Source organism: Pseudomonas sp. P7758 (assembly GCF_013386485.1).
In the GTDB taxonomy this organism is placed as follows: domain Bacteria; phylum Pseudomonadota; class Gammaproteobacteria; order Pseudomonadales; family Pseudomonadaceae; genus Aquipseudomonas.
Genome location: NZ_JACARS010000012.1, coordinates 1 through 52,317, shown reverse-complemented (window position 1 = coordinate 52,317; position 52,317 = coordinate 1). Strand labels below are relative to the sequence as shown.

The window sequence follows — 52,317 nt, the reverse complement described above, 5'->3', positions numbered from 1 at the left end:
TACCCAAATAACGGATATACCCCCCAAAAAAGCTACCCCCCACAATTCCCACCAATCACCTCCCCCGCAAACGCCTTACGCACAAACGGCGTCGAGTCCACGAGCGAACCATTGACCGTAGCGGAGTGATCCAGCTCAGGATAAAAATGCCATTCAATCCGGTCCCCGACCTTGCACGCATCCCTGACCAGCGCCTTTTGCCCAGGCACAAACACATCCTGATCCCGCCCCCCCGTACCGACAAAAACCGGAATATCCGTCTTCAACGTCGGATACGCCGACTCACGATAAACCTTGTCGAGCGCCTCTTTCGGCGACCGCTTGAAACTGTCATTGAAGCTGAGCCCATCAGCCATCACCCGCTGCTCAATGGCATGCAAACAATCCCGCCGGCTGCTCTCAAACGCAGGCACTGCACGCTCGCTCAAGTAATCCGCAGCCACAAACCCAGGATCAAACAACGTGACAGTACTCAGCCGCAGCAAGTTATAGGCAAAGGTCGGCACCACCGAACTGCGGGCCTTTTCCAACTCGGCACCGTCTCCCGTTTTATGGGCAGCCGCGTAAGGCGTACCGGTCGCCACCACCCCCACGATATCCAACTCGGGCGCATAGTCTTTCGCATAGACCGCCGTGGCAAACGCAGCACGGCCACCCTGTGACTGCCCGAACACCACCACACGTTTGGAGAGTTCGAAACCACCCGCCCCTACCGCGCGAATGCTGTCGAGCACCCCATAGGCCAGCGGGCTGGTCAAACCATACGGATGCAGGCCAGGCGTCCCAAGCCCCTGGTAATCGGTAGCGACAATCGCGTAGCCCTGAGCCAGCCAATAATTGAGATAGCGCGTATCCCGCGGGCTGCGACCGGCGAACGACGGCGCGCAGATATCGGCACTCCCCACCGTGCCGTGGGCCCACGCCATCAGCGGCCAGCCACCCGGCGGCGGTGTGCCCTTGGGCAGGAACAGCGCACCGGAAACGACAATCCGTTTATGGGTATCGATACCGTCGGTGGACGTGTACAGGATGCGAATATTCTGCCCCGCCTCGGCCAGGCTTTGCTGATCGGTCAACGGTTCGCTGCGCAGCATCCGCCCGGGTGACGCGGGCACCTTGTCCGCCCAGGTATAGAACGCGGGAACACCACCATCACCGACGGGTGTTTGCGCAGCGCTCACACCACTGTATCCCGCCAGCAACACCGCCAGCGCAAGCGATAACCGACGCGACATCACCAGCCCTCTTTCAACATCCGCAATTCAAGGTACTGCAACAACATGATGGTCTTGCCGTCGACGATCTCGGCACTGTCCACCATGGCCAGGGCCTCCTCGAATCCCAACTCCAGCACTTCGATATCCTCACCTTCATCCTCCAGCCCGCCGCCATCACTGACTCGGTCGCCAGGCTGATATTCGCCGATGAAAAAGTGAATGCGCTCGGTCACCGAGCCCGGGCTCATGAAGGCCGAATAGATCTTTTCTACATGGCCCACACGGTAGCCCGTCTCTTCTTCCGCCTCCAGGCGAATGCGTTCCTCGGGGCTGGCGTTGTCCAGCAGGCCGGCGGCAGACTCGATCAGGTAACCGTGGTAGCCGTTAACGTAGGTAGGCATGCGGAACTGGCGAATCAGCAACACCGTGCGCCGCTCGCGGTTGTACAGCAGGATCGTCGCGCCATTGCCCCGGTCATAGATCTCGCGGGTCTGGGACTGCCAACTGCCGTCGCGGCGGCGCAGGTCAAAGGTGTACTTTTTCAGCACATACCAATTATCCGAGAGCAGTTCTTCGGCGTGGATGCGGACGGGACTGTTTTCCATGGCAGGACCTTTTTGTCTTGTGTTATTCAGCATGTCGTGCAAAATCGTGCACAGTCAAGAAAAAACGTGCAGGAAGCTTCCGATGCTGACCCAACAACGTAAACAACACCTGCTGGATACGCTGCACCGCGACGGCCGGCTGATTGCCAAGGAGTTGAGCCAGGCACTGGAGGTTTCCGAGGACACTATTCGGCGTGACCTGCGGGAAATGGCCAAGGAAGGTTTGCTGCTGCGGGTGCACGGCGGCGCCTTGCCGGCATCCCCCGCGATGGCTGATTTTTCGGTTCGGGAACACTTGGTACCCGAGGAAAAAATCGCCATTGGCCGGACGGCTGCGCAACTTGTGCAGCCCGGCCAGGTGGTGTTTATCGATGGCGGTACCACGTGCCTGCAACTGGCCCATCACTTGCCGGCGGACCTGAATGCCACCGTGGTCACCCACAGCCCGTCGATTGCCATGGCCCTGGTGGATCATCCGCAGATTGAAGTGATCATGCTCGGCGGGCGGCTGTTTCGCCACTCACTGGTGGGGGTGGGGGCGGCCACGCTGGAGGCCATCGGCCGGGTCAATGCCGACCTGTATTTCATGGGGGTGTGCAGCGTGCACCCGAATGCCGGCCTGTCTACCGGCGATTATGAAGAGGCAGTGGTCAAGCGCGCGTTGTGTCACGCGGCCGCAGAAACCATCGTGCTGGCCACCTCGGAAAAGCTCAACACCGCGTCGCCCTACCAGGTGGTGGAGCTGGCGCACGTCAGCGCGATCGTCGCATTGGCCAGTACGCCGCGTGCCCTGCTGCAACCCTATGAAGCTCAGGGCCTGACGCTTTACCTGGCGTGACCGTCAACAGTCCTTGATGGCTTGCCATGACGCGGCGACATGCGCAGCGTCCGAGGCGTTGACCCGCGCCAGGTCAACCGGATACTCGACCCCCGGATTTTCAGCGAACCGCGTGGCGGTGAACTGACCGTTGCTGGCACGCAGGATATAGCCGCTGTCCTGGCACGCTGCCGAAGCCAGGAAGATCACCCCAGGCGTGACCCATTCCGGCTTGAGGTTGTGCGGCTCGCCGGTCACGCCCCACATGCGGGTCTTGGCCACGGGTGAGATGGCATTGACCAGGATCCCGGCCTCCGCCCCTTCCCCGCTCAAGGCATTCATGATCCCCAGTTGCGCCATCTTCCCCGCGCTGTAGGCCGCCAGGCCCGGCTGGACGTAGCGCGTGTACATCGCACGGTCGGAGGTGGTCAGCACAATGCGGGGTGCGGCAGATCGCGTGAGGTGCTGCCACGCGTGTTTGCACAGCCAGATCGGTGCATAGACATTGACGCCCATGGCCCGCCGGATGAAAGCCTCGTCGGCGGCCTCGATGGGCTGATAGCCGACCCAGCCAGCATTGTGGATCAGGATATCGAGCTGCCCGAAATGCGTGATGGCGCACTCGATCAGCGCTCGACACCCCGCTTCGCCGGACAGGTCACCCGCGTGGCCAACCACCCGCAGGCCTTCACCCTGCAGCGCCAGCGCGGCCGCCTGTACCACCTGGGGATCAGCCCCATCGCCGAGGGTGTCGGCACCGACATCACTGATTACCACCTGCGCGCCGAGTCGCGCCAACTCGCGCGCATAGCTGAACCCCAAGCCACGGGCGGCACCGGTCACGATTGCGGTTTTACCTGTAAAGTCCATCGTCGCGTTCTCCTGATAGGCACTCCACCCTAACAACCCGTGGCCGTCCTGTTTAATACTGAAAAACAGCGATATTGATACCTGCGCCGTATCAAGCCCCACACCGCCATCTACCTGAAGGAACAGCCCAGATGATCGAAACCCGCCTGTTGCGCCAGTTCGTTGCCGTTGCCGAAGCGCTGCACTTTCACCAGGCCGCGGAGCGCCTGCATATGGCGCAGCCAGCGTTGAGCCAGGCGATCAATCGCCTGGAGGCAAAGTTGGGGTTTGCCCTGCTGCAGCGTGACCGTCGTGGCGTGAAGCTGCTGCCAGCCGGGGCGGCGTTTCTTCAGACGGCCTACACCGTCCTCGGGCAATTGCAGCAAGGCATTGAGCAAGCCCGGCAGGTGTCCCAGGGAACCGCCGGCACGCTCACCATCACCTCGGTGTCGATCACCGGCTATCCGTGGTTGCTGGATACCCTCAGGCAGTTTCGCCTGGCGTTCCCCAGGGTTCAGTTGGTGATCAAGGAAATGCCCTCTGCCAACCAGGCCAAGGCCTTGTTGAGTGGTGATACCGATATCGCTTTTTTGCGCTACCTGCCAGGCCAGGCAGATAACATCGAATCCCGGCTGCTGCTGGATGAACCGATCCTGCTGGCGCTGCCCGCAGACCATCCGAATGCGGATGACGTCGCTATCGAGCTGAAGGACTTTGCCGGCGCCGATTTTGTGTTCACGCCCCAGGCATTGGGCAGTGGCTATCACCACCAGTTGATCGCTTTATGCGAGGCCGCGGGCTTCTCTCCAAGGGTGGTCCAGGAAGCCGATCAATTACCCACCCTGATTGGCCTGGTGGCGTGCGGGTTTGGTGTGGCGCTGGTGCCGCAGTCCATTGCCCGTTCGATGCCCCGTGACAAGGTGGCGTTTGTGCCCCTCACCGCCGCGTCCTCCAGCATCGGGCTCTACCTCAACTGGAACACCAGCCATTCTTCCCCCTTGGCCGGTCACTTCTTTTCTGTGCTGGATGAGGCGATGTAATACTTTGCAAGCAATGTCCGGTGACGACCGTCTGAATATTTCCTGCGCGGCCAGGGCATCTGTTAAAACCCGTGCTTCGCCTGTGTCCTGGAACCTTCATGTCTTCACGTTTTCTGTCCCGTCTCGGCCTGCGCTGGTTTCCCCTGCTGTGCATGGCCGCCCTGATCATCGGCCTGCCCGTGGGTTGCGCCGTGCTGCAACACAAGGAACGCGAGTTGCTGTTTCGCGTGGAGCCAGGCACTGCCAGCTGGTACAGCGGGTTGCCGCGTGATGTGCAGGAATTCGACCTGAAACCCGCGAGTTTCAAGGCAGGGCAGAATATTCATGGCTGGTGGTGGCCAGCGGCACAGAAGGACGCGCCGGCAATTCTCTACCTGCACGGCGTGCGCTGGAACCTCACTGGCCAACTGTTTCGCATCGAACAGCTGCGGGCCCTGGGCTTTTCCGTACTGGCCATCGACTACCGCGGCTTCGGCCAGAGTCGAGGCGACCTGCCGTCGGAAACCAGCGTGTACGAAGACGCGCGCATTGCCTGGGAACGCTTCCAGGTGCTGCAACCCGATCCTGCCAAGCGCCTCATCTACGGGCACTCCCTGGGTGGCGCGGTGGCCATCGACCTCGCGGTGGAACTGGGCAAGCAGGCAGCGAACAATCAGGTGCCGCCGCCAGTGCGCGGACTGGTCATCGAGTCCACCTTTACCTCCCTGGCAGATGTGGCCACGGCAGTAGCCAATACGTCATTGCCGGTGCGCTGGCTGCTGTCGCAGAAGTTCGATTCCATTGACAAGATCGCTGATATCCACATGCCGCTGCTGGTGGTTCACGGGCTCGCCGATGCCTTCGTGCCACCGCGCTTCAGCCAGCAACTGTTTGACGCCGCCCAACAGCCGAAACACCTGTTGCTGGTACCCGGTGCCACTCATAACGACAGCATGCGACTGGCCGGCAGCAGTTATCGCCAGGCGTTGGACAGCCTGATGCAATCGAAGCGCGCCACTCAGGTTGCCGGGCCCTCCACCGGGCGCCCAAACGACTCGTAAATCTGCATTTCGGCACCGGTTTCGCCGGTGCCTGTCAAGGCGCAAAGCCTGCCCATACTGGCCATAAACAGTGACTGATCAAATATTAACCGCAGGTTAAATCGCCATACCCGCCGGGCTCAAGCGAAGTTATCCACAGAGATACCCACGGTTTTCGTGGACAACTCTTTTTACTTTTTTACGATTATTTTGCTCGGTAATGCCCTGCTGGAAAGCTTGGCGGCAGCAAAATCTCCTGCATCACTTCGCGAATCGAAACATGGGGTTCGGTACCGGACCGGGTGTGGTTTTTCCATGGTGCTCAGCTCACTCGGCAGGGCATCACCGACACCCCAACCCATTGCGTTTGCGCCTAATGCTGATTAATCTCGCATAAACACGCATCAACGAGCAAAAACATGCATAACACCCATGCTGCCATCGACCTGCCCTCCCTGCGCAAACAGAAAATCCTGTTGCTGCTGGAGCGCGACGGTAAAGTCACTGCCTCGGAGTTGGTGGAGCATTTCGCCGTTTCCCAGGACACCATTCGCCGCGACCTTGGCGAACTGGCCTCCGCCGGTCTGCTGCAACGCGTGCATGGAGGTGCGCTGCCACGGCCCAAGGACACCGGCAAGGATTTCTTCACCCGGTTTGGCGAAACCACCGCGACCAAACGCCACCTGGCGCAACTCGCCGCCGATCGCGTGGAGGACGGCCAGATCGTGCTGTTCGACTCCGGTACCACCACCCTGCAAATCGCCCAGTCACTACCGCATTCCATCAAGCTGACCGCCGTCACGCACTCACCGATGATTGCGATCGCGTTGTCCGAACATCCCAATGTGACGGTGATCCTTGCCGGTGGCCAACTCAACCCGGTGACCATGGCCGCCAGCGGGCATGAAGCATTGCGGCTGATCCAGGGCATCAAGGCCGACCTGCTGTTCACGGGTGTGTGCGCACTGCATCCACAGGTCGGTATCAGCTCGTTGCACTTCGAGGAAGTGGCGGTGAAACAGGCTATGCTCGACAGCGCCTCCCACGTGGTGGCCGTCACCCTGGCCGATAAGCTGGGCGCCGTGGAGCCATTTGTGGTGGCACCGTGCAGCCGCATTCATACCCTGATTACCGAGTGGCACGTGCCTCCGGGCAGCGTCGAGGCTTATGAATGCCTGGGGCTGGAGGTGATGCAAGTGGATGCCTGAGGGGCGAGCATCGCTTGGAGGGCAAGCGCATCGACCAGCGCATGACCGCTGGCCGTATTATCGAAAATACACCAGGTCGGAATGCCCTCCTCCAGGGAGGCTCTCAATACCTCGGCCAGCGCGCACAAACGCTCGGTTTCGTAAGCGCTGTGATAGATACGCGGCGAACCATGCAGGCGCCAATAACGCACGCCTTGCCAGCCTTTCGGTGCATCCCCATCAGCGATCACCGGCGGGTCGGCGGCGACCCGTCCTATCTGGTAATCCTGCAAAAGCCCGCCGGCCTGCGCCCAACTGGCGTGTCGCGGCTCCAGCACCACAGGCCCAGGGAAGCGTTGACGCAAGGCTGTGAAAAAGCCGCCGGCAATGATCGGGTCGTAGCTTAAAGAAGGCGGCAATTGCACCAGCAGGCAGCCCAGGCGGTCGCCCAATTGCAGGCACTGTGCAAGGAACTCATCCAATGCCGTATCGCAGTCACGCAGACGTAATTCATGGGTGATGTACCGTGGTAGCTTGACCGAAAAACCAAAGCCCGACGGCACTGACTGCGCCCATCGTTCGTAGGTCTGCGGGCGATGGGGGCGGTAGAAGGAACTGTTGATTTCAACCGCATTCAAGCACGCGGCATAACGTTGCAGATGAGTGCCCTGCCGGGGAAATCTTGGCCATTGCTCACGAGGCAGGCTCCAACCGGCACAACCGAGAAAAATCGGCATCAGAACAACACCGACGCCGCATCCCTCATGAAAATCTCCACCGTCTTCGGCCCGACGCCCTCGAACGCATTCAAGCGTTTTTCAAACTCCCCACGGTCGGCACTGGCATCGTGGATATGGCTGATCCTGCCCGCGTACTCCGCATTCAACTTGCTGCTGAGGTCGAGCAGGCGTTGCGCGGTGCTTTCGTCGTAACGCACGTAATGCGCCTCACCGAGCATGGCCACCAGTTCGCGAGAGGTGCAGTGTTGCAGTTTGCGCGGAGTGTCCCGGCCATGCTTCACCACAATCACCTGATAGGCCTGCGCCGCGATCTGCGCCTGAATGCGCTTGCCCATCAGGAAGCTGGCGACAAACCACTTGAACAGTGCGTTGTCATCACCGGGCTTGAGCTCAATACCCAGTTCCCCGGCGCTGATGGATCGACCCATGACTGCCTCCGTTCTTCACTGACCCAGCTTGCGCTCGGCCTTCGCGGCTTGCTCGTTGATCTGCTCGGTTTGCCGTTGTGTGTCCTTGATGGACGTCGGCGTGATCACCTTATCAACGGTTTCAGTCTTGGGGTTTGGGCGCTGCAAGGAACTGTCCTTCTCGTCAAGCTGGCGACCTTTCTGCGCCTGTTCGGAGCTGATTGCATTGGGGGTTTTGTCAGTGGTTTTTTCAGTGCCCATGGTGATTCTCCTGCTGTTAAAAGATCAGGCTCCAGCGCGGAGCCGTTATGCAGCAGAGCCCATGATTTTTTGATAGTTCAAGGAAATTGCGTGGGCTGCGGCCCGGAGAAATAAGCGCAAATTAATTTAAACCTTTTGCTCAGGCACCCGCTCAACAGTCAGGTAACGGCATCGCGCCACTCTTCAGGAGAAGCATCATGAAGCACTTGCTGATGAAACAAATGGGACTGACCTTCGCGCTGGCCGCGGGCTCGATGGGTGTGGCCATGGCCGCCACTTCCAATGACTTCGTTGACGCCGCAGCCCAGGGCGGCATCACCGAAGTAGAAGCCGGCAAACTGGCGCTGGAAAAGAGCGGTGCCGCTGATATCAAGGCATTTGCCCAGCACATGATCACCGACCACACCAAGGCCAACCAGGAGCTGACGGCCCTGGCGACGAAGCTCGACATCAAGGTGCCCGACGATGCCAGCCTCACCGACAAGGCCAAGAAAATGATCCTGGAAATCCGTGAAGAGTCCTTTGACAAGGCTTACGCCGACAACCAGGTAAAGGCCCACGAAGACACCGTGGCCCTGTTCAAAAAAGAAGCCGCCTCCTCGGATAACGCCGAACTGAAGGCTTTTGCCGAGAAGACCCTGCCGACTCTCGAAACCCATCTGAAGATGGCCAAGGAGTTGCAGTCCCAGCACGCCAATTAATCATTGACCCACTCAGGAGACACTCGACCATGAGTTCGCAACTGCACGGCAAGAAGATTCTGATCATCACCTCCAACACCGGTATCGAGCGCGACGAGTTGCTCAAGCCGCTGGAAGCCCTGCGTGGTTTCGGCGCCACGGTGACCCACGGTTCCAGCAAAGGTGGCAGCACCCAGACCTTTCTCAAGGACACCGAGAAAGACAGGACGGTAGAGTCCGACGCCAAGCTCTCGGACCTGCACGGCAGTGACTTCGATGCACTGGTCATCCCCGGGGGCACCGTCAATGCCGACACCTTGCGGCAGGACGCCGATGCACTGCGGCTGATCAACGACTTCGTCAAGGCCGGGAAAACCGTAGCCGCCATCTGCCATGGCCCTTGGGCCCTGATTGATGCCGGCGTGATCGGCGGCAAGACCCTCACCTCCTACAAAAGCGTGCGCACTGACCTGGTCAATGCCGGCGCAGCAAACTGGGTGGATACGCAGGTGAAGGAATGCCCGGCCAATGGCTGGACCCTGATAACCTCGCGCACGCCCGACGATTTGCCGGCGTTCAACGAGGCCATTGCCAAGACACTGGCGGCCTGACGCCCGCCAATGCAAACAGGCGCCCTCGGGCGCCTGTTTTTTTTCGATTCTGTCTTAGCCTTTGCCATGCTCAGTGGCATGTGTCGCCCGGTTCACACCCTTGGGTCCAAACAGCGCCCAGAGGATCAGCCCCAACAGCGGCATGAAGATCAGTACCACCAGCCATAAACCCTTGGTCTCCCAGCCACTGCCACTGCGCAGAACGCTGTTGATCGCCCACAGTTCCAGCAGCACCAGAATCACCGCCAAGCCAATCCAGACATATTCGATTTGCATGATTCATCCTCCTGAGGTCGTATGCGTTAGGTCAAGCAACGCGCCCGAGGGTTCATTAAAATTGCAACGGATGGCTCTCGCCCAACGGTTGCGGCACACGGGCCGTAACCTTCTAGACTCAAACGGACACTACCTTTTACCCCTTGGAGGCCCGGGATGACCGAGCACATCATCCACTTTCACTGCCAGATCGATCAGGGCACCACCGAGCGCTTTCGTGATTGCTGCCTGGACGCGATCGATCAAGGCGCCAGTTCGTTGCTGTTGAACCTGTCGACCACCGGCGGCAGCACCAATTTCGGTTTTACCCTCTACACCTTCCTCAAGTCCCTGCCGGTGCCGCTGTGTGCGATCAATGCGGGCAATATCGAGTCCATGGGCATCATCATGTTCCTGGCGGCAAACCGCCGGATCACCACGCCACACTCGCGCTTCCTGATCCATCCGATGAACTGGTATTTCAACCAGAACTCGGTAGACCACCAGCGCCTGCGGGAATACCTGTCGAGCCTGGACAACGACCTGGCGCGCTACGTGAAAATCTACGAACTGGAAACCGCCAGCGCCGAAACCCACCTGGATATTTTCAAGTGCCTCTCGGCCGAGGAAAAAGTCATCGCCGCCCACGAGTCACTGGCCTACGGGATTGCCCATGAGGTCGAGCAGATCGTGTTTGCCGACGACATCAAGCACTGGAAAGTCAGCGGCGGCTAGGCATGGTTTAATGCATGCCAGCCGCCACTGGACCGTGCAACCTGCACGACCAGCGTCGATATTTATTCGATATAAACTATTGATTTATAAGCCAATAAATATTCCGTTCAACTTGGTACAACTCATGCTGTAGAGGTCTGGACAGGCGGGCAATTCGACCCGCCCTTTCGCTACCCGTGAGGTGTCACCCATGAATGCCATTGATCTTCTCAAGGCCGACCACGAACGCGTCAAAGCCATCCTGAACCAGCTGAGTGAGTCTACTGAACGCGGCGTCAAAAAGCGCACCGAGCTACTGGCGAAACTGGAAATGGAAATCAGCCTTCACACCCGCCTTGAGGAAGAAATCCTCTATCCGGCTTTTCGCAAGGCTGGGGGCAAGGATCAGGAAATCATGTACCACGAAGCCAAGGAAGAACACCGCACCGTCGACTCCCTCGTACTGCCAGACCTGAAGCAGACCTCACCCTCCACGACCGAGTTTTCCGGGCGAGTCAAAGTGGTCAAGGAACTGTTGGAACACCACATCGAGGAAGAAGAAAGCGAGATGTTCCCGCAGGCCAGGAAGCTGCTGGGCAAGGCATTGCTCGAAGAGCTTGGAGCAGAGATGGAAGCGATGAAAGCCGCGCACAAGAAGGCGCCCGGGGCCAAGCCAATGGCGGCGTGATGTCCATTCGTCGCATGCCTGGAAACTATTTCAAACTTTGAATTGGCTGGAGGATTCCCAATTAGGCAACACCATTGATTCGCTCATCATTGAGGGTTTTCAAAATGGCTAATAGTGGAAAAACTACCCCAGGTGCTGGTCACAAAGACCAGAAAGACACAAACCGTAAAAGCGGCGGCCAGGGTTCAGGCGGCAACTTCGCCAATGACCGCGAGAAGGCTTCTGAAGCGGGCAAAAAAGGCGGGGCTCATAGCCACGCCCCAGGCTCCAAGAAGTCTTGATTGAGGCGTCGCCGAAGCCTGGATGTGCTCCGGGCTTCGGTCCCCATCGCCAAGAGGGATTGAGTCATGAAGACCAGCATTTCCCAAAGGATCGTACTTGTCGTCAGCCTGGCGCTCGTTCTGTATGCCCCCGCCTACGCAGCCTTCGGCGACAACACTGCCCCCGAGGCGCCCGCCCTGAGCGGCAACAGCGCTCCTGGCTCGGCACTGCCGCCCGGCACCTATCCCAGCAGCCCGTCCGGGGCTGACAGCAGTGGCAACAAGGACGCTGAAACGAAAGCACCTGCACCGTCTAAAACCGTGAAGAGCATGCGCCATAAAGGCACCTCGACCCAGCATCCCGGTACCAAGACCGGCAAAAAGGCCGTGCCAGAATCGGGCAGTTGACCGATTAGTTCTCGCTGGGGCCGCCGATAAAGTCCAGGCGCAGGTTCATCCACTGCCGAACGATTTCCCGGGCTGCTTGCCTGGCATCAGCAGCAGAGAAGCCGCGCTCGCGTTGCAGCCAGTCACTCGTCGCTTGCCGTGCGGGCTCAATGGCGGCCAGCGCTTGCTGGCGTTGCCTGGCAGGCCACTGTTTATCCGCGCCCCAGTTGCGCAGGGCTGATTCCGGGTCCTGGGCCTGCGCTGCGGTGCCTGGCTGGAGAAACAGCCGAGGCGACGCGGTGGCCTTGAGGGAAAGCGTGTTCCAGTCGGCATAGCTGGCAAAGCGGATCGTGCCCTCGTTCTGCGAGGCCGTGGACAAAGGCTCGGTCAAACTGTCGTCCAACCGCTTCCACGCCGGCTGTGCAAACAGATCACCCTGAGGGGCACAAATCGGCGCAAAGCTGTCGCGGGTGGAGCCGTACAACGACCCGAACGACTCATATGCAACCTCGCCCTGCCGGCTAAAAACGAAACAGTGCACATACGGGCGTTGGTCGGCGTACATCTCATACTGTTGGCGCTCGATCATCATGCGCAGCAAGGTCAACATCACCCGGTCACGGCTGACAGCAGGATCATTCTGCAGGTCCTGCCAGATCGACCAGGGAAAACTGTCTTCCTTGAGTGCTATGAGAACCTGCTTGCGATTCTCCTCTGCCTCATTCTCCGTAACGCCACTATCAGGTTCAAAACGCTGCAGGTAGACCAACCAGGCGGCGGCAAGATCGTTCATCGGGTAGCGCCGAAGCCCTTCTGCTGCCTGGGCCGGATGGTACGGAATACTGGCAATGATTGCGTCAAGGGCTGCGGTGTCTTTGTGAGTGATGGTTCCCACCTCGACCACTCTCTGGCTCAGTTGGGATTGCAGGCAGCCGGGCAATTGTTCGGGGGTACCGGCACACGCGTTGCGAGTCTGCAACCACGTGCGCTGGCCACGGCGCAATTCGTCGCGCTGGTCGGGTGCCAGTTTGGCCATTGCCTGGCTGTAGTACAGGCCCAGCGTAGTGTCGAGTTCGCTTAATTCAGGGCTGGCGCAAATGGACTTTTCCACCGTGGTGGAGGCCTTTTTACAATCGAAGGACGCGCCACTGGCAGGCATCGCTGCGCCTATCAGCGCGCCAGCGAGCAACAACATTGGGTAGGCAGAATGAATACGGCGGGCCATGGCTTTCCTTGGGTGAGTTCCTTTCAAGGCGCTCATTGTGCCGACGCGATTGCCAATGTCCAGCCTGTCGGCACAGTACTACGAAGCACTGGCCATGGAGGGGCGATCACTTGCCAGCTCACGCTCAATCTGTTCGATGCTCGGCAAGCTGGTTTGCAGCTCTGCAGGCAGTGATTCCACCAGCTGATACTCGGCAACCCCAATAGGACGGGAGCTGTCACGCAGAGCGTATTCGGCCACTACTTCGTTCTTGCTCTTGCACAGCAGCAGGCCGATGGTGGGGCTGTCCTGCGGGTGCTTGAGCTGGGCGTCTACCGCAGCGAGGTAAAAGCCCAACTGCCCCAGATGATCGGGTTTGAATTTACCGGCCTTGAGTTCGATCACCACGTAGCACCTCAGCTTGAGGTGATAAAACAGCAGGTCGACGAAAAACTCCTCGCCCCCTACGTCCAGCAATACTTGCCGTCCCACGAAGGCAAAACCGGCGCCCAGCTCCAGCAGAAAATCGGTGACATGTTTGACCAGGGCGTTTTCGATTTCACGCTCTTGCGCGTCAAGGGACAGGCCCAGGAAGTCGAAACGGTAAGGATCTTTAAGTGATTCGCGAGCCAGGTCGGATTGCGCCTTGGGCAGCAGTCCGTCAAAGTTGCTGACCGCGTTGCCGCTGCGTTCCAGCAGGCGACCTTCGATTTGCATCACCAGGATGTTGCGCGACCAGTTGTGTTCGATGGCCTGTGCAATGTACCAGCGACGGGTTTCGGGGCCGGGCAACCTGTCCAGCAACACCAGATTATGGCCCCAAGGCAATTGTGCAGCAGCCTGTTGCACAAATTCGGAATCCGGCCACGCCTCCGCAAATGCACGCATGTACTTCAGGTTACGCGGCGAAAAACCTTTCATCTCCGGAAACGCTGAACGCAAATCCTGCGCCAGCCGCTCAATCACCTTGGTCCCCCAGCCCTGCCGTGCCTGCCGGGTCAGAATATCCTGGCCGATTTGCCAATACAGCAACACCAACTCGCGGTTTACCGCCAGGGTGGCACGTTGCTGGGCGCAGTGGATTCGACTCTTGAGATCAGTCAGCCAGTCGCTGTATCCCTCGGGTGGTGTGTTCAGGCTATCGGGGGTCTCACTCATTCCTTTTCCCTCGTGGGTTGGGCAGGCGGCCGATAGTAGCGAGGGAAAAATGCGTAATGGGCCAGCAGAATGCTTTCGATACAAATCAACTGGAACCGTACCTTCAGGCGCATCAAGGGGTGCCTCAACATGCGTGCTGTGGTCAAATGAGCCGGTCACTTCCATGGTTATTCCCGATCTATGAACGCCACACCCACCGACGACAGCCAGGCATCCACCGGGGACCGCATTCTGTTCCTGCTCAAGACCCGTGGCCCGCTGAAAACCACGGACCTGGCTGCACTGCTGGAAATCACCTCCGAAGCCGCCCGCCAGCAAATCCAGAAGTTGCAGGTCGCGCAGTTGATCGTCGGTGTATCGGCCCCCATCTCGGGTGCCGGCCGGCCCTCGTTGAAGTGGACATTGACCGAAACCGCCCAAAGCAAATTCCCCGATTCCCACAGCGTACTGACGTTGCACCTGATCGAGTCCATTGAAGGAATTTTTGGCAGCGAAGGCGTGGAAAAAGTCATCGCCAGCATGGAAGCGACGGCCAGGCACGAATACACCCAGGCCTGCTCCGCCGCGTCGACCTTGCGGGAGAAAGTCGAGATCCTGGTACAGATTCGCGAACGCGCCGGGTACATGGCGCAGATGGAGCCGCTGGACGATGGCTGGCTGCTGGTGGAGAACCACTGCCCGATCTGCGTCGCCGCCCGTAAATGCCAGGGGTTCTGCCGCTCGGAACTGCAGATCTTCCAGGCAGCCCTGGGCGATGAGAATGTGGTGGAGCGGCGCGAGCATTTGATTTCCGGGGACCGGCGCTGCGCCTACAGCATCCAGCCCCGCCGCCTGTAAGAAAGAGGCTGCGATGGGCTGCGCAGCAACCGCAATTCCAGCGCCGCAGTGTCCCGGATACACCAACGGTTCAGGATTCACGACCGCTGCGCAGTCCATCGCAGCCTAAGCCTCACGCCGTACTCAAGCCCATTGCAGGAAGGACAGATTCCGGTGTAGTGGCGCAATGCCCACCAATCATATAACCAAGAGAGATCTTGGATAATACGTTGAGCGCTTTGAATTACACAAGCCAATACTTTTTACGGTGCCGTAAACAGCCTAAACCCTGACCCCCAGCATGCCGCTGGTAATGATGATCGTGACTATGGCGCCCATGCCAATCAACAGCCAGGTCAACAGCGAACTGCGTGACTCGCTGACATTGTGATTACGCAATACACCTCGCAAACCACAACCCAGATGCCCAATCAGCAGGAACACCGCCAGCGAGTAATGCGGCAGCAGCCGAATGCTCCATGGATCCGCCAATAACCCTACGGGCTCGGCCACGGCCCAGGCGTAATCGGTGTCGGTGCCGAAGTAACGCGCCAGGGTAAACACCGAGTTGATATGGGACGCGATAAACAGCGAGAGATAGGCGCCGGAGGCGGTTTGTAACGCGTCCAGCAGGTCGGCACGCGTGACGGTCTTCGGGCGAATCAACACCAGCCCGCTGAGAATCTGAAAGAAAAACGTGACAATGATCACCGGCTCCAGCCAGCCATTGCGATACACCCGTCGCAGCACGTCCATCACCGACTTATGCACATCGGTACCCAGTACACCCAGGAGGTGGTTGAACAGGTGCGGCGCGAGAAACACCAACAGGATCGCCACCGAGGCGATGCCGTGGGCGACACGCAGCTTGATATAGGTCTTGTCCAAGGTCACCAAGCTGATGCTCGGGCCCGTTGACGACACCATCGCAAAAAAGCCCGCCAGCGCCAGCCACAGCCCGCTCCATACCGCGATGTCGTGGCCCTCGATTTTCATCAGGTACAGCAAGACGCCCATAAGCGTGTACGCAGGAGGCGCAGCCACCGCCAGGCACGACAAGCGTCGCGCCAGGACCAGGCGTGCGCTCATGACCGGTTGAACACCGGTGACATACACACAGGCAAACGCCAACAGCGGCACCGCATAGGCACTCAGGATCAGCGCCAGGACGACCGGGGTGCCGGCGCCTGCCACATGCGCCTGGTTACTCCACGCCAGCGCCCACGGATAATACAGCGCCGCGGCGAACGGCAGCAGCCACAGCCATTCCAGCCAGGGTTTGATAGCTTTGCTTAACATATTGATTTCCCGGTGATAAATATCACCCGGATAGTGCCCAGCCATCGCCACCCGCGACAATTAGGCACCCAGGCAAAAGCCTTTTACCCAATGGTCATGCCTGGAAGGCTTGCACCATGTAGTCGACGAACAGCTTGACTCGCAGCGGTATCTTGTCGCGCTGCCGATAGCAGATGTAATGCCCCCTGCCCCGCGCCTGCGCCGCATAACCCGGCAGCAAAACGATCAAACGCTGTTGCGCGATCCAGTGCTGCGCCTGATAGCCGGCCAGCTGTGCCACACCACCGCCGGCTACGGCCGCGAGCGCCACTAGCTCCGGGTCATTGAACAACTGGCTGTAAGGCAACGGCAGCCGTATGAACTGCCCGTCGACTTCAAACTCCCACACATGCGGCTTGCCCGACTGCGCCAGGCGAAAGGCGATAGTCTTGTGCGCCGCAAGGTCTTCCAGGGTCTGCGGGTAGCCGGCTGAGTGCAGGTACTCAGGCGCGGCGCAGGTGACGAAACTCATCGGCGCCAGTTGCCTGGCGATCACATCGGCGTCCTCCAGCCGCCCGTTGCGAATCGCGACATCCACGCGACCTTCGGCGAAATCCACATGGCGATCATTCAGATCAAATTCGAGGGTGATGTCCGGGTGGGACTTACAGAACCCAGGCAACAGCGGCGCAATGCACTTGCGCCCAAAACCCACGGTAGAGCTTACGCGCACTACGCCGGACGGCGACTGGGTAGCGTGTTTCAGCGCTTCGGTCGTGCGCAACAGATGCTCGACACTGGGCAGGCACTCTTGAAAAAACCGGCGCCCTTCCTGCGTGACCGCTACGCTGTGGGTCGTGCGTTCCAGCAGCTTGATCGCCAGTTGGGTTTCCAGGCGGGTAATGCTGCGACTCACCGAAGGCACTGAAATGCCCAGGTCGCGTGCTGCCTCGCTGAAGCTTTCGCTGGCCGCGACTTTCATGAAGGCGATGACGCCGGCGAAGTTTTTTCCGATGGACATCGGTGAGGTTTCCTTGAAGGGCGCACGCCAAAAGCATCGACAGTACCCAACCGCAAACCCAAGCGCCCTAGCCAATCCGACGGTTTTTCGGTAGGCCAAACTGCGGCTTTACAGCCCTTTTGATCTGGCACAAAATCCCTCCTTATCTAGAAAATATCGGGATCGCGCCATGCTTGAACACCCATCGATTAAGTTTGGCGCGGCCCCCGTGCAAGGTTTGGTCCGGGAGTATTTGCCCGGCTTGCGTGAACCTCACGTTCACCCGGAACACGCGCAAATCATGTACGCCATCAAAGGTTCGATGACGGTACTGACGGCCGAAGGCATCTGGGTTCTGCCACCGCAGCGGGCGCTCTGGATTCCGCCAGGTGTCAGCCACACCTTCAAGCATTCGCGTCAGGTGTCGATGCGTACCGTATATGTGCGTCAGGGCGCGGCCAGCATTCCACCGTGGGCCCGCTGCGCAGTGTTAAATGTCGGGACGCTGGTGCGCGAGCTGATCCTGGCCTGCGCGCAACTGCCAGGCGAGTACCCCGAGCACAGCCGCGAAAGCCGCCTGGGCACCGTGCTGCTGGACCACCTAGCATTGCTTGAGCAAGACGCCTTTTACCTGCCTGAGCCCTCGGATAAACGCGCGGTGCGCGCCGCCAACCTGATCAAGCAAAACCCCAACGACACTCGGCCGCTCAAGGAAATCGCCTTCGAGGTAGGCGCCAGTGCACGCACCCTGGAGCGGCTGTTTGCTGCCCAGACCCGCATGGGCTTCGGCGCCTGGCGCCAACGCTTGCGGATGATGGTGGCCCTGGAAAACCTCGCGGCGGGGGAAAGCGTCAGCAGCACCGCCGCCGCGATTGGCTACGAAAGCTCCAGTAGCTTTATCGCCGTGTTCCGCTCGGTGTTCGGTTGCAGCCCGGCCAGGTATTTCGCCCAGCGTTGAGCCGGCCTACAGCAAGGGAATGCTGTAGCTGACCATCAACCGGGCTTCGTCTTTGTCAGCGCTGTCATTACCCCGCAGCACCGCACCACGCCACATGAACCCAATCCCCTTGAAGGTGCCGGCAGGAATCACATAGTCAACCCGCACGTCCCGCTCCCACTCGGTATTGTCACGACCTGCCGTGCGGATGTGGCTGCCATGTATGTAGGTGACGCTGGTCTTCAGCCCCGCCACGCCCAGGTTCGCAAAATCATAGGCATAGCTGGCCACCGTGGCCTGTTCCCCGGCGTTGACGAACTTCAACGACTGGGAGTTGGTGATCAAATACACCGAGCGGCCCTGCCCCTGGTTGATATGGGGGAAGTCACTTTCGCCCGTGGTTTTCTGATACCCCAGGCTCACCGAATGGCCTTGCAGCGAATAAGTAAACAAGGCACTCCACAGGTTATTGTCGACCTTGCCATTGTTGACGCCCGGCCCGTAGTAACCCGAGCTGACGTAGCCCTCGGCACGCCCCGCCGCACTGGAGTTCTTACCGTCCGAGGTACTGTGGAAGTAGCGCAGGTCACTCTTGAACTGGCCCACCGGCAACTGCCAGTTGTGCACCAGGCCGAAGAAGTGTTGCTGGTAAAAGTTTTCAAGATTCGCGTAGTAATACTGCAACTGCATCTGCTTGCTTACGGCGTAATCCACACCACCGTAGTAAAACTGATTGCTGGACGTGCCCTTGACCGGATCGTTTGCGCCAGCGATGGACAAGCCCTGGCCGTTGCTGGAGTTACGGTCAAGCACCTGCTCGATTTTGCCGGCGACGAGGTTGAAGTCTTTCAGGTCCTTGGAGTCCACCTGGTAGCCACGAAAAGTCTGGGGCAACAACCGGCCGTCTTCATACATCAGTACCGGCACCCGGGGCATCAGCGTGCCCACTTTCAGTTGGGTCTGGGAGATGCGCACTTTGCCGGTGACCCCGGTCTTGCTGAAATCATTGGCAGCCTTGCCATCAGACAGCGGGAAGACGCTACCGGGTGTGTTGTCCTCCCCCACCTTGCCGGCACGCCCTGACGCATCCAGCCGTACGCCGTACAGCTCTTGCAGATCCAACCCCAGGCCCACCACCCCCTCGGTGAAACCGGACTGATAATTGAACATGAAGGCCTGGCCCCATTCCCGGTCCGAGGCCCCCTTGGCATTGCGCGTGTCCTGGTTGAGATAGAAGTTGCGCAGGTCCAGGGTCGCTTTACTGTCGTCGATAAAACCCGATGCAGCCGCCTGCTGTACAACGCCGAAAGAAACGGCCAGGGCCAGGTAAGTCTTGTGGTTCATGAAGGCTCCGAACAGTGAACACGACTGTCCCGTCGACCCAGTGATGGCAGCCGTTTTTTATTGTGTGTTGCAGTGTTTTCATTCGACGGGAGGCGCGCACGATATAGGCCTGGCGGTTGTGAAAACAGCCGCCAAAACGGGCATTCACTTTTCCAGTTTTTGTAACAATGAGGACGACGCGCAGGCGTCTGGAACGGGCTTTCCACGAGGGTCTTAAGTCAACTGCGAGTACAACGACTCACGCTGCAGTGCCGTCTCGCTCCGACAGCCAGCGGAGCTTTTCCAGCATGGGATCGAACATCGCGCGTACCGCCTCGACTGCCGCGTCTTCATCGCCAAAGATAATCGCCTGGACGACTTGCGCATGGGCTTCAAGCCCCGGCTCATACAACTCGTTGTCGGCAAAAATCGCCAGATACTGGCTGTGGAACGAAGAGCTGAATGCGCGGTACATCGACTGCAAGACCACGTTGTGGGAAGCCACGGCCACCGCACCGTGCAAGGCCTGGTCGCGGTCGACGAAATCGTCGAGTTGATCCCCGAGGTTATATTCGCCACGCCGCGCCAGGGCGTGCCACAACCGGCGGATATCCTCCAGGGTGCGACGGCGCGCAGCGAGTCGGGCGGTTTCGACTTCCAGCAGGTACTGGGCCTCCAGGTGGTCGCGGATCGCGCTACGTTGTTCACGAATGCCATCGATGATCGAAGCGACCCAGGCGTGATTGCAAAGACCGGCGTACATGGGCAACTCCTGAAAGATCATGCCCCTCGAGTATGGAGATTTATGCTCACCCAGACTCCTTCCGGCCCGCCAACTAGTCGCTCGATTGCGCCACTTTTTCTCCCGGCTGGTTGTAGTGGACCAGCGGCGATTGCGGGTCGAGCAGCGAGGTGCGGATGAAGTGCAGGTAGCTTTCCACCCGTCTCAGGGCTGAAGTCTCAAAGTTCCCGGCGAATGGCTCATCGGTCTGTTGCACGCACTCAATGGCGTGCTCGACAGCCTCCAGCGCGCGCTGCAAATAACCGGGCCCAGGCTTGACGAACAACCGCACCAGTGCGCGACCCATTGCCCGGATGGCGAGGCGCCAGGGCATGCTCTCGGCGTAACAGGCCTGCGCCGGCAACCGGGCCTGCTCGCGGCGCAACTCGATGATCGCGTGCCCCACGTCCAGTACCACGAACGTCCAGCGCAGCAGGCGATGCTGCACCGATGCCCTGCCCGCCGCAAAGTTGTAGGCCTGGTTGAGCAGGTCGCGGGTGCCGCTTTCGAAACCGGAGCCCAGCGCCGGCAACGGCGCGCTGATGGCAACCACCACCTGGCGGCGCAGATCCTGTTCCAGCCGGCGCCACAGCCAAGGGCTGTTGGGTGGCAGGATAATCGCCCCCGCCGCGGCGCACACCAACATGCCAAACACCATGGCGAGATAGTCATTGATCAGCCCGTAGGGGTTGTACAGCGTCAGGTTGGCAGGCACTGAGCTGGTGCCGAAAAACACCAGCATGCCCAGGCCATAGCCGGCCAATTGCGGCCTCGCCAGCCAGAACGAACCCAGTACGATCACCGGCGCCATGACCACGCACAGCAACGGAAAACCGTCGATCATCGGGTACACGAAAAACACTTCGAAAATGCCAATCACCGCTGCCAGTAGCGTACCGCAGGCGATTTGAAACGACATGCGCCTGGGGTTGGCAGAGAACGCCGACAGGCCTACGGTCAGCGCCGACACCAGGGTCATGGCCGCGCCGCTGGGCCAACTGGTGGCAATCCACAACGTACTGAGCACCAGTAACACCACCGCGGCGCGCAACCCGGCCGCAAGGGTCGCCAGCCAGTTGGTCCGAGGTTGAAACGGTTCGTTCCATTGCTCTCGCACATGGTTGTGATCGGCGAGGGACGCATGCGTCTGGGCGTAGCTGTGCAGCTCGTCGACAAAGCGGTAGAGCAGTTCATACGCGGTGTGAAAGTCCAGCAGGTCATCGGCTACGGGAGCGGTATGTTGCAACGCCGCACGCAGGCGCCGGACCCGGTCTGGCAAGCCGGCTTTGTAGACTTTCAGTTCGGTGGACAGCACGGCCGCGTCACGGTCCGTCAATGGGTGCCCGGCGAAGGGTTTGAGCAGCTCGGCCAACGCGATCAACCCCGGATCGACGGCCTGGACCACCTCCACGCCACCGCGCAGGCGAACCCGTTCAAGCAGTTGATGCAGCGCGTTGAAACGCGTGGTGATCGCCATGAACTCGCTGTTGAGGCGGTTGATTCGCCCATTGCGCTGGCGCATGTAAGGGTCTTCGAACACGCTGACGCTGCGCATTACTTCCAGGCCAACGGCCTCGGCGATAAACCCCAGGTTGGCGCTCTCGAAGGCCGCCTGGTCACCGGTATCACGCAGGCGCTGCCGCACAAATCCGGCAAAGCGGCCAAAGCGTTGGTACAACGTGTTGCGCATCGCCACGCTGGAGGTTTTAGGCAATACGGTGGCGCTGATCAGCGTCGCGCAGACGATCCCCAAGGTGATCTCCAGCACTCGCCAGACGGCCGCCATGAATACCTGCTGCGGATGGCCCACCACGGGAAGCCCGACCATCACCGCCGTGTAGCCGGCGAGCACAAATCCATAGGCGCGGAAGTTGCGATTGCGCGCGGCACCACCGGAACACAACCCCACCCACAATGCCAGGCCCGCGAGAAACAGCTCGGTGCTCTGGGCAAACAGGGCCATCAACAGCACCATGAACGATGAGCCCACCAACGTGCCGATGAAGCGATAGATACTCTTGGCGAGGACGTGCCCGCTGTGGGGCTGCATCACGATAAACACAGTGGTGATCGCGGTGCTCGGTTGTGGCAGTTCCAGGCGCATCGCCAGCCACAGGGTCAGGTACGAGGCGATCAATACCTTGCCCAGGTAGATCCACATCACCCCATCGCTGCGGGCCCACTCCATGAAGCCCCGGCGCCAGGGCAGCGACACCAGCCAGCGGCCCGCTCTACCGGCGATATTGAAACGACGAACAGTGAGTCGAGGCACGCGACCTTCCGGCTGACGGGAAATGGGGCGGCGACTCTAGGGGCTTCCATGCGCCCCGGTAAGTCATCAGAAACGTGAATGACTGTTACGTAAAAATCCACAATAAATAGCGTTTACAGCCGTGGATGAGTTCATGCCACACTAAAAAACGTTCCACCTGGAGAGCATCGATGGACATCCTGCAGAACATGCGCATCTTCCGCTGCGTTGCCGAAGTCGGCAGTTTTACTGGCGCGGCAGTGCAGTTGAATAGCAACACCACCCATATTTCGCGCTCCATTTCCAACCTTGAAACCCACCTGCGAACCCGCCTGTTCAACCGCACCACACGCCGTACCGCACTGACCGAATCCGGCAAACGCTACCTGTTGCGTTGCGAGCAAATCCTGCGCTCCGTCGAGGAAGCGGAGCTGGAAGCCGGCGACGCCCACACACGCCCTACCGGCCAGTTGAAAGTGCACTCGATGACAGGCATCGGCCAGCACTACGTGGTGGACGCCATCGCACGCTACCGCAAGAACTACCCCGACGTGACGTTCAACCTGAGCATGAGCAACCGCACGCCGAACCTGGTCAACGAAGGGTTCGACGTGTCGATTGTGTTGGCCATTGACCTGCCCGATTCTAGCCACGTTTCACAGAAACTGGGCACGACCTACAGCATCGTCTGCGCCTCACCGTCCTACATAAAAAACCATGGTGCCGCGCAAACGCCGCAAGACCTGCTCAGCCACGCCTGCCTGCGGCTGGTCAGCCCGGTGATCCCGCTGGAAGACTGGACGTTCGACGGCCCCCGTGGCCAGGAGAGCGTCACCATCAGCAGCTCGCCGTTCCTGGTGGACTCGGTCGACGCCATGAAGACCGCCATCAGCAACGACATGGGCGTGGGCATCCTGCCGGTGCATGCGGCAATCAAGGGGCTGCGCAGCGGCACTCTGGTGCGAGTCCTGCCCGAGTACCGCCTGGAAGAACTGAGCCTGTACGCCATCTACCCTTCCCGGCACTACCTGGATGCAAAAATCAAAACCTGGGTGGAATACCTGCGCAGTTCACTCCCGGAAGTGCTGGCCGACCATAAGGCTGTGCTGAAGATTCGCGACCGGGTCAGCTACGGCTGATCATCGCTGATAGTGCTGATTCAGCCATCCGAGTGCCCACCGGCGGGCACTGGCGTCGGCCTCCATGACGCCATACAGGTCCGTCACCGCCACCACCGGTTCCTTGTCCAGCACATGCCGGATGCACTCGGCGATCTGCATGAAGCCGATGCGTCCGTCCAGAAAGGCCTGCACCGCGACTTCATTGGCCGCATTGAGCGACGCCGGTGCCGTGCCGCCCACATCCGCCACCTCGCGCGCCAGGGCCAGGCAAGGAAAGCGCTTCTCGTCCGGTACTTCGAAATCCAGCCGGGCCACCTTGAACAAATCCAGTGGTTCAACCCCTGAATCGATCCGTTGCGGCCAGGCCAGGGCATGGCTGATGGGCGTGCGCATGTCCGGGTTCCCCAACTGCGCGAGCATTGAGCCGTCGACGTAATCCACCAGCGAATGGACGACGCTTTGCGGATGGATCACTACCTCGACCTGGGACGGCCTGGCGCCGAATAACCAACAGGCCTCGATCAGTTCGAGTCCCTTGTTCATCAGGGTTGCCGAGTCCACCGAAATCTTGCGGCCCATGGACCATTTCGGGTGAGCGCAGGCTTGGTCCGGCGTTACGTTGTGCAGTTGCGCCATCGGCGTTTGGCGAAACGGCCCGCCGGAGCCAGTCAACAGAATGCGCCGCACGCCCGCGTGGGCCAGGCCGTGTTGAGCATGGGACGGCAGGCACTGAAAGATTGCGTTGTGCTCGCTGTCCAGCGGTAACAGCACCGCCCCACTGCTGCGCACCGCCTGCATGAACAACGCACCGGACATCACCAGTGCCTCTTTGTTGGCCAGGAGGATTTTCTTGCCGGCCTCGACGGCGGCCATCGTTGCATTCAAGCCCGCCGCACCGACGATAGCGGCCACCACCGTGTCCACATCCCGGTGACCGGCGACGAATTTCAGACCGCTTTCGCCGCCCACTACCTGAGTCTGAGAGCCCTCCTCCAACAGTTGCTTCTGCAGCGTCGCCACGGCTTGCGGCGTGGGCACCACGGCGTAGTCCGGACGGTGCAACAAGCATTGTTTTTTCAACAGCTCCAGTTGGGTGAACCCGCTGAGGGCGAAGACTTTATAGCGCTCGGGGTGACGCGCGATAACGTCCAATACGTTGACGCCCACCGAACCGGTAGCGCCCAGCACGCTGATGGCTTGCAAGCGTTGACGGGTGGCGATCACCTGGCGAATGACTTTTTTGCGCGGAATAAGCGACATGACGTAATGAGCCTGACGTAGAGAAAACAGCCGCCATTAACCAAGGAAAGTGCCAGCGCCGTCATCGCGATAACGCCAACAACTATCGCAAAAAAGCCAAGCCTTCGATCAGCTCGAAAACGGGCCTTGGTCATAACGACTACAGCACGTCATAAGGACTACATAACACTCGTGTCATATCGACTACAAAAAATATATCCAACTGATTTATCGGAACTTTTCATATGGCATGAATCCTGATCAGTGCTGCGCGCCCCTTTGGCAATCTATAAAGAGAACCCCATGAACAATGACTTCAACCACCGCCTTGCCGTAGTGACCGGTGCCAGTTCAGGTATCGGCCTGGCTGTCACCTGCAAGCTGCTTGAACAAGGTGCGCAAGTGGTCGCCATGTCGCGACAGATTGGCGAATTGGGCGCATTGGCGGAGCGTTTTGGCGAGCAGCTCTACTGGCTGGCGGGGGATGTCACCCAGGCTGCCGACCAGGCACGCCTGGCGCAGTTGACGGCGTCCATCGGACCGGTGGATTACCTCGTGCCCAATGCCGGGATCGCACAACTGGCCGATGGCCTGGACCTGGCCGCCTTTGACCGGCAATGGGCCGTCAATGGAGCCGCGGCTCTCAACACCCTCGGCAGCCTACGCGAGCAAATGGCCGCCCAGGCGTCGGTGGTATTTATCGGTACATTCCTGGAGCTGGCGACCTTCCCTGGGCTCGCCGCGTATATTGCTTCGAAGGCCGCCTTGCGGGCGCAAATGCGCACCCTGGCGGTGGAGCTGGCGCCCCATGGCATTCGTCTGAACATGGTATCGCCCGGCCCCACCGCCACGCCGATCTGGAGCACCTTGGGGCTCAGTGACGAAGCGTTGGGCGGCGTTGCCACCACAGTCAATCAGCGCCTGCTCAATGGGCAATTCCTGGAGCCGGGCGCTATTGCCGATGTGATCCTGTTCCAGTTGAGCCAGGGCGCACGCAGTGTGTTTGGCCAGGACTGGGTGGTCGACGGCGGCTACACCCTGCGTTGACCATGGCCCCGCAGGCCTAATGCGCAGCGCACAGGTCTGCGGGCAATGCCTTGGCGCCTCCGAACGCCAAGGCCTTCCACCCAATCACAAGCAATGACAGTGCGGCAAATATCAAGCCGCAGCCGATCACTCCGGTGGTGCCGAATGCATTGATAAACAGCCCGCCCACGGACGCCCCGATCACCACGCCGGCATTCGCCGAGGACACATACAGGCTGGTTGCGAACTCATGCGCCTCGGGCGCCGACGAGGTCAGCCAGACTTGCGTGACCACCAGCCCGCAGGTATGCGCAGCGCCCCACAGCAGCACAATCAAGCTCATCGACCACCACGACGGGCTGCCGAACGCGTACAAGACCACGTACGCCGCCGCCAGCACAATGGGGTACAGCACCACCGTCGCCACCATGCTTTTGCCCAATAACCGGCCCACCAACAGGTTGCCCGTGACACCGCCCACGCCGAAGATCACCAGCATGATGCTGATGGCCTGGCCATCCATGCCGGTCTGGGTCCTGAGGTACTCGGCGGCATAGCTGTAGACCGAAAACATCGTGGTGAACACCAGCACCGTCGCGATGATCGCCAGCCACACCGACAGGCTGCGCAGCACCGCCAGTTGCTTGCCGAAACTCAGCGGCATCGGGCGTTCATGATGGGGCAGTTTCAACAGCAGTCCGACACCTGCCAACCCCGTTGCCAAAGCGCAGAAGAAGAACGATGCCTCATAGGAAATACTCGCGCCCACCCATGTGGTCAGCGGCACCCCAAGCACCAGGCCCAAGGTGGTGCCCACCACGGCCAGGGCCGTGGCATGCGCCGCGCGGTCCTTGGGGTACAAGGACACCGCGGTGGAAAACGCAGCGGCAAAAAACACCGGGTGCAGCATCGCCGGAATTACCCGCAACGCCATCAAGGTTTCGAAGTTCGGCGCAAACGCCGACAGCACGCTGCACACGGAAAAACCAAAGAGCGCGCCCACCAGGATTTTCTTGCGCGCCAGGCGCGACGCCATCAGCACCAGGAAAGGCCCCAGCACCGCCACGATCAGCGCAAACAAGCCCATCAATAACCCGGCCTGAGACACGCTGATGCCGAAACGTTCGACGATCATCGGTAAAATACCGACCACACCAAACTCCAGGGTGTACAGGCCGAAAAGACCCAGAATGATGTAGATCACCGGCCGACCTCGATCACGATCTTGCCAAAGGCACCGCGCCCGAGATGAGCGAAGGCTTCGGGCACTTGCTCGAAGCCGTAGGTGTGATCGATTACCGGCTCGATGCCGTGGCGGTCGATCATGGCAATCAGATCTTCCAATGCGCGGCGCGGCCCCACGGAGATGCCGATGATGGAGGCCCGCTTGCCCAGCAAGGCCATGACCGGAGCATTCAATTGGTCACTCTCCAGCAGGCCGATCACCGAGATGCGCCCACCGTTGGCTACCGCGTGCAGGGAACGCGTGAGGTTGTCACCGCCGGCCATTTCCAGGATATGTTCGGCGCCACGCCCATCGGTCAGCGCTTGCACCGCCGTGTGCCATTCCGGTACCCGGCTGCGGTTGATGCCATGGGTGGCACCCAGCTCTATGGCACGCGCGATCTTTTCATCGCTGCTACTGGTGATGATAACGCGGGCACCATTGGCCGCAGCCAGTTGCACCGCAAACAACGAGACGCCACCGGTGCCCTGCACCACCACGGTATGGCCGGCGTGCAGGTGGCCCAGTTCGAACAGCGCCATCCACGCCGTCAAGGCGGCCACTGGCAAGGTGCTGGCCTGCCCTGCGGTGAGGCTGAGGGGCGCATGCACGCACCATTCAGCAGGTGTTGCCACGTACTCGGCGAGCATGCCGGGGAGCGGGCCACCCTGAGGCGGCGCTTCACTCCAGGACAGCGGAGCGCCATCGACCCATCCGGCAAAAAACGTCGACAGCAGCTTGTCGCCCACCTTGAAACGCGTAACGCCCTCGCCCACGGCGACCACCGTGCCCGCCATGTCGGAGGCCGGCGTGAATGGGAATGTGAGGTCGGCACCCATGCTGTTTTCGACCACTTCACCGTCGCGGTAATTGAGCGAGACGGCCTCGACGCGCACCAATACCTCCCCGGCCTTCGCGATGGGGCGTGGCACGTCGGCAAGGCGCAGTGTGTGCAGTCCCAATGCAGGTGTTTCCCAGCGTTTCATGGTGTCGGTCATCTTGGTATTCCTCGTGAATGGGCAATGCCACAAGGATATGGGCCTGTCCTCACGGGATTAAGGGGGCGCCGGCTCCACTGTCTACGGAGCTTTTGTTCCGCAATCGGGATAAGGTAGCCAGGCCTCGCCTCAGCCAAACCGGAGCCTCGATGGACAGCCTCAACACCCTGAATGTTTTTGTGCAGGTCGCCGAAACCCGCAGCTTTGTCGCCGCCGGGCGCGTGCTGGGCGTAACGGCCTCGGCAGTCGGCAAGAGCGTGGTACGCCTGGAGGAACGCCTGGGTGTGCGCCTGTTCAACCGCAGCACCCGCAGCGTCACGCTGACTGCCGAGGGCGAGCTGTTTCTGGAGCGCAGCCGGCGCATCCTGATGGAGATCGACGAAGCCGAAGCCGAGCTTTCGCAAACCGTGTCGGCGCCTCGTGGCCGGCTCAAGGTCAGCCTGCCGCTGGTGGGCCATCCGTTCTTGCAGGTGCTCGCGCAATTCAAGAAAGCCTACCCCGAGGTGCAGCTGGACCTGAGCTTTACCGACCGCCGCGTGGACGTGGTGGAAGAAGGTTACGACGCCGTGCTGCGCAGCGGTGAAGCGCCCGACTCGCGCCTCACATCGCGCCTGATCGGCGGCTACCGGATGCTGCTGGTAGCATCACCGGCTTACCTCGCCGAGCGCGGCACGCCGCAACGGCCGGAAGACCTGGCTCAGCATGCATGCATCAAGTTCCGCTACCCCAACACCGGCAAAATGCAGCGCTGGCCCCTGCGCCAGGACGGGGTGGAAGCTGATTTCCCACTGCCCGCCGCGATGGTCTGCAACAACCTGGAAGCGCGCATCTGCTTTGCCGTGCAAGGTATCGGCATCGCCTACCTGGCGGATTTCGCCATTCGTGAATGGCTCGACAGCGGACAATTGGTGCCGGTGCTGGAGGCGTGTTCGGAAGCAGAGAACTTCCGGATCATGTGGCCTTCGGGCCGCCATCCAACGCCCAAGCTGCGGGTGTTTATCGACTACCTGCATGCGCACCTGTTTCCCGAGGATGGGCCTGCGAGCAAACGTGCAGACTGCCGGCCCACGTCTTGATCACAGCGCCTGATCAGCGTCGAACTGCTCCCGGGATCGCCTGAATCCGTCGGCATTTTCCACCACCCACGTCCACAACGGAATCATGTGCACCAGCAGCTGTTTGCCCAACTCCGATAGCTGGTATTCGACCTTGGGCGGCACCTCCTGGAAGTCATGGCGCAGCACCAGGCCATCGCGCTCCAGCTGGCGCAAGGTCCGCGTGAGCATGCGCTGGGTGACGCCCTCCATGCGTCGGCCGATCTCGGCGTGGCGCAGCCGGCCGTTCACGCCCAACAGGTGCACGATGCCCAACGACCAGCGGTTTCCCGCATGGGTCAGCACCTGCCGTTTGAGCCCGTCTTCATCGGCGCTAAGGGCTTCACAGGCGGCTTGTGAGCGCCTGATGATCTCGTCGTTATCCACCTTCTACTCCCGGTATCACTGGTGTGCCTTCTTATGCGCGGTCGGCAATTCTGCAAGCATGGCATGACTTTCACCTGAACCGAGACCCCTATGACTGCTTCGATCCTTGTACTGGGCGCCGGCGAACTGGGCCTGGCGGTACTGCGCCAACTGTCCCGCCTGGCTGCACCGCAAAATGTGTCTGTGACGGTGTTGCTGCGCCCCGCCACACTGAACTCCCCCGACCCGGCCAAACAGCAGGAAATCATCGAACTGCGCGCCTTGGGCATTGAGCTGCTGGCGGGTGACCTGGCCAATGGCTCCGAGGCCGAGCTGGCAACGGTGTTCGCCGACTATCACACCGTGATCAGTTGCATCGGCTTTGCCGCAGGCCCCGCCACTCAGCGCAAGCTGACCCGCGCGGTCATCGCAGGCGGCGTGAAACGTTATGTACCGTGGCAGTTCGGTGTGGACTACGACGTGATCGGCCGCGGTTCGGCCCAGGACCTCTGGGATGAACAGCTTGACGTGCGCGACTTGCTGCGCTCCCAGCAAGGCACGCAATGGGTGATTGTCTCCACCGGGATGTTCACCAGCTTCCTGTTTGAACCGTCCTTCGGCGTCGTCGACCTGGCGCAGAATACCGTGCATGCATTGGGAGATTGGGACACCGCTGTCACCGTCACCACGCCTGAGGACATCGGCCTGCTGACGGCACGCATCCTGTTCAGCACGCCGCCGATCACCAATCAGGTGGTGTACACCGCCGGAGACACCCTGACCTACGGCGAGCTGGCCGATACCGTGGATGCGCAACTGGGGCTCACCCTCAAACGCGAACGCTGGTCGGTGCGCTACCTGGAAGCGGAACTGGCCGCTGCACCCGAGGACAACCTGATGAAATACCGGGTGGCCTTCGCCCAAGGCAACGGCGTGGCCTGGGACCCTGCCATTACCTTCAATGGGCAACAACAGATCGCCGTGACCAGCGTTGCCCAATGGATTGAGCAGAACCTCAAGGCACCGGCAACCACCCGCTGAACTGCCCCTGGCTGTCCAACGTGCACCAGGCGAAATCCCAGGGCAGCGGCGGCAGCCTTTGCAGCGCCACGCCACTGCCCGGCTTCCAGTCCACCACCTGAAGCGGCGCGCCTTGCCAGGCCACAACCACGCCCCGGGCCTGGCTGGTGTCATCGCTGACCCAACGGGCTGCCGCCGCCGTCATGAACGCTTCGATGGGCTCTTCATCGATCTGCGTGCGATACACCGAACCGAGCAGCCAACGGCACACGTTTACATGGTAGGTCCAGTCCAGGGAGGGACGGTTGCGGTAAGCCCAGGTCATGAAGCTGCGAAACAGGTTCAAGCCCTCCGGCGGGTCGAGCTTGAGCAAACCGGGGCAGATGTCGAACAAGGTGTGCCAGTACGGCAGTAACCGTGCATCCAGGTGGACGAAACAGCGGGCGTTACTCGGGTATTCGACAGACGGTAGCAACACGTCGCCGCGGGACGGACGGCGCGACGCCTTGCTGACCAGGCGGGCAGCGCCGGAAGGCAGGATAGAGCTCATGGAACGCACTCACACTCGTGACGATAGAACGCCTCCTGGTATCAGGAAGCCCGGGGCACACGTCAGAATGCAGGGGAAGCGCGAGGGTTGGCCGAGGGCCAGGAATACCGTGGAGGGGCCTTGTTGCGCCGCTCATGGGCCGGGCGCGGCTTTTGCCCCAGGCCCAACAGCCAGGCCAGGCAAAACAGGAAGACGATGCCCAGCGTCACGGCGGAGCACACCGGGCAGGCGAAGAAGTTCGACCAACTGCTGGCCGTCGGATTGCCCAGGCCGGCATCCGAGGCCGGCGCCTTGGTGCCCAGGCTTGAGCAGAACTGACTGCCCAGGCCATTGAGCTCAAGCCCCATCATCTGCCCATGGCCCAAACCGCAGACGAACACATTGAACAGGACGCAAAAATACAGGGTCCAGGCAATGAGTGAACGGTCCGGGCGGGAGAGTTTCATGGCGGCGACTTTACCATTCCCCCTGTAGGAGCTGTCGAGCTTTAGCGAGCCTGCGATGCAGGCGCCACGGTCTTGCAGGAATACCGAGCCGATCCCTTCGCAGCCTCGCTCAAGCTCGACAGCTCCCACATTTGGTCTTGCTCGGCAGGGCCTGTGACAGAACGTCGCAGATTACGCCCAGAGGCCCGGGTTGTTAGAATGCCACGCTCTCCTCGCCTGATTTAACGCTTCGTGGTACCCAGGCGCTTCACAGGATGCACAGTTGATGAGTACGTTATTCACCCGCCGCAAAGTCCTCTCCGGCATGGGATTGCTGGGCCTGGGCCTGCTGGCCGGCTGTGACAACAGCCCGAAACTGAACTTCAAGTACGGCAAGGATCTGAGCGACAAGATCATGGGCCGCACCTTCAAGCTCAAGAACACTGACGGCGAGACCGTCACCTTGAGTTCCTTCCGCGGCTTGATGCCGGTGGTGTTCTTCGGCTTCACCCAGTGCCCGGCCGTGTGCCCGACCACCCTGGCGCGCATGGCCCAGGCGAAAAAACTGATGGGCCGCGACGGCAAGATCATGCAGGTGGTGTTTATCACCCTGGATCCGGAACGCGACACGCCCAAGATACTCGACGCCTACGTCAAGGCCTTCGACCCCAGCTTCCAGGCGCTGTATGGCACCCCGGAAGAAATCGCCGTGGCCGCCAAGGAATTCGGGATCTTTTATGAAAAGATCCCCGCCGGCGACAGCTACACCCTCTCCCACACCGCCACCAGCTTTGTGTTCGACACCCGGGGCACCCTGCGCCTGGGCTTGTCTGCCTCGCTTAACGCCAAAGAGTGCGCAGAAGACCTGCTCACCGTCATGGAGGTCTGCTAATGACTGCCGTTCAACACCTAAAGCGCTTCGCCCTCGGTCTCTCCCTGCTGGGCCTCGCCGCCCACGCCAGTGCACAGGCAGTGGTCACCGACGCCTGGGTACGCGCCTCGGTACCGGGCCAGCCGTCCAGCGGTGCGTTCATGACCGTCACCGCCGACAGCGACAGCAAACTGCTCAGCGTGGCTTCGCCGGTCGCCAAGACCGTGCAGATCCATGAGATGACCATGAAGGACGACGTGATGCGCATGGGCCCGGTGGACTCGGTGCCATTGCCCGCCGGCAAGGCCGTCAAGCTCGACCCAGATGGCTATCACGTGATGCTGATCGACCTCACCGCCCAGATCAAGGAAGGCGACCAGGTGCCGCTGACCGTCACCGTGGAAAATGCCAAGGGTGAAAAGCAGTCGATCGAAGTGAAGGCCCAAGCCCGTGCGTTGAATGCGACGGAAACCATGGATCACAGCAAGATGCACTAAAGCGCAGATCAAAATGTGGGAGCGGGCTTGTGTGGGAGCGGGCTTGCTCGCGAATGCGGTGTGACAGTCACCGGATGTATTGACTGATCCACCGCTTTCGCGAGCAAGCCCGCTCCCACATTGGCCCTTCAGTGCCTGAAAAATCGGGCGTCCGCTTCATACTTTTTTCGTCTCGCATCAACACTTTCTATATATTTTCAATCTGCAATACAACTCGTTAGCCTGCGCAAGCCGGACGCGTCTCCCTGTCGCCGTCCGGCCAGATAATTCTAAAAATAAGCAGCAGACAACGGGAATAACAATGAACAAATCCCCCATTACCCTGGGCTTGACTTCGGCCACCCTCGGTTTGACCCTCGCCTTCCCAACCTTTGCCGAAGCTGACTTTTTCAAAGACAGCAAGGCCGACCTCGAATTTCGCAACTTCTACTTCAACAGCGATTACCGCCAGCCCAACGCGAGCCAGTCCAAACGCGATGAGTGGGCCCAAGGGCTGATCCTCAATTACCAGTCGGGTTACACCGAAGGCCTGGTGGGCTTTGGCCTCGATGCCATCGGCCTGCAGGGTTTGAAACTGGACTCAAGCCCCGACCGCCAAAACACCGGCCTGCTTCCCGTGGGCGAGGATGGCGCACCGGACAGCTACAGTCGAATGGGCGCCACCGCCAAGGCGCGGATCTCCAAAAGCGTGCTCAAATTCGGCACGCTGATCCCCAAGCTGCCGACCGTACTGCCCAACGATGGCCGGCTGCTGCCCCAGACCTTTCGCGGCACTCAATTGACCAGCCAGGACATCGCCGGCCTGACCTTCGATGCCGGGCGCCTGACCAGCAACACCCTGCGTAACGACAGCGGCCATGCAGACATCGAAGTCGACGGCAAAGGCATCAAGGGCGCCGTGCCCAGCGATAAATTCGACTTCGCCAGTGCCAGCTACGCCTGGACCAAAACCCTGGTCACCGGCTACCACTACGCCAACCTCGAGAACAACTACAAGCAACACATCTTCAACCTGGTCCATACCCTGCCACTGGGTGACGCGCAGTCGTTCAAGACCGACCTGCGTTACGCCGACTCCAGCAAGGAAGGCAACAGCAACATCGACAACCAGGCCTTCGGTGCCAAGTTCACCTACAGCCTCCACGGCCACTCGTTCGGCGCCGCCTACCAGCGCATGAAAGGCACCACCGGCTTCCCCCACCTGGACGGTACCGACTCCTACCTCGTCAACTACGTGATGATCTCGCCGGACTTCGCCAACCCCGAGGAAAAGTCCTGGCAGGCCCGCTACGACTATGACTTCGCCGCCCTCGGCATCCCCGGCCTGACCTTCATGACCCGCTACCTCAAGGGTGACAACTTCGTGCGTACCCGAACCCTGGAAGGTACCGAGTGGGAGCGCAACACCGATATCGGCTACGTGTTCCAGAGCGGTGCCCTGAAGAACCTTGAAGTGAAATGGCGCAATGGCACGTATCGCAGCAATGGCAGCGGCAGCGATATCGACCAGAACCGCTTTATCGTCAGCTACACCCTGCCCTTGCTGTGATTTTTCCCGGAGCGTTGCACATGAATAGCAGAAAAAGCCTGATCCACCTGGCCGTCGCCTTTGCCCTGTTCAGCAGTTACGGCGCCTACGCCGCCGACACCGGCGCGTTGCCCTGCAAAACCACCGAAGAATGCGCCGCCCAGGCGGCCAAAGTCGGCGCCACGCCGGGCTCCTCGCAAAGCGCCCACAAGGTCAAGGGCGACCCGACCCAAACCCAGTTCGCCTGGTTGAACCGCATCAACAAAGCCTCGATCGTGATGCTCACCGAAGAAGGCATCGTCAAGCCGGACATGGGCCACAAGATCGCCGGCGGCGTGCGCTTTGCCATCGACCAGGCCGACCAGCCCGATGGCAAGCGCCCGGAAGATGTGCTGCAACTGGAAAAAATCATGACCGACAAGATCGGTCCGGAAGCGTCGCTGATCCACTCCGGCCGCAGCCGCCAGGACATGCTCGCCACCTACCGCCTGGCCAAACTGCGCTCCCAGGTGCTGGCCTACAGCGAGGCACTGAACGCCACCCGCCAACGTATCCTGAACATCGCCGACAAGAACATCGACACCCTGGTGCCCGCCTACACCAACGGCGTGCAGGCCATGCCCATCAGCTATGCGCACTACCTGCTGGCGTTCGAAGCCGCATTTGATCGCGACGGCCAACGCATCCGTGAACTCTACACCCGCCTCAACCTGAGCCCGATGGGCACCGCGGTACTGGCGAACTCCGCTTACCCGCTGAACCGCGAACGCCTGGCCGAGTTGCTGGGGTTCGACGGCGTGCGGGAAAACTCCCTGGATTCGAGCCAGGTGTCGACCTACGACATCCCGATCGAGGCGGCGAACCTCGCGGCGTCTTCGGCGATCCGCATCGGCGCGATGATTGGCGATATCCATACCCAGTACCATCAGATCCGCCCCTGGTTGCTGCTGGACGAAGAGTCCACCTACACCAGCAGTGCGATGCCGCAAAAACGCAACCCGGGGTTGTTGATGCGCACTCGGGAATCGGCCTCGGACGTGGTGGGCCTGGCGCAAACCGTGACCTTGCGCGCGCATAACGTCACCACCGGCATGACCGACTACAAGTTTGCGTTCGATTCATTGGGGCTGTTCCAGTCCACCGATGACATGTTCAAAAGCATGGATGCCGTGCTGGATGCGCTGCAGATCAACCCGCAGCGAGCGCTGGATGAGCTGGAGTCGGAATGGACCACGTCCATGGAGTTGGCCGACACCCTGGAGCGTCAGTTCAAGGTGCCGTTCCGCATTGGCCACAGCTTCGCCTCGTTGATCGTCACCGAGGCGCGCAGCAATGGCACCACGCCGAAGACCTTCGCGTATGCGGACGCGCAGAAGCTGTACACCCAGGCCGCGGACAAATACAAATGGACGCCGAATACGTTGCCGCTGGATGAGGCCGGTTTCCGGGCTGCACTGTCGCCGACCACGATGGTCAAGACTCGCAAGGGTACGGGTGGGCCGCAGCCGGAAGAGGTCAAGCGGATGCTGGTGGAAGCGCGCAAGAATCTCGACGCGGACCAGAGTTGGTTGAAGGAGCGTCGTGAGAAGCTGAAAGGTGCTGAAGGCAACCTGGACAAGGCCTTCGACAAGTTGCTCAACGCCAAGGGCTGAAATGCGATCTGAATGTGGGAGCGGGCTTGCTCGCGAAGGCGGTGTATCAGTTAGCAGATTTATTGGCTGACCCACCGCATTCGCGAGCAAGCCCGCTCCCACATTTGACCGCGTTTGGGTCTGGAAAGCATGTTCGCCTCAGTGACTCAGTTCCCGCTTCAACACCTCATGGTCAATCGACTTCTGCCACCCGCATATCGCCAGGCACGCCACGCAATTGCCCAGCACATTGGTCAACGACCGACACTTCATCAGCCGTTCCACTCCCAACAACAAACCCACCCCTTCCAGTGGCACCAGTTGCAGGATGTTCAAGGTAGCAATCAGGGTAAACAGCGCCGAGCCCGCGACACTGGTAGACCCCAGCGAGGTAAACAGGCAGATCACCAGCACCGCCAGCAACTCGGGCACGGCAATCTCCACCCCGGCGAGGTGCGCCAGGAACATAATGGCAGTGGTCAGGTAAAGATTGGTACCGGCCAAGTTGAACGTATACCCGGTGGTCAACACCAGGCGCACTAATTGGCGATCACAGCCCAGCGCCTCAAGTTTGCTGACGCAACCTGGAAGTGCGGCTACTGAAGAGCCGGTGAACGTCACCAACAACAACTCTTCTTTCAAGTAAGCAATTAGCCTACTCAATTTAACGCCGAGCAGGCGGGTAATCGTGGCGAACACTAGAATGACGAACACCGCGCAAACCAGGTAAATAACAACAATGAACTTCAAGAGCGGCAGCACCGAACTTAAACCGTACTTTCCCACCACAAATGCCATCGCCCCAAACGCCGCCAGCGGTGCGAACTTCAGGATAAACCGCAGCAACCAGAACAACCCGGCGACCGCCGCTTCCAGCCAACCGAGGCAGCGGTTTGCGACCTGGCCGCCACGCCCCAGCAGCAGGCCGCACAGCACCGCCACCAGCATCACCTGGAGCACCAGGCTTTGGGTGAAAACCTTGTAAAGACTGGACGAAATCGAGGTCATCGACAGCTCGTGCAGCAGCGTTTCGGGCGCGGCAGGCGGTGTCAGATGATCAAAATCCAGGTTGGCCACTGCCGTATGATCCAGGCTGAACAACCACCCCGTCGACATTCCCAACACCAATGCAGCAAGGGACATCAGCTGGAAATACACCACGATCCGCCCCACTACATGCCGATGGTGGGGCTCGCGCTTGATACCTGCGACACCGGTCGACACCAGCACAAACAACAGAAATGGCATCAGTAACCCGACCACTTTTATAAAGGCGTCACTGAGCAGCTTCATCTCGATTGCCACGCCCGGATAAAACAGCCCTACAACCATGCCAAGAGCAATGGCAATCAAAATAGGCAAGGTAGCATTATTGGCAAGTCGGGTTGGCATCAATGCTCCATGGTCTTTTTATTTATTGTTATTGTCGGATCAGGCCACTTTCGGCATATTGGTCGCCAAGGCGCACTCAGGCCACAAATAATAAAGTCTTGTCACGGGATATACCACCATGGAACTTCGCCATTTACGTTATTTCATCATGGTGGCCGAAGAGCGACATTTCACCCGCGCCGCCGCTCGCCTGAACATGCAGCAGCCGCCCCTCAGCCAACAGATACGTGCCCTCGAACAAGAGCTGGGATTCGACCTGTTCAAGCGCCACCCCAAGGGCGTCGACCTGACTGCCGGCGGGCTGGTGTTTCTCGATGAAGCGCGAGTGATCCTCGCCCGCGTCGAGCAAGGTTCCCTCAAGGCGGCTCGCGCTGCCCAGGGTATCGAAGGCACGTTGGTCATTGCCTTCACCAGTTCCGCCGCCGCCCACCCGCTGATCCCGCGAATCATCCGCGCCTACCGCGAGCAATACCCGGGCGTGGAGCTCTCGATCAACGAAGGCAGCGCCCGGGAAGTCACCGAAGACACCATCGAAAAACGCATCGACATCGGCATCCTCCGCGCACCGGTGGGCGACCACCAGAGCCTCACGTTCCACCGATTGCTCAACGAAGAAATGCTGCTGACCCTGCCCGTCGGGCATGCGCTGCTCAAGGGTGCCGAGCCAAAAATCACCATGGCCGACCTCAAGGACGAACGCTTCATCCTGGTCCGCCGCCCCGGCGCGCCGGGGATGTACGCCAACCTGATCAAGGCCTGCCAGAACGCCGGCTTCGAGCCGAAGATTGCCTTTGAAGTGGAGCGCATGCTGACCAACGTCAGCCTGGTGGCCGCAGGCGAAGGCATCTCGGTGGTGCCGGCGTCGATGCGCGACGTGCATCGCGAAAGCGTGGTGTACTGCCGGATCAGCGATGCACGGCCAAGGTTGCTGGCACCGATCACCCTGGTGCGGCGCGCGTTCAATCCGTCGACGCCGTTGCAGAATTTCATTGGGCTGGCGCGGGAGTTGGCGGGGGTTTATCGCAAGGGTTGAAGGGCGATGGAACGTCAATCGACCACAAATAACTTTGCGCCAATGGCAGTGGAGGAACGATGCCCCTCCATGTCATTACCCACCTGATAACTCATCCCGGCAGTCAGCGTGAACTGCCGGCCATCCTCCAGCTCGGTATGCAACTCACCTTCCAGGCACAGCAGGATATGCCCGCGCCAACACCAGTGATCAGCCAGGTAACCGGCGCTGTATTCGACCATGCGCACGCGGGTTGAACCGAACTGGCAAGTGCGCCAATACGCACTGCCGGTTTCGCCGGGATACATCACCGGCTCGAGGGTCGACCAGTCGGTGGTGCCAAAGGGGATTGCGGTCAGGTCCATGGTTTTCTCGGCATTGAATAGGTATGGATGAACCGTATCTATAAGGTGAATGCCGCGATAGAGACAGATCCGCTGCATTTGCGGGATACAGGGCGATGACTCTTGGTATCCTGCCAAGCCTCTTCGCATGGAAGCCCGTCGATGAAGATCGATCCATCCTTTGTTGTGCATGAGACCGAGCACTGGCTGCTCAATCATCACCTGTCATCCGCACTGCCGGGCTACCTGATGCTGGGTGCCAAGGCGCCGGTTGACTCACTGGCCGAGATGCCCGATGCGGCGCTCGCGGAGTTGGGTGGGTTGCTGGCCAAAACCCAGCGGGTCATGGAGGCTCAGTTGAAGCCCAAGTGGCTTTACATCAGCCGGTTCGGGCATATGCCGGGCTTCCCGCTGCACTTTCATTTCATACCGGTGTATGGATGGGTTGAAGCGCTGTTCTGGCAGGATGAGCGCTATCGGGTGTTGCAGGATTTCGGGACGCAGCAGAAGGCTACCGACGGTGCGGAGCTGACGCTTTTTATCTGGCGGGAGTTTGGTGAGAGCCCCACGCCGCCGGTGGTTCAAGGAGCTTCGGTGAGCGAGGTGATCAGGTGTTTGCGTACGGAGTTCAATACCCAAGACGACACATGACCTGTGGCGAGGGAGCTTGCTCCCGCTGGGCTGCGCAGCAGCCCCAAAAAGGTCAGCGAGTTCTTTCAGTCAGATTGCGCTGGCTTTATTGGGGCCGCTTCGCGACCCAGCGGGAGCAAGCTCCCTCGCCACAGCAAGCGCCCTCACCACAGTTTTTCCGTGTCAGCGCAAACGGCGCAGGTGTTTACGCATAGGAATACAGGCCAACTGCAACCCCGATGGCGAGTGGTAGATCGCCTGCTCATCGCCCACATACCCACACCGTCGATAAAAATCCGCCGCGTTCAACGTCGCGTCCAGGATCACTTCCTCGATCCCCAATTCCTGCGCCAACGCTTCCAGATACGCCAGTATCTGCTTGCCAATCCCGCGTCCGGTAAACCCGGGCAGCACAAACAGCGCACCGATTTCGTTGTTCGCCAGATCCAGCATGCCGGTGACCACAGGTTCAGCGTTCACGCAGCCCAGGTAAAAATGCTTGTCCATCAGCGTGTCGTAACCGTCCTTGGCTGCGCCTTGCGTCCACAACATCATCTGCTCGGACGTATAGGCGCCGATGCATTGGCTGCGTATGGCCAACAGGCGAATGTCGAAGGCTGCCTGTGCATCTTCCAGCGTGGCGCGTCGTATCTCGAGCATCTGTCCCTCCATGGACGTCAGGCGTTCTCGTCACCCGGCCGGGTAAACGAATAGCGATCAATATCGGTCCTCAACTGCCAGCCCTGGCCCTGCCAATAGCGGGCAGCGCTGTCGTTGGTCTTGAACACATCCAGGTGGCATTTGCGGATGCCCAATTGCGCCAAGCTGGTGAGGCAGCGCTCAACCAACGCGTTCGCAATACCCTGGCGCCGATACGCGGGCAGCACCAGCAGGTGCTGCAAATACCCGCGCCGGCCATCGTGCCCGCACATCACGCACCCAACCAGCCCCCCATCGACCTCGGCGACGAAACTCAGGCCTGGATTGCGCTCCAGGTAACGCTCAGTGGCCTCGCGGGAGTCGGCATCGCGCAGGGAGATGCCAGGCGTTTTCTGCATCAGTTCGAGCACGGCGTCGTAGTCGGCAGTGCTCATTACGCGAATAGTGACCATGGTGTTCAAAGCCCTCTGGGTTCGCACTGATTTTGCCTGTAGTTGTGCCGGTCGCGCACGCATAAATACACGACCGGATAACCGCTTGAGTCAACGCAGCTGAAACCAGGTGGTTTTCAGCTGCGTGTACTTGTCAAAAGCGTGCAGCGACAAATCACGCCCGAACCCGGATTGCTTGCCACCACCGAACGGCACCGCCACATCCAGGGCGTCGATGGTGTTGACCGACACCGTCCCGGCATTCAGGGCACGGGCCACGCGGTGCGCACGGTTGAGGTCATCACTCCAGACCGAGGCCGCCAGGCCGTAGAGGCTGTCGTTGGCCTGCTGTATCGCCTGCTCTTCCGTGTCGAAAGCGCTGACGGCAAGCACTGGGCCGAACACTTCATCGCGGGACAGGGCCATGTCGTGGGTCACACCGGCAAAAATGGTTGGCTGGATGAAGTTTGCTGAACCATTGATGATCACCTGTTCGCCACCGCACAACAGCCTGGCGCCCTCCCCCTGGGCCTGGCTGATGGCGTGCATGATGCGTGCGGTTTGCTGACTGTCGACGATGGCACCGGCCGCACTGCCGGGGTCCAGCGGATCACCCGGCATCCAGGCGCGCGACTTGGCGATCAGGCGCTCGACGAATTCGTCATGGATGGAGCGTTGCACGTAGAGACGGGAGTTGGCCGAACACACTTCGCCCTGGTTGAAAAAGATGCCGAAGGCGGCCTTCTGCGCCGCAAGGTCCAGGTCCTGGCAGTCCTCAAACACCAGGTTCGGGCTCTTGCCGCCACACTCCAGCCACACCTGTTTCAGGTTGGACTGGGCGGAGTACTGCATGAAGTATTTGCCCACCTGAGTGGAGCCGGTGAACACCAGGCAATCCACGTCGGGGTGCAGCCCCAGGGCCTTGCCGGCACTGTCGCCGAGGCCGGGCACTACATTCAACACACCTTCCGGGACACCGGCTTCCAGGGCAAGCTGGGCCAGGCGCAGGGCAGAAAACGGCGACTGCTCGGCAGGTTTCAAGACCACGCTGTTACCGGCCGCCAACGCCGGCGCGAGTTTCCAGGCGGCCATGTCGAGCGGGAAGTTCCACGGCACCACCGCCGCGATCACCCCCAGTGCTTCACGCGTGATGGTTGCCAACGCGTTGTGAGCGGTGGGCGCGACTTGATCGTAGAGCTTGTCGAGGGCTTCGCCGTACCAGGCAAACACATTGGCGGCGCCGGGCACGTCAACGTTGTAGGCGTCCATCACCGGCTTGCCCATGTTCAGCGAATCGAGCAGCGCCAGTTCCTCGCGGTGGGTCATCAGTAATTCGGAGAGCCTGATCAAAATTTTCTTGCGCTCCACCGGCGGCATCCGTCGCCAGGGGCCGGTCTCGAAGGCCTGGCGTGCGCTGCGCACGGCCAGGTCGACTTCTGCGTCACCGCAGGCTGCAACCCGCGACAGCAACTGCTGGGTCGCAGGGTTAATGGCATCGAAGGTCGCCCCGGATGCCGCATTCACTGAGCGGCCACCGATCAGGGCGGTGTTGATGAACGTCTGGCGGGCAACACGCTGTTGCCAGTAGTTAAGGTCGAACACGTTGTACTCCCAATGAATGGCGATGGATAAACGAGGGGTTCACTCGGCGATCTGCAGTTCCGGCATCTTCACGCGCAGCCCCCGCGTGATGCCCAGCAGGCACAGGAGCCCAAGCCCCATCCAGCACAGGCCGATGGTGAACGACAGGCTGGAAAGGCTGCTCCATAGCCAGATCGTGCTGAGGAACCCAAGCGCCGGCACAACGGCGTACAGCAAGTAGTTCCTGGTACCGCGCAACTTCTGGTCGACCAGGTAGTGCTTGATCACCGCCAGGTTTACCGCCGAGAACGCGAACAGCGCACCGAAGCTAATCATGTTGGCGACGGTATCCAGCGTGATGAACAAGGCAATCAGCGAGAACAGGCTGACCAGCACGATGGCCGTGGCGGGCACGCGCTTTTTCGTCACCAGCTTGCCGAGCACGCGGGGCAGCGCGCCGTCACGCCCCATGGCGAACAGCACCCGCGACACACTGGCCTGGGAGACCATCGCCGAGGCGAAGCAACCGGCGACATAGGTTGCGGTAAAGGCGGTCACCAGCAGTTCGCCGCCCACCCGGCGCATCACATCCACCGAGGCGGCATCCGGGTCGACGAAGCTGTTCCATTGCGGGAATACCATTTGCGCGAAATACGAAACCAGCAGGAACAGCAGTCCGCCGAACAGCGACACCACCATGATCGCCAACGGGATGGTGCGGCGTGGGTTGGGGGTTTCCTCGGCCATGGTCGACACCGCATCGAAGCCAAGAAACGACAGGCACAGCACCGCGGCGCCCGCCATGATCAGCGGCGCGCTGAAGCCTTCATGGTGGAATGGCGCCAGCAGCGACACGGGTGCGGACTGCTCGCTCAGGGTGTGCACCGACAACGCCACGAACACCACGATGAACACCAACTGAGCGACGATGAGTATCCAGTTGACCCGGGTGATGGACTCGATGCCCACCAGGTTCAGCGTGGTCACCAGGGCAATCGAGCCGAGCACCCACACGGCGGTCGGCACCCCGGGAAAATACTCGGACATGTAGATGCCGATCAGCAAATAGCTGAGCAACGGCAGGAAGATGTAGTCCAGCAACAGGGTCCACCCGGCGATGAAGCCGAAGTAGGCGCCAAACGCCTTGCGGGTGTAGGAGTAGACCGAGCCCGAATAGGGATGCGCCTGGACCATGCGCCCATAGCTGTAGGCCGTCAGCAGCATGGCGGCGAGAGTCAGCATGTAGGCGGTCGGCAAGTGGCCCTTGGTCATTTGGGTCACCAGCCCGTAGGTGGTAAACACCGCCAGCGGCACCATGTACGCCAGGCCGAACAACACCAGCCCGATAAGACCCAGCGGCTGACGGAAGCGGCGGGACGAGGCGGCTTTGGGTGAGGATTGATGAGCGGGTGTATCGGTCACGTTTGTTATTGTATTCATGGGTGACTCCTGGAAATGGGGATGCAGGGCGTCGCGGCATTCGATGGCATCGATGCCGTTCAGCGTTGCCTGATGGAGGTTGCGCACCACCCCTCGCCTGGGGTGGCGCGCTGGTCACTTCAGCGTTTTCCCGCGATCCGTGCGGTGCGATCCACGGCGATGCGGGTCTTTTCAACCAGCTCGTCCAGCTCAGTGCGCGTGGCCACCAGTGCCGGCGCCATGATCATGCGGCCCAGCGTCGAGCGAATGATTACGCCCTCTTCGAAACCAAACGTGCGGCACTGCCAGGCCAGGTCGTTTTCGTTCTCGAAGCGCTTGCGGGTGCTCTTGTCTTCAGCGAACTGCAAGGCCGCGAGCAAGCCCGTGCCCTGGATCTCGCCGATCATCGGGTGATTGCCAAACACTTCATGGAGGATTTTTTGCAGGTACGGTCCGGTGTCGTTCTTCACCTGGCGCACGATGCCTTCGTCCCGCAGCGCCTTGAGGTTGGCCAGCGCCACCGCCGCCGCCACCGGGTGCCCGGAATAGGTCAGCCCGTGGGCAAACACGCCGCCGCGCTCCACCAGCGCATCGGCCACGCGCTTGCTCAGCACCAGGCCACCCATCGGCAGGTAACCGGAGGTCAGGCCCTTGGCGATGGACAGGGTGTCGGGCTCGAAACCGAAGTGTTGATGGGCGAACCATTCGCCGGTACGGCCAAAGCCACCAATCACCTCATCGGCACACAGCAGCACATCGTATTGCCGGCAAATGCGCTGGATCTCGGGCCAGTAGCTTTCCGGCGGGAAGATCATGCCGCCCGCGCCCTGGAACGGCTCGGCGATAAACCCGGCGACGTTTTCAGCGCCCAGCTCGAGGATTTTCTCTTCCAGCTGCAAGGCGCAGCGGCGGCCGAACTCGGCAGGCGTCAGCTCGCCGCCATGGGCGTACCAGTAGGGTTCGTCAATGTGTGCCACATCGGGAATCAGGCCGCCCATCTCGTGCATGAACTTCATGCCGCCCAGGGCAGACGCCGCCAGCGTGGAGCCGTGATAACCATTCCAGCGCCCGATCATGATTTTTTTCTGCGGTTGGCCGACCACTTGCCAGTAACGGCGCACGGTACGGATCAATACTTCGTTGGCCTCGGAGCCGGAGTTGGTGTAGATCACGTGGCTGTAGTGGCCCGGCAACAGGCTGAAGAGCAACTCCGACAGCTCGATCACCGCCGGGTGGGTGGTGTGGAAGAACATGTTGTAGTACGCCAACTGGTCCATCTGGGCGGCAGCGGCAGCGGTCAAGTCCCTGCGACCGTAACCCAGCTGGGTGCACCACAGGCCCGACATGCCGTCCAGGTAACGCTTGCCTTCGCTGTCCCACAGGTAAAGGCCCTCACCGCGCACCATCACCCGCGGGCCTTCGGCATTCAGCGCTTTTTGATCGACAAATGCATGGATGTGGTGGGCCGCATCCGACTTCTGGTAGTCCTCGGTCAGGCGGTTCAGTTGGGCGGGTACGTTCATGGTATTTCTCTCTTATTAGTAGTGACGCAAGGGCGAGCAACGCCGCTCAGCGGTGCTTGCTCATGTAGCTTTCAAGGGGGTCTTTGCTCAGCACTCCCTGGGCTTCGGCCAGCGAATCGATAAACAGGGCAAACAGTTCCGATTGCGCGCCGATATCGAGCTTGGTGTAGATGTGCTTGCGGTGGGACTTGATGGTGTCTTCCGAGACATCGAGGCGTTCGGCCAGCGAACGGGTGGAATGCCCGCGCAGGATCAGTTGGGCGATCCGGCATTCCCGCTCGGTCAATATCGACGAGCCGAAGTTGTTCAGCGCCGAGTGAATGCGCTGCTCCAGCAGGTTTTCAAAACGCGCCCCCTGGGCATCCAGGCCAACGAAATGCTTGCCCAGCACCGCCAGCACCCACGCCGCGATGCGTTTGAATTGCCGAGTGGTGGTGGTGTCGAGCTTTTGCGTAAAGGCCAGCGACACCGCCAGGCTCGAGCCGTTGCTCGACTGCAGGATGTAGTTCAGCTCATCCTCCAGATGGGAGTGGCGGTAAAACGACTGGAAGTATTCGCTGAGCTCGAAGTGATCGGGGGCGACCTCGGCCAGCTCATAACACCCGGAGCTGACGCCCTCCACACAGGCCCCGTAAAACGGGTCGAGCAGATAAAACCCCGACAGGTACTGGCGCACATTGCCTTGTGGCAACCATGGCCCGTCCAGCTCGAACAGCGCACTGGGCATGCCGCCGCGCGGGTAGAAATACAGCGTGGTGGCCTGGATCGGCTGGAGATAACCGAGAGCCTCGAACAAGGTCGCGGCGAACCCCGGCTGCCCGATGCTGTCGGTCACCCGGGCCATCTGTTCGAACCATTGCGCAGAAGAAAGCCGGTCGTTTTCCACTTCAAACACTCGCTGAAAGAACTGCAAGGATGGTTGCACACCCGCTCCATCCTCGAAATCACCCGATAGGGTGAGCCTGCATCCGATATTTATGCTCACTTCCCAGCTTAATAATATTTTATTAAAAACCGCCCTCCCCCTAGCCTTGAAGCCATGCCCAAGCTGAATCCAACTGCATTACGCAAGGACAGACACATGACTCAAGCAATAACAAAAACAGACACGCTGGTGGTGGGAGCCGGTCAGGCTGGCGTCGCCATGAGCGAGCACCTGAGCAAGCAAGGCGTGCCGCACCTGGTGCTGGAGCGCAGCCGTATCGCCGAGCGCTGGCGCACCGGCCGCTGGGACTCGCTGGTCGCCAACGGCCCGGCCTGGCATGACCGTTTTCCGGGCCTGGCCTTCGATAACGTCGCCCCCGATGGCTTTGCGCCGAAAGAGCGTGTGGCGGACTACTTCGAAGCCTATGCACGCAAGTTCAATGCACCGATTCGCACCGGCGTCGACGTGACCTCGGTGGTGCGCAATGTAGGTCGCCCAGGCTTCACCATCCACACCAGCGAAGGCGTGATCGAAGCCAATCGCGTGGTGGCGGCCACCGGGCCGTTCCAGAAGCCGGTGATTCCGGCGATTGCCCCTCAAGACAGCGCGCTGCACCAGATCCACTCCGCCGACTACCGCAACCCCGCGCAACTGCCGGCCGGCGCGGTGCTGGTGGTGGGGGCGGGTTCCTCCGGGGTGCAGATCGCCGACGAACTGCAACGCTCCGGGCGCCAGGTGTACCTGTCGGTGGGTGCTCACGACCGCCCACCGCGTGCCTATCGCAACCGCGATTTCTGCTGGTGGCTGGGCGTGTTGGGTGAGTGGGACCAGGCCGCGATGAAACCCGGCCGCGAGCACGTGACCATTGCGGTGAGCGGCGCCCACGGCGGCAAGACCATCGACTTCCGCGAGCTGGCCCAGCAAGGCATGACCCTGGTCGGCCTGACCCAATCCTTCAACGGCAGCGTTGCGAGCTTCCAGCCCAACCTGGTGGAAAACCTGGCCCGCGGCGATGAGAACTACCTGGCCCTGCTGGATGCAGCGGATGCCTATATCGAGCGTAACGGCCTCGACCTGCCGCCAGAGCCCGAAGCGCGTCGTGTGTTTCCCGATGCCGAGTGCATCAAGCACCCGATCCTGGAACTGGACCTGGCCAAGGCCGGTATCACTTCAATCATCTGGGCCACCGGCTTTGCCGTGGATTACAGCTGGCTGAAGGTCGATGCATTTGACGCCGCCGGCAAGCCGCAGCACCAGCGCGGCGTGGCCAGCGAGTCAGGCATCTACTTCCTCGGTTTGCCATGGCAGTCGCGCCGGGGCTCGTCGTTTATCTGGGGGGTGTGGCATGACGCCAAGTACGTGGCCGACCATATCGCCATCCAGCGCCAATACCTTGAGTACCGCGAACCGGCACCGGTTGTTCACACCTCACCTGTCAGCGCCTGATCACTTTTTTCTGGAGTTTTTTTGATGCCTACTCACACTCGCATCCGCATGTTCAACACCAAGGAAACCTACCCTAACCAGAGCCTGGACAATGACCTGTGCCAGGCCGTACGCGCCGGCAACACGGTGTATGTACGGGGCCAGGTGGGCACCGATTTCGACGGCAACCTGATCGGCCTTGGCGACCCGCGCGCGCAAGCCGAACAGGCAATGAAAAACGTCAAGCAACTGCTGGAAGAGGCCGGCAGCGACCTGAGCCACATCGTCAAGACCACCACCTACCTGATCGATCCGCGCTACCGCGAGCCGGTGTACCAGGAAGTCGGCAAGTGGCTCAAGGGCGTGTTCCCGATCTCCACCGGGTTGGTGGTTTCGGCCCTGGGCCAGCCACAGTGGCTGATGGAAATCGACGTGATTGCAGTCATTCCCGAGTAACCCAAGGAGGCACGACATGACCTTTTCAATCGTCGCCCGCTGCGCGGAAACCGGCCAGATGGGCATTGCCATCAGCTCATCGAGCATCGCCGTGGGCGCCCGCTGCCCATGGCTGCGGCCCGGCGTGGGTGCGGTCTCGACCCAGAACATCACCCTGCCCGCTCTCGGCCCGGACGTACTCGATCTATTGGAGCAAGGCCTTGCCCCTGCCGATGCCGTAGACAAGGCCCTGACCCGCAACGGCTACAGCCAATACCGGCAACTGACGGCGATTGATCACCTCGGGCGCACGGTGCATTTCAGCGGCAACGAAACCCTTGGCACCCACAATGCGGTGTCTGGCGAACAGTGCGTGGCCGCCGGCAATATGCTCGCCAACCGCGCGGTGATCGAGGCGATGGTCAAGGCCTTCGAGCAAGGCGAAGGCCAACTGGCAGACCGCCTGCTGGCCGCGATGCATGCGGCCATTGCCGCCGGGGGTGAAGCCGGGCCGGTGCATTCCGCCGCGCTGGTGGTGGTGGGCGAGCTGACCTGGCCGATCATCAACCTGCGGGTGGATTGGGCCGACGAGCAGCCGATCGCCGAGCTGCAAAAGCTCTGGGACGCCTACCGTCCACAGGTGCAGGACTACATCGACCGCGCCCTCGCCCCGGACCGCTCCCCTGGCTACGGCGTGGCCGGAGACGACCGATGAGCACCAGCCGCGAACTGCTGCAGGCGCTGGTGGGGTTTGATACCACCAGCCGCGAATCCAACCTGAAGCTGATCGAGTTCGTGCGCGATTACCTGGCAGGGTTCGGCGTGCCTTGCGAGTTGATCTACAACGATGAGCGCAGCAAGGCCAATCTGTTCGCCACCCTCGGCCCGGCGAATGTGCCCGGGATTGTGCTGTCGGGGCACACCGATGTGGTGCCGGTGGATGGCCAGCCGTGGACGTTGCCGCCGTTTGAGTTGACCGAGCGCGACGGCAAGCTGTTTGGCCGGGGCACGGCGGACATGAAGGGCTACATCGCCTGTGTACTGGCCCTGGTGCCGGCCTTGGCAAGCGCAGACTTGCGCATGCCGGTGCACATCGCCCTGTCCTACGACGAGGAAGTCGGCTGCCTTGGGGTGCGTTCGTTGCTCAAGGTGCTGGAACAATGGCCGGTGAAACCGCTGCTGTGCATTATCGGCGAGCCCACCGAGCTGAAGCCGGTGCTGGGCCATAAAGGCAAGCTCGCCATGCGCTGTGAAGTGCATGGCGAGGCCTGCCATTCGGCGTATGCGCCCCAGGGCGTGAATGCGATCGAGTATGCGGCGGAGTTGATTGGTGAGCTGGGGCGAATCGGCCAGCGCCTCAAGGTGCATCAGGACGAGCGCTTTGACCCGCCGTTCAGCACCGTGCAAACCGGGGTGATCTCCGGGGGCAAGGCGTTGAATATCGTGCCTGCCGATTGCCGTTTTGACTTTGAAGTGCGCGCCCTGCCCTCGATGGACCCGGGTGAAGTGGCCGAGGAGCTGCAAGCCTATGCGATGCAGCAGGTGTTGCCGCGGATGCAGGCGGTGAGCCGGCAGAGTGCGATTCGCTTCAGTGAGTTGTCGGCGTACCCGGGGCTGGCCACCGACCAGCGCAGCCAGGCGGCGGAGCTGATTGCGGCGTTTTGCGGCTCGCGGGAATTTGGCACCGTGGCGTTCGGGACCGAGGGTGGGTTGTTTGATGCGGCGGGCATTCCGACGGTGGTGTGCGGGCCTGGGAGCATGGACCAGGGGCATAAGCCGGATGAGTTTGTGAGTGTTGCGCAACTGAAGGCTTGCGATGCCATGTTGTTGCGCATGCTCGACTCGATTCGCGCCTGAAACGCGGGCCAAATGTGGGAGCGGGCTTGCTCGCGAATGCGGTGTGACAGTCACCCGATGTATTGACTGATCCACCGCTTTCGCGAGCAAGCCCGCTCCCACATTTTAGTTCTGTGTCTAACCTAACAACCGCGCCAGCTCTTCCCGGCAATACTCCACAAACAACTGCACCGGCTTGGTCAACGGCGCCCGCCGCAACCACACCGCCGACAACCCCGACCCCGTCACCGTCTCCGCCAACGGCACGCACACCAGCTTCTGCCCGTCATAGGAATACGGCGAAAACGGCTTGGTCACCAGGATCGAAAACCCGAACCCGCGCCCCACCATCCCCCGCACCATCTCGATCGACGGCGAACTGAAGACAATATTCGGCGTCAGCCCACGCTCTTCAAAGATGCTCACGAAGTACGTCCGGCTCGGCAGCACATCCAGCAAAATCATCGGTTCCAGCACCAAGTCCGCCAAGGACACCTTGGCTTGCTGCGCAAACCGGTGATCCGCCGGCAGCAACGCATAGGGTTGCTGCGGCGGCATCAGCGGCGTGGTCTCGATGGCGCTGCCCAGGTCATGCTCAAACAGCATCGCCACATCGATACTGCCGGCCGTCAGCGCCTGCACCAGTTCCTGTTGTTCGCCATCGCGCAGACGGATTTCCACCCCCGGCCAACGCTCCCGGAAACCGGCAATCAAGCGCGGCAAATACAGCGGTGCCACGGTTTCGAAGCAACCGATATCGATCTGCCCCGCCACCACGTCATTGTCTGCCAGGGCGTTCTGCTCAAACTCATGGGCCACCCGCAGCAGCTCCAGGGCCTTGCGATAGAACCGCGCACCGCTCGGCGTCAGTGACACCCCTTGGGCGTGATGGCGGATAAACAGCTGCACACCGAAGCTGTCTTCCAACTGCTTGATGGCCGTCGACACCGACGGTTGCGCGATATAGAGCTTGCGCGAGGCCTCTGCCACGCTGCCGCACTCGGCCGTGGTTACAAAATATCTGAGCTGGCGCAGGTTATAGGCAGCCATCGGGACCTCCATAAACGTGGGATTTCGCCCCAAACAAGTGCGTGAAAATCGGCTTTTTCACACAGATTCAAGTGCATGCAACATACCGGAGCAAAAAACCCCGCGAGATATTATTTTTAAGGTCTATAGCAACAAACTTACTAATTTACCTCCCTGTGACCATTGCACATGATCACTCCAACAACAAAAGCGACGCACACGCGCCGCCCAGCGAAGTACGTCAACGTACTCACCTTGCCTTGGAGCTCGTCATGGTTACCACTGCAACATCCTCCGCCCCGCTTATCGAAAAACACACGATTGGATACGTGCCCCCGGAAGATCGCCACGGAAAGGTAAGAGACCTGTTCACCCTGTGGTTCGGCGGCAACATCGCGCCGTTGCCCATCGTCACCGGCGCGCTGGCCGTGCAACTGTTCGGCCTTAACCTGGTGTGGGGCATCATCGCCATCCTCGTCGGCCACCTCGTCGGCGGCGTGCTGATGGCGCTGCACTCGGCCCAGGGCCCGCAGATGGGCATCCCGCAAATGATCCAGAGCCGCGCCCAGTTCGGCTCCCTTGGCGCACTGCTGGTGGTGGTGATCGCCGGCGTGATGTACATCGGCTTCTTCGCCTCCAACATCGTACTGGCGGGCAAATCCCTGCACGGCGTCGTCGACGCGATCCCGGTACCGGTAGGCATCGTCATCGGCGCCATCGGCTCCGGGATCATCGGCATCATCGGCTACCGCTTCATCCACGTCCTCAACCGCATCGGTACCTGGGTGCTGGGCGCGGGCATCGTGCTGGGGTTCGGCTACATCTTCACCCATGTGCAGACGGCCGACTTCCTGACACGCGGTAACTTCAACATTTCCGGCTGGCTGGCCACCGTGTCATTGGCGGCGCTGTGGCAGATCGCGTTTGCGCCGTATGTGTCTGACTACTCCCGCTACCTGCCGGCGGATGTGCCGGTGGCGTCGACCTTCTGGACCACCTATCTGGGCACCGTGCTCGGTTCCAGCCTGTCGTTCATCTTTGGTGCGGTTGCGGTACTGGCTACGCCGGTGGGCATGGACACCATGGACGCGGTCAAACTGGCGACCGGCTCCATTGGCCCGCTGATGCTGTTGCTGTTCCTGCTTAGTGTGATCAGCCACAACGCGCTTAACCTGTACGGTGCGGTGCTGTCATTGATCACCCTGGTACAGACCTTTGCCTACCGCTGGATCCCCACCGCCAAGGCGCGTGCAGTGATCTCGGTGCTGGTGCTGGCGGCGTGCTCGATTGCGGCGGTGTTTGCGTCGAAGGATTTTATCGGGCACTTCGTGGACATGGTGCTGGTGCTGCTGGTGGTACTGGTGCCGTGGACGGCGATCAACCTGATCGACTTCTATGCGATCCATAAGGGCAAGTACGACATCGGTTCGATCTTTCGCGTGGATGGCGGGATTTATGGCCGGTACAACCCCCAGGCGCTGGTGGCCTATGCGGTGGGGATTGTGGTGCAGATTCCGTTTATGAATACGCCGCTGTATGTCGGGCCGATTTCGGCGCATATCAACGGGGCGGATTTGTCCTGGTTGGTGGGGTTGGTGG

General features: G+C 60.7%; 55 protein-coding genes and 1 pseudogene. 27 read left to right on the top strand and 29 right to left on the bottom strand.

Annotated features, from left to right (window positions below):
- Window positions 1-32: 32 nt before the first annotated feature.
- Both HX873_RS03080 and nudK read right to left on the bottom strand, forming a co-directional pair.
- Complete coding sequence (locus HX873_RS03080) at window positions 33-1,235, bottom strand: lipase family protein (RefSeq protein ID WP_218170274.1); 1,203 nt, start codon at window positions 1,233-1,235, stop codon at window positions 33-35.
- The gene (gene nudK / locus HX873_RS03075; RefSeq protein ID WP_087692406.1) at window positions 1,235-1,822 is read right to left on the bottom strand and encodes a GDP-mannose pyrophosphatase NudK; all 588 of its coding nucleotides are present in this window, start codon (window positions 1,820-1,822) and stop codon (window positions 1,235-1,237) included. Before nudK ends, HX873_RS03080 begins: the two co-directional genes overlap by 1 nt.
- 82 nt (window positions 1,823-1,904) lie before the next feature.
- Between nudK and HX873_RS03070 the strand changes: the two genes are divergently transcribed.
- The gene (locus HX873_RS03070; RefSeq protein WP_102606259.1) at window positions 1,905-2,660 is read left to right on the top strand and encodes a DeoR/GlpR family DNA-binding transcription regulator; all 756 of its coding nucleotides are present in this window, start codon (window positions 1,905-1,907) and stop codon (window positions 2,658-2,660) included.
- A 3-nt stretch (window positions 2,661-2,663) separates the two neighbouring features.
- On the opposite strand, the gene HX873_RS03065 is transcribed toward HX873_RS03070, so the two are convergent.
- Entirely contained in the window at window positions 2,664-3,509 is an 846-nt protein-coding gene (locus HX873_RS03065) for an SDR family NAD(P)-dependent oxidoreductase (protein WP_177122359.1), read from the bottom strand.
- 131 nt (window positions 3,510-3,640) lie between these two features.
- On the opposite strand from HX873_RS03065, the gene HX873_RS03060 reads away from it, so the two are divergent.
- From HX873_RS03060 to HX873_RS03050, 3 genes are all read left to right on the top strand, one after another.
- Window positions 3,641-4,528, top strand: a complete 888-nt coding sequence (locus HX873_RS03060) for a LysR family transcriptional regulator (protein WP_177122358.1) — start codon at window positions 3,641-3,643, stop codon at window positions 4,526-4,528.
- A 98-nt stretch (window positions 4,529-4,626) separates the two neighbouring features.
- Window positions 4,627-5,568 carry an alpha/beta hydrolase gene (locus HX873_RS03055; RefSeq protein ID WP_003207412.1) on the top strand — a complete coding sequence of 314 codons (942 nt, stop codon included), beginning with the start codon at window positions 4,627-4,629 and terminating at the stop codon, window positions 5,566-5,568.
- A gap of 398 nt (window positions 5,569-5,966) precedes the next feature.
- Window positions 5,967-6,755, top strand: coding sequence for a DeoR/GlpR family DNA-binding transcription regulator (locus HX873_RS03050; protein WP_003207411.1), 789 nt, complete (start codon window positions 5,967-5,969; stop codon window positions 6,753-6,755).
- Here the strand turns inward: HX873_RS03050 and HX873_RS03045 are convergent.
- The 3 genes from HX873_RS03045 to HX873_RS03035 are packed head-to-tail and all read right to left on the bottom strand — an operon-like array spanning window position 6,713 to window position 8,142.
- Window positions 6,713-7,471, bottom strand: coding sequence for a DUF72 domain-containing protein (locus HX873_RS03045; RefSeq protein ID WP_177122357.1), 759 nt, complete (start codon window positions 7,469-7,471; stop codon window positions 6,713-6,715). The two genes, HX873_RS03050 and HX873_RS03045, sit on opposite strands and share 43 nt — an antisense overlap.
- The gene (locus HX873_RS03040) at window positions 7,471-7,902 is read right to left on the bottom strand and encodes a hypothetical protein (RefSeq protein WP_003207407.1); all 432 of its coding nucleotides are present in this window, start codon (window positions 7,900-7,902) and stop codon (window positions 7,471-7,473) included. Before HX873_RS03040 ends, HX873_RS03045 begins: the two co-directional genes overlap by 1 nt.
- A gap of 15 nt (window positions 7,903-7,917) precedes the next feature.
- The gene (locus HX873_RS03035; RefSeq protein ID WP_087692412.1) at window positions 7,918-8,142 is read right to left on the bottom strand and encodes a hypothetical protein; all 225 of its coding nucleotides are present in this window, start codon (window positions 8,140-8,142) and stop codon (window positions 7,918-7,920) included.
- Between the two features lie 197 nt (window positions 8,143-8,339).
- Here HX873_RS03035 and HX873_RS03030 point away from each other — a divergent pair, with 197 nt between their 5' ends.
- Both HX873_RS03030 and HX873_RS03025 read left to right on the top strand, forming a co-directional pair.
- The gene (locus HX873_RS03030; protein WP_003207404.1) at window positions 8,340-8,843 is read left to right on the top strand and encodes a DUF4142 domain-containing protein; all 504 of its coding nucleotides are present in this window, start codon (window positions 8,340-8,342) and stop codon (window positions 8,841-8,843) included.
- 29 nt (window positions 8,844-8,872) lie between these two features.
- Window positions 8,873-9,433 (top strand): type 1 glutamine amidotransferase domain-containing protein, encoded by a 561-nt coding sequence (locus HX873_RS03025; RefSeq protein WP_003207402.1) that lies wholly within the window; start codon window positions 8,873-8,875, stop codon window positions 9,431-9,433.
- Between the two features lie 54 nt (window positions 9,434-9,487).
- Here the strand turns inward: HX873_RS03025 and HX873_RS03020 are convergent, their stop codons facing one another.
- A complete protein-coding gene (locus tag HX873_RS03020) occupies window positions 9,488-9,709 on the bottom strand; it encodes a PLD nuclease N-terminal domain-containing protein (RefSeq protein WP_003207401.1) in 222 nt (73 codons plus the stop codon).
- Window positions 9,710-9,865: 156 nt separating this feature from the next.
- Between HX873_RS03020 and HX873_RS03015 the strand changes: the two genes are divergently transcribed.
- The 4 genes and pseudogenes from HX873_RS03015 (at window position 9,866) to HX873_RS03000 (ending at window position 11,758) form a co-directional block, all read left to right on the top strand.
- Window positions 9,866-10,423 carry an ATP-dependent Clp protease proteolytic subunit gene (locus HX873_RS03015; protein ID WP_008435011.1) on the top strand — a complete coding sequence of 186 codons (558 nt, stop codon included), beginning with the start codon at window positions 9,866-9,868 and terminating at the stop codon, window positions 10,421-10,423.
- 190 nt (window positions 10,424-10,613) lie between these two features.
- The gene (locus HX873_RS03010; RefSeq protein ID WP_008435010.1) at window positions 10,614-11,090 is read left to right on the top strand and encodes a hemerythrin domain-containing protein; all 477 of its coding nucleotides are present in this window, start codon (window positions 10,614-10,616) and stop codon (window positions 11,088-11,090) included.
- Between the two features lie 167 nt (window positions 11,091-11,257).
- Window positions 11,258-11,371, top strand: a pseudogene (locus HX873_RS31685) (general stress protein); the annotation flags it as partial.
- Window positions 11,372-11,437: 66 nt separating this feature from the next.
- The gene (locus HX873_RS03000) at window positions 11,438-11,758 is read left to right on the top strand and encodes a hypothetical protein (RefSeq protein ID WP_177122356.1); all 321 of its coding nucleotides are present in this window, start codon (window positions 11,438-11,440) and stop codon (window positions 11,756-11,758) included.
- Window positions 11,759-11,762: 4 nt separating this feature from the next.
- Here HX873_RS03000 and HX873_RS02995 read toward each other — a convergent pair whose 3' ends face one another.
- Both HX873_RS02995 and HX873_RS02990 read right to left on the bottom strand, forming a co-directional pair.
- On the bottom strand, window positions 11,763-12,962 hold the full coding sequence (locus tag HX873_RS02995; RefSeq protein ID WP_177122355.1) for a lysozyme inhibitor LprI family protein: 1,200 nt from the start codon (window positions 12,960-12,962) through the stop codon (window positions 11,763-11,765).
- A 78-nt stretch (window positions 12,963-13,040) separates the two neighbouring features.
- A complete protein-coding gene (locus HX873_RS02990; RefSeq protein WP_087692415.1) occupies window positions 13,041-14,099 on the bottom strand; it encodes a YhcG family protein in 1,059 nt (352 codons plus the stop codon).
- A 180-nt stretch (window positions 14,100-14,279) separates the two neighbouring features.
- On the opposite strand from HX873_RS02990, the gene HX873_RS02985 reads away from it, so the two are divergent.
- Window positions 14,280-14,936: a metalloregulator ArsR/SmtB family transcription factor gene (locus HX873_RS02985; protein ID WP_003207391.1), complete on the top strand. Its 657-nt coding sequence runs from the start codon at window positions 14,280-14,282 to the stop codon at window positions 14,934-14,936.
- 261 nt (window positions 14,937-15,197) lie between these two features.
- Here the strand turns inward: HX873_RS02985 and HX873_RS02980 are convergent, their stop codons facing one another.
- Both HX873_RS02980 and HX873_RS02975 read right to left on the bottom strand, forming a co-directional pair.
- Window positions 15,198-16,214: a hypothetical protein gene (locus HX873_RS02980; protein WP_177122354.1), complete on the bottom strand. Its 1,017-nt coding sequence runs from the start codon at window positions 16,212-16,214 to the stop codon at window positions 15,198-15,200.
- Between the two features lie 94 nt (window positions 16,215-16,308).
- Window positions 16,309-17,214: a LysR family transcriptional regulator gene (locus HX873_RS02975; RefSeq protein WP_003207388.1), complete on the bottom strand. Its 906-nt coding sequence runs from the start codon at window positions 17,212-17,214 to the stop codon at window positions 16,309-16,311.
- 208 nt (window positions 17,215-17,422) lie between these two features.
- Between HX873_RS02975 and HX873_RS02970 the strand changes: the two genes are divergently transcribed.
- Window positions 17,423-18,151 carry a helix-turn-helix transcriptional regulator gene (locus tag HX873_RS02970; protein WP_158213527.1) on the top strand — a complete coding sequence of 243 codons (729 nt, stop codon included), beginning with the start codon at window positions 17,423-17,425 and terminating at the stop codon, window positions 18,149-18,151.
- A gap of 6 nt (window positions 18,152-18,157) precedes the next feature.
- Here the strand turns inward: HX873_RS02970 and HX873_RS02965 are convergent, their stop codons facing one another.
- From HX873_RS02965 to HX873_RS02955, 3 genes are all read right to left on the bottom strand, one after another.
- Window positions 18,158-19,474, bottom strand: a complete 1,317-nt coding sequence (locus HX873_RS02965) for an OprD family outer membrane porin (RefSeq protein WP_003207383.1) — start codon at window positions 19,472-19,474, stop codon at window positions 18,158-18,160.
- A gap of 238 nt (window positions 19,475-19,712) precedes the next feature.
- Window positions 19,713-20,216, bottom strand: a complete 504-nt coding sequence (locus HX873_RS02960; protein WP_003207381.1) for a FadR/GntR family transcriptional regulator — start codon at window positions 20,214-20,216, stop codon at window positions 19,713-19,715.
- Between the two features lie 73 nt (window positions 20,217-20,289).
- Window positions 20,290-22,422, bottom strand: coding sequence for an FUSC family protein (locus HX873_RS02955; RefSeq protein ID WP_087692419.1), 2,133 nt, complete (start codon window positions 22,420-22,422; stop codon window positions 20,290-20,292).
- Window positions 22,423-22,676: 254 nt separating this feature from the next.
- On the opposite strand from HX873_RS02955, the gene HX873_RS02950 reads away from it, so the two are divergent.
- Window positions 22,677-23,624: a LysR family transcriptional regulator gene (locus HX873_RS02950; protein ID WP_003207376.1), complete on the top strand. Its 948-nt coding sequence runs from the start codon at window positions 22,677-22,679 to the stop codon at window positions 23,622-23,624.
- Here the strand turns inward: HX873_RS02950 and ispC are convergent, their stop codons facing one another.
- Entirely contained in the window at window positions 23,625-24,866 is a 1,242-nt protein-coding gene (gene ispC / locus HX873_RS02945; protein WP_087692420.1) for a 1-deoxy-D-xylulose-5-phosphate reductoisomerase, read from the bottom strand.
- A 282-nt stretch (window positions 24,867-25,148) separates the two neighbouring features.
- On the opposite strand from ispC, the gene HX873_RS02940 reads away from it, so the two are divergent.
- Window positions 25,149-25,892: an SDR family NAD(P)-dependent oxidoreductase gene (locus HX873_RS02940; protein WP_003207372.1), complete on the top strand. Its 744-nt coding sequence runs from the start codon at window positions 25,149-25,151 to the stop codon at window positions 25,890-25,892.
- Window positions 25,893-25,908: 16 nt separating this feature from the next.
- Here the strand turns inward: HX873_RS02940 and HX873_RS02935 are convergent, their stop codons facing one another.
- Both HX873_RS02935 and HX873_RS02930 read right to left on the bottom strand, forming a co-directional pair.
- The gene (locus tag HX873_RS02935) at window positions 25,909-27,075 is read right to left on the bottom strand and encodes an MFS transporter (RefSeq protein WP_003207370.1); all 1,167 of its coding nucleotides are present in this window, start codon (window positions 27,073-27,075) and stop codon (window positions 25,909-25,911) included.
- Complete coding sequence (locus tag HX873_RS02930) at window positions 27,072-28,094, bottom strand: NAD(P)-dependent alcohol dehydrogenase (protein ID WP_003207368.1); 1,023 nt, start codon at window positions 28,092-28,094, stop codon at window positions 27,072-27,074. Before HX873_RS02930 ends, HX873_RS02935 begins: the two co-directional genes overlap by 4 nt.
- 149 nt (window positions 28,095-28,243) lie before the next feature.
- Here HX873_RS02930 and HX873_RS02925 point away from each other — a divergent pair, with 149 nt between their 5' ends.
- Entirely contained in the window at window positions 28,244-29,170 is a 927-nt protein-coding gene (locus HX873_RS02925) for a LysR family transcriptional regulator (protein ID WP_003207367.1), read from the top strand.
- On the opposite strand, the gene HX873_RS02920 is transcribed toward HX873_RS02925, so the two are convergent.
- A complete protein-coding gene (locus tag HX873_RS02920) occupies window positions 29,171-29,575 on the bottom strand; it encodes a helix-turn-helix domain-containing protein (protein WP_003207365.1) in 405 nt (134 codons plus the stop codon).
- 90 nt (window positions 29,576-29,665) lie between these two features.
- Between HX873_RS02920 and HX873_RS02915 the strand changes: the two genes are divergently transcribed.
- On the top strand, window positions 29,666-30,595 hold the full coding sequence (locus tag HX873_RS02915; RefSeq protein WP_003207363.1) for an aromatic alcohol reductase: 930 nt from the start codon (window positions 29,666-29,668) through the stop codon (window positions 30,593-30,595).
- Here HX873_RS02915 and HX873_RS02910 read toward each other — a convergent pair.
- Window positions 30,570-31,124 (bottom strand): putative natural product biosynthesis protein, encoded by a 555-nt coding sequence (locus HX873_RS02910; RefSeq protein ID WP_177122353.1) that lies wholly within the window; start codon window positions 31,122-31,124, stop codon window positions 30,570-30,572. The two genes, HX873_RS02915 and HX873_RS02910, sit on opposite strands and share 26 nt — an antisense overlap.
- A gap of 62 nt (window positions 31,125-31,186) precedes the next feature.
- Complete coding sequence (locus tag HX873_RS02905; RefSeq protein WP_177021989.1) at window positions 31,187-31,570, bottom strand: DUF2946 domain-containing protein; 384 nt, start codon at window positions 31,568-31,570, stop codon at window positions 31,187-31,189.
- A gap of 265 nt (window positions 31,571-31,835) precedes the next feature.
- Here HX873_RS02905 and HX873_RS02900 point away from each other — a divergent pair, with 265 nt between their 5' ends.
- The 4 genes from HX873_RS02900 (at window position 31,836) to HX873_RS02885 (ending at window position 36,097) form a co-directional block, all read left to right on the top strand.
- Window positions 31,836-32,441 carry an SCO family protein gene (locus HX873_RS02900; protein WP_003207358.1) on the top strand — a complete coding sequence of 202 codons (606 nt, stop codon included), beginning with the start codon at window positions 31,836-31,838 and terminating at the stop codon, window positions 32,439-32,441.
- Window positions 32,441-32,917: a copper chaperone PCu(A)C gene (locus tag HX873_RS02895; RefSeq protein WP_003207356.1), complete on the top strand. Its 477-nt coding sequence runs from the start codon at window positions 32,441-32,443 to the stop codon at window positions 32,915-32,917. Before HX873_RS02900 ends, HX873_RS02895 begins: the two co-directional genes overlap by 1 nt.
- A 301-nt stretch (window positions 32,918-33,218) precedes the next feature.
- Entirely contained in the window at window positions 33,219-34,466 is a 1,248-nt protein-coding gene (locus tag HX873_RS02890) for an OprD family porin (RefSeq protein WP_177008597.1), read from the top strand.
- 20 nt (window positions 34,467-34,486) lie between these two features.
- Window positions 34,487-36,097 (top strand): argininosuccinate lyase, encoded by a 1,611-nt coding sequence (locus HX873_RS02885; protein WP_177122352.1) that lies wholly within the window; start codon window positions 34,487-34,489, stop codon window positions 36,095-36,097.
- Between the two features lie 138 nt (window positions 36,098-36,235).
- Here the strand turns inward: HX873_RS02885 and HX873_RS02880 are convergent, their stop codons facing one another.
- Entirely contained in the window at window positions 36,236-37,468 is a 1,233-nt protein-coding gene (locus HX873_RS02880) for a cation:dicarboxylate symporter family transporter (RefSeq protein ID WP_102606145.1), read from the bottom strand.
- Window positions 37,469-37,586: 118 nt separating this feature from the next.
- On the opposite strand from HX873_RS02880, the gene HX873_RS02875 reads away from it, so the two are divergent.
- Complete coding sequence (locus HX873_RS02875) at window positions 37,587-38,501, top strand: LysR family transcriptional regulator (protein WP_003207349.1); 915 nt, start codon at window positions 37,587-37,589, stop codon at window positions 38,499-38,501.
- Window positions 38,502-38,515: 14 nt separating this feature from the next.
- Here the strand turns inward: HX873_RS02875 and HX873_RS02870 are convergent, their stop codons facing one another.
- Complete coding sequence (locus tag HX873_RS02870; protein WP_177122351.1) at window positions 38,516-38,845, bottom strand: DHCW motif cupin fold protein; 330 nt, start codon at window positions 38,843-38,845, stop codon at window positions 38,516-38,518.
- 141 nt (window positions 38,846-38,986) lie between these two features.
- On the opposite strand from HX873_RS02870, the gene HX873_RS02865 reads away from it, so the two are divergent.
- Complete coding sequence (locus HX873_RS02865; protein ID WP_102368849.1) at window positions 38,987-39,475, top strand: HIT family protein; 489 nt, start codon at window positions 38,987-38,989, stop codon at window positions 39,473-39,475.
- Window positions 39,476-39,637: 162 nt separating this feature from the next.
- Here the strand turns inward: HX873_RS02865 and HX873_RS02860 are convergent, their stop codons facing one another.
- The 6 genes from HX873_RS02860 to HX873_RS02835 all read right to left on the bottom strand — a co-directional run bounded on the left by HX873_RS02860 (window position 39,638) and on the right by HX873_RS02835 (window position 45,954).
- A complete protein-coding gene (locus tag HX873_RS02860) occupies window positions 39,638-40,114 on the bottom strand; it encodes a GNAT family N-acetyltransferase (RefSeq protein WP_177122350.1) in 477 nt (158 codons plus the stop codon).
- A 17-nt stretch (window positions 40,115-40,131) separates the two neighbouring features.
- Entirely contained in the window at window positions 40,132-40,629 is a 498-nt protein-coding gene (locus HX873_RS02855; protein WP_256349561.1) for a GNAT family N-acetyltransferase, read from the bottom strand.
- A 27-nt stretch (window positions 40,630-40,656) separates the two neighbouring features.
- Window positions 40,657-42,147 (bottom strand): aldehyde dehydrogenase, encoded by a 1,491-nt coding sequence (locus HX873_RS02850; RefSeq protein ID WP_177122348.1) that lies wholly within the window; start codon window positions 42,145-42,147, stop codon window positions 40,657-40,659.
- 39 nt (window positions 42,148-42,186) lie between these two features.
- A complete protein-coding gene (locus HX873_RS02845) occupies window positions 42,187-43,566 on the bottom strand; it encodes an APC family permease (RefSeq protein ID WP_023658770.1) in 1,380 nt (459 codons plus the stop codon).
- A 119-nt stretch (window positions 43,567-43,685) separates the two neighbouring features.
- The gene (locus HX873_RS02840; protein WP_134326381.1) at window positions 43,686-45,068 is read right to left on the bottom strand and encodes an aspartate aminotransferase family protein; all 1,383 of its coding nucleotides are present in this window, start codon (window positions 45,066-45,068) and stop codon (window positions 43,686-43,688) included.
- Window positions 45,069-45,114: 46 nt separating this feature from the next.
- A complete protein-coding gene (locus HX873_RS02835) occupies window positions 45,115-45,954 on the bottom strand; it encodes a helix-turn-helix transcriptional regulator (protein WP_177122360.1) in 840 nt (279 codons plus the stop codon).
- A 153-nt stretch (window positions 45,955-46,107) separates the two neighbouring features.
- On the opposite strand from HX873_RS02835, the gene HX873_RS02830 reads away from it, so the two are divergent.
- From HX873_RS02830 to argE, 4 genes are read left to right on the top strand one after another with little or no spacing between them, the layout of a single operon-like run.
- Entirely contained in the window at window positions 46,108-47,439 is a 1,332-nt protein-coding gene (locus tag HX873_RS02830) for a flavin-containing monooxygenase (RefSeq protein WP_371316147.1), read from the top strand.
- A 24-nt stretch (window positions 47,440-47,463) separates the two neighbouring features.
- Window positions 47,464-47,874, top strand: coding sequence for a RidA family protein (locus HX873_RS02825; protein ID WP_003207327.1), 411 nt, complete (start codon window positions 47,464-47,466; stop codon window positions 47,872-47,874).
- Between the two features lie 16 nt (window positions 47,875-47,890).
- Window positions 47,891-48,568 (top strand): DUF1028 domain-containing protein, encoded by a 678-nt coding sequence (locus tag HX873_RS02820; protein WP_177122347.1) that lies wholly within the window; start codon window positions 47,891-47,893, stop codon window positions 48,566-48,568.
- Window positions 48,565-49,710: an acetylornithine deacetylase gene (gene argE / locus HX873_RS02815; RefSeq protein WP_102606138.1), complete on the top strand. Its 1,146-nt coding sequence runs from the start codon at window positions 48,565-48,567 to the stop codon at window positions 49,708-49,710. Before HX873_RS02820 ends, argE begins: the two co-directional genes overlap by 4 nt.
- 117 nt (window positions 49,711-49,827) lie before the next feature.
- Here the strand turns inward: argE and HX873_RS02810 are convergent, their stop codons facing one another.
- Window positions 49,828-50,739 carry a LysR substrate-binding domain-containing protein gene (locus HX873_RS02810; RefSeq protein WP_003210159.1) on the bottom strand — a complete coding sequence of 304 codons (912 nt, stop codon included), beginning with the start codon at window positions 50,737-50,739 and terminating at the stop codon, window positions 49,828-49,830.
- 251 nt (window positions 50,740-50,990) lie between these two features.
- Between HX873_RS02810 and HX873_RS02805 the strand changes: the two genes are divergently transcribed.
- The coding region (locus HX873_RS02805) for a cytosine permease (protein ID WP_177122346.1) at window positions 50,991-52,317 on the top strand (1,327 nt) is incomplete at its 3' end.

What these genes read in the sequence shown, in the direction of transcription:
- HX873_RS03080 (WP_218170274.1), bottom strand. Translation starts at nt 1,235, where the DNA reads ATGTCGCGTCGGTTATCGCTTGCGCTGGCGGTGTTGCTGGCGGGATAC.
- nudK (WP_087692406.1), bottom strand. Translation starts at nt 1,822, where the DNA reads ATGGAAAACAGTCCCGTCCGCATCCACGCCGAAGAACTGCTCTCGGAT.
- HX873_RS03070 (WP_102606259.1), top strand. Translation starts at nt 1,905, where the DNA reads ATGCTGACCCAACAACGTAAACAACACCTGCTGGATACGCTGCACCGC.
- HX873_RS03065 (WP_177122359.1), bottom strand. Translation starts at nt 3,509, where the DNA reads ATGGACTTTACAGGTAAAACCGCAATCGTGACCGGTGCCGCCCGTGGC.
- HX873_RS03060 (WP_177122358.1), top strand. Translation starts at nt 3,641, where the DNA reads ATGATCGAAACCCGCCTGTTGCGCCAGTTCGTTGCCGTTGCCGAAGCG.
- HX873_RS03055 (WP_003207412.1), top strand. Translation starts at nt 4,627, where the DNA reads ATGTCTTCACGTTTTCTGTCCCGTCTCGGCCTGCGCTGGTTTCCCCTG.
- HX873_RS03050 (WP_003207411.1), top strand. Translation starts at nt 5,967, where the DNA reads ATGCATAACACCCATGCTGCCATCGACCTGCCCTCCCTGCGCAAACAG.
- HX873_RS03045 (WP_177122357.1), bottom strand. Translation starts at nt 7,471, where the DNA reads ATGCCGATTTTTCTCGGTTGTGCCGGTTGGAGCCTGCCTCGTGAGCAA.
- HX873_RS03040 (WP_003207407.1), bottom strand. Translation starts at nt 7,902, where the DNA reads ATGGGTCGATCCATCAGCGCCGGGGAACTGGGTATTGAGCTCAAGCCC.
- HX873_RS03035 (WP_087692412.1), bottom strand. Translation starts at nt 8,142, where the DNA reads ATGGGCACTGAAAAAACCACTGACAAAACCCCCAATGCAATCAGCTCC.
- HX873_RS03030 (WP_003207404.1), top strand. Translation starts at nt 8,340, where the DNA reads ATGAAGCACTTGCTGATGAAACAAATGGGACTGACCTTCGCGCTGGCC.
- HX873_RS03025 (WP_003207402.1), top strand. Translation starts at nt 8,873, where the DNA reads ATGAGTTCGCAACTGCACGGCAAGAAGATTCTGATCATCACCTCCAAC.
- HX873_RS03020 (WP_003207401.1), bottom strand. Translation starts at nt 9,709, where the DNA reads ATGCAAATCGAATATGTCTGGATTGGCTTGGCGGTGATTCTGGTGCTG.
- HX873_RS03015 (WP_008435011.1), top strand. Translation starts at nt 9,866, where the DNA reads ATGACCGAGCACATCATCCACTTTCACTGCCAGATCGATCAGGGCACC.
- HX873_RS03010 (WP_008435010.1), top strand. Translation starts at nt 10,614, where the DNA reads ATGAATGCCATTGATCTTCTCAAGGCCGACCACGAACGCGTCAAAGCC.
- HX873_RS03000 (WP_177122356.1), top strand. Translation starts at nt 11,438, where the DNA reads ATGAAGACCAGCATTTCCCAAAGGATCGTACTTGTCGTCAGCCTGGCG.
- HX873_RS02995 (WP_177122355.1), bottom strand. Translation starts at nt 12,962, where the DNA reads ATGGCCCGCCGTATTCATTCTGCCTACCCAATGTTGTTGCTCGCTGGC.
- HX873_RS02990 (WP_087692415.1), bottom strand. Translation starts at nt 14,099, where the DNA reads ATGAGTGAGACCCCCGATAGCCTGAACACACCACCCGAGGGATACAGC.
- HX873_RS02985 (WP_003207391.1), top strand. Translation starts at nt 14,280, where the DNA reads ATGAACGCCACACCCACCGACGACAGCCAGGCATCCACCGGGGACCGC.
- HX873_RS02980 (WP_177122354.1), bottom strand. Translation starts at nt 16,214, where the DNA reads ATGTTAAGCAAAGCTATCAAACCCTGGCTGGAATGGCTGTGGCTGCTG.
- HX873_RS02975 (WP_003207388.1), bottom strand. Translation starts at nt 17,214, where the DNA reads ATGTCCATCGGAAAAAACTTCGCCGGCGTCATCGCCTTCATGAAAGTC.
- HX873_RS02965 (WP_003207383.1), bottom strand. Translation starts at nt 19,474, where the DNA reads ATGAACCACAAGACTTACCTGGCCCTGGCCGTTTCTTTCGGCGTTGTA.
- HX873_RS02960 (WP_003207381.1), bottom strand. Translation starts at nt 20,216, where the DNA reads ATGTACGCCGGTCTTTGCAATCACGCCTGGGTCGCTTCGATCATCGAT.
- HX873_RS02955 (WP_087692419.1), bottom strand. Translation starts at nt 22,422, where the DNA reads ATGGAGTGGGCCCGCAGCGATGGGGTGATGTGGATCTACCTGGGCAAG.
- HX873_RS02950 (WP_003207376.1), top strand. Translation starts at nt 22,677, where the DNA reads ATGGACATCCTGCAGAACATGCGCATCTTCCGCTGCGTTGCCGAAGTC.
- ispC (WP_087692420.1), bottom strand. Translation starts at nt 24,866, where the DNA reads ATGTCGCTTATTCCGCGCAAAAAAGTCATTCGCCAGGTGATCGCCACC.
- HX873_RS02940 (WP_003207372.1), top strand. Translation starts at nt 25,149, where the DNA reads ATGAACAATGACTTCAACCACCGCCTTGCCGTAGTGACCGGTGCCAGT.
- HX873_RS02930 (WP_003207368.1), bottom strand. Translation starts at nt 28,094, where the DNA reads ATGACCGACACCATGAAACGCTGGGAAACACCTGCATTGGGACTGCAC.
- HX873_RS02925 (WP_003207367.1), top strand. Translation starts at nt 28,244, where the DNA reads ATGGACAGCCTCAACACCCTGAATGTTTTTGTGCAGGTCGCCGAAACC.
- HX873_RS02915 (WP_003207363.1), top strand. Translation starts at nt 29,666, where the DNA reads ATGACTGCTTCGATCCTTGTACTGGGCGCCGGCGAACTGGGCCTGGCG.
- HX873_RS02910 (WP_177122353.1), bottom strand. Translation starts at nt 31,124, where the DNA reads ATGAGCTCTATCCTGCCTTCCGGCGCTGCCCGCCTGGTCAGCAAGGCG.
- HX873_RS02905 (WP_177021989.1), bottom strand. Translation starts at nt 31,570, where the DNA reads ATGAAACTCTCCCGCCCGGACCGTTCACTCATTGCCTGGACCCTGTAT.
- HX873_RS02900 (WP_003207358.1), top strand. Translation starts at nt 31,836, where the DNA reads ATGAGTACGTTATTCACCCGCCGCAAAGTCCTCTCCGGCATGGGATTG.
- HX873_RS02895 (WP_003207356.1), top strand. Translation starts at nt 32,441, where the DNA reads ATGACTGCCGTTCAACACCTAAAGCGCTTCGCCCTCGGTCTCTCCCTG.
- HX873_RS02890 (WP_177008597.1), top strand. Translation starts at nt 33,219, where the DNA reads ATGAACAAATCCCCCATTACCCTGGGCTTGACTTCGGCCACCCTCGGT.
- HX873_RS02885 (WP_177122352.1), top strand. Translation starts at nt 34,487, where the DNA reads ATGAATAGCAGAAAAAGCCTGATCCACCTGGCCGTCGCCTTTGCCCTG.
- HX873_RS02880 (WP_102606145.1), bottom strand. Translation starts at nt 37,468, where the DNA reads ATGCCAACCCGACTTGCCAATAATGCTACCTTGCCTATTTTGATTGCC.
- HX873_RS02875 (WP_003207349.1), top strand. Translation starts at nt 37,587, where the DNA reads ATGGAACTTCGCCATTTACGTTATTTCATCATGGTGGCCGAAGAGCGA.
- HX873_RS02870 (WP_177122351.1), bottom strand. Translation starts at nt 38,845, where the DNA reads ATGGACCTGACCGCAATCCCCTTTGGCACCACCGACTGGTCGACCCTC.
- HX873_RS02865 (WP_102368849.1), top strand. Translation starts at nt 38,987, where the DNA reads ATGAAGATCGATCCATCCTTTGTTGTGCATGAGACCGAGCACTGGCTG.
- HX873_RS02860 (WP_177122350.1), bottom strand. Translation starts at nt 40,114, where the DNA reads ATGCTCGAGATACGACGCGCCACGCTGGAAGATGCACAGGCAGCCTTC.
- HX873_RS02855 (WP_256349561.1), bottom strand. Translation starts at nt 40,629, where the DNA reads ATGCGTGCGCGACCGGCACAACTACAGGCAAAATCAGTGCGAACCCAG.
- HX873_RS02845 (WP_023658770.1), bottom strand. Translation starts at nt 43,566, where the DNA reads ATGAATACAATAACAAACGTGACCGATACACCCGCTCATCAATCCTCA.
- HX873_RS02840 (WP_134326381.1), bottom strand. Translation starts at nt 45,068, where the DNA reads ATGAACGTACCCGCCCAACTGAACCGCCTGACCGAGGACTACCAGAAG.
- HX873_RS02830 (WP_371316147.1), top strand. Translation starts at nt 46,108, where the DNA reads ATGCCCAAGCTGAATCCAACTGCATTACGCAAGGACAGACACATGACT.
- HX873_RS02825 (WP_003207327.1), top strand. Translation starts at nt 47,464, where the DNA reads ATGCCTACTCACACTCGCATCCGCATGTTCAACACCAAGGAAACCTAC.
- HX873_RS02820 (WP_177122347.1), top strand. Translation starts at nt 47,891, where the DNA reads ATGACCTTTTCAATCGTCGCCCGCTGCGCGGAAACCGGCCAGATGGGC.
- argE (WP_102606138.1), top strand. Translation starts at nt 48,565, where the DNA reads ATGAGCACCAGCCGCGAACTGCTGCAGGCGCTGGTGGGGTTTGATACC.
- HX873_RS02810 (WP_003210159.1), bottom strand. Translation starts at nt 50,739, where the DNA reads ATGGCTGCCTATAACCTGCGCCAGCTCAGATATTTTGTAACCACGGCC.